The organism is Pseudomonas sp. QTF5 (assembly GCF_000512695.2).
GTDB lineage: Bacteria > Pseudomonadota > Gammaproteobacteria > Pseudomonadales > Pseudomonadaceae > Aquipseudomonas.
Genome location: NZ_AZRW02000002.1, coordinates 1 through 55736, shown reverse-complemented (window position 1 = coordinate 55736; position 55736 = coordinate 1). Strand labels below are relative to the sequence as shown.

At 57.2% G+C, this 55736-nt stretch carries 56 protein-coding genes and 1 pseudogene; 26 read left to right on the top strand and 31 right to left on the bottom strand.

What is annotated here, in order from left to right:
- Positions 1 to 35: 35 nt before the first annotated feature.
- Entirely contained in the window at positions 36 to 248 is a 213-nt protein-coding gene (locus IC37_RS01820) for a DUF3079 domain-containing protein (RefSeq protein ID WP_030130751.1), read from the top strand.
- Between the two features lie 44 nt (positions 249 to 292).
- Here IC37_RS01820 and IC37_RS01815 read toward each other — a convergent pair whose 3' ends face one another.
- The 5 genes from IC37_RS01815 to IC37_RS01795 all read right to left on the bottom strand — a co-directional run bounded on the left by IC37_RS01815 (position 293) and on the right by IC37_RS01795 (position 5661).
- Entirely contained in the window at positions 293 to 1231 is a 939-nt protein-coding gene (locus tag IC37_RS01815; protein ID WP_030130752.1) for a carbohydrate kinase, read from the bottom strand.
- Between the two features lie 95 nt (positions 1232 to 1326).
- Positions 1327 to 1965, bottom strand: a complete 639-nt coding sequence (locus IC37_RS01810) for a nucleoside triphosphate hydrolase (protein ID WP_030130753.1) — start codon at positions 1963 to 1965, stop codon at positions 1327 to 1329.
- A gap of 146 nt (positions 1966 to 2111) precedes the next feature.
- Entirely contained in the window at positions 2112 to 3038 is a 927-nt protein-coding gene (locus IC37_RS01805; RefSeq protein WP_030130754.1) for an ABC transporter substrate-binding protein, read from the bottom strand.
- A 44-nt stretch (positions 3039 to 3082) separates the two neighbouring features.
- Entirely contained in the window at positions 3083 to 4105 is a 1023-nt protein-coding gene (locus IC37_RS01800) for a ribose ABC transporter permease (protein WP_030130755.1), read from the bottom strand.
- On the bottom strand, positions 4102 to 5661 hold the full coding sequence (locus IC37_RS01795; protein ID WP_030130756.1) for a sugar ABC transporter ATP-binding protein: 1560 nt from the start codon (positions 5659 to 5661) through the stop codon (positions 4102 to 4104). The genes IC37_RS01800 and IC37_RS01795 overlap by 4 nt, the downstream gene beginning before the upstream one ends.
- Before the next feature lie 178 nt (positions 5662 to 5839).
- Between IC37_RS01795 and IC37_RS28760 the strand changes: the two genes are divergently transcribed.
- The 4 genes from IC37_RS28760 to IC37_RS01780 all read left to right on the top strand — a co-directional run bounded on the left by IC37_RS28760 (position 5840) and on the right by IC37_RS01780 (position 10432).
- Complete coding sequence (locus IC37_RS28760; protein ID WP_143519138.1) at positions 5840 to 6121, top strand: hypothetical protein; 282 nt, start codon at positions 5840 to 5842, stop codon at positions 6119 to 6121.
- 58 nt (positions 6122 to 6179) lie between these two features.
- Positions 6180 to 7190, top strand: coding sequence for a LacI family DNA-binding transcriptional regulator (locus IC37_RS01790; protein ID WP_081729355.1), 1011 nt, complete (start codon positions 6180 to 6182; stop codon positions 7188 to 7190).
- A gap of 235 nt (positions 7191 to 7425) precedes the next feature.
- Positions 7426 to 9090 (top strand): glucose-6-phosphate isomerase, encoded by a 1665-nt coding sequence (gene pgi, locus IC37_RS01785; RefSeq protein ID WP_030130758.1) that lies wholly within the window; start codon positions 7426 to 7428, stop codon positions 9088 to 9090.
- A gap of 115 nt (positions 9091 to 9205) precedes the next feature.
- Complete coding sequence (locus IC37_RS01780) at positions 9206 to 10432, top strand: carbohydrate porin (RefSeq protein WP_030130759.1); 1227 nt, start codon at positions 9206 to 9208, stop codon at positions 10430 to 10432.
- A 226-nt stretch (positions 10433 to 10658) separates the two neighbouring features.
- Here the strand turns inward: IC37_RS01780 and IC37_RS01775 are convergent, their stop codons facing one another.
- Positions 10659 to 11747 carry a GlxA family transcriptional regulator gene (locus IC37_RS01775; RefSeq protein WP_030130760.1) on the bottom strand — a complete coding sequence of 363 codons (1089 nt, stop codon included), beginning with the start codon at positions 11745 to 11747 and terminating at the stop codon, positions 10659 to 10661.
- A 98-nt stretch (positions 11748 to 11845) separates the two neighbouring features.
- On the opposite strand from IC37_RS01775, the gene IC37_RS01770 reads away from it, so the two are divergent.
- The 6 genes from IC37_RS01770 to alr all read left to right on the top strand — a co-directional run bounded on the left by IC37_RS01770 (position 11846) and on the right by alr (position 17966).
- Positions 11846 to 12718 (top strand): ABC transporter substrate-binding protein, encoded by an 873-nt coding sequence (locus IC37_RS01770; protein WP_030130761.1) that lies wholly within the window; start codon positions 11846 to 11848, stop codon positions 12716 to 12718.
- Positions 12719 to 12795: 77 nt separating this feature from the next.
- Complete coding sequence (locus IC37_RS01765) at positions 12796 to 13584, top strand: amino acid ABC transporter ATP-binding protein (protein WP_030130762.1); 789 nt, start codon at positions 12796 to 12798, stop codon at positions 13582 to 13584.
- Complete coding sequence (locus IC37_RS01760; protein ID WP_030130763.1) at positions 13584 to 14240, top strand: amino acid ABC transporter permease; 657 nt, start codon at positions 13584 to 13586, stop codon at positions 14238 to 14240. The genes IC37_RS01765 and IC37_RS01760 overlap by 1 nt, the downstream gene beginning before the upstream one ends.
- Positions 14237 to 14920: an amino acid ABC transporter permease gene (locus IC37_RS01755; protein WP_030130764.1), complete on the top strand. Its 684-nt coding sequence runs from the start codon at positions 14237 to 14239 to the stop codon at positions 14918 to 14920. Before IC37_RS01760 ends, IC37_RS01755 begins: the two co-directional genes overlap by 4 nt.
- A gap of 4 nt (positions 14921 to 14924) precedes the next feature.
- Positions 14925 to 16352 carry an amidase gene (locus tag IC37_RS01750; RefSeq protein ID WP_030130765.1) on the top strand — a complete coding sequence of 476 codons (1428 nt, stop codon included), beginning with the start codon at positions 14925 to 14927 and terminating at the stop codon, positions 16350 to 16352.
- A gap of 372 nt (positions 16353 to 16724) precedes the next feature.
- On the top strand, positions 16725 to 17966 hold the full coding sequence (gene alr / locus IC37_RS01745) for an alanine racemase (protein ID WP_030130766.1): 1242 nt from the start codon (positions 16725 to 16727) through the stop codon (positions 17964 to 17966).
- A 72-nt stretch (positions 17967 to 18038) separates the two neighbouring features.
- Here the strand turns inward: alr and IC37_RS01740 are convergent, their stop codons facing one another.
- A complete protein-coding gene (locus IC37_RS01740) occupies positions 18039 to 18632 on the bottom strand; it encodes a LysE family translocator (RefSeq protein WP_030130767.1) in 594 nt (197 codons plus the stop codon).
- A gap of 108 nt (positions 18633 to 18740) precedes the next feature.
- On the opposite strand from IC37_RS01740, the gene IC37_RS01735 reads away from it, so the two are divergent.
- Together IC37_RS01735 and IC37_RS01730 are read left to right on the top strand one after the other, a co-directional pair.
- Positions 18741 to 19202 carry an Lrp/AsnC family transcriptional regulator gene (locus tag IC37_RS01735; RefSeq protein WP_218244333.1) on the top strand — a complete coding sequence of 154 codons (462 nt, stop codon included), beginning with the start codon at positions 18741 to 18743 and terminating at the stop codon, positions 19200 to 19202.
- 213 nt (positions 19203 to 19415) lie between these two features.
- Positions 19416 to 21539, top strand: coding sequence for a TonB-dependent siderophore receptor (locus tag IC37_RS01730; RefSeq protein ID WP_030130769.1), 2124 nt, complete (start codon positions 19416 to 19418; stop codon positions 21537 to 21539).
- A 420-nt stretch (positions 21540 to 21959) separates the two neighbouring features.
- On the opposite strand, the pseudogene IC37_RS30810 reads toward IC37_RS01730, so the two are convergent.
- Positions 21960 to 22028: pseudogene (locus IC37_RS30810) on the bottom strand (DNA-binding response regulator); the annotation flags it as partial.
- A 90-nt stretch (positions 22029 to 22118) separates the two neighbouring features.
- On the opposite strand from IC37_RS30810, the gene IC37_RS01725 reads away from it, so the two are divergent.
- From IC37_RS01725 to IC37_RS01710, 3 genes are all read left to right on the top strand, one after another.
- Positions 22119 to 22778, top strand: a complete 660-nt coding sequence (locus IC37_RS01725) for a LysE family translocator (RefSeq protein ID WP_051414833.1) — start codon at positions 22119 to 22121, stop codon at positions 22776 to 22778.
- 901 nt (positions 22779 to 23679) lie between these two features.
- Positions 23680 to 24198 carry a hypothetical protein gene (locus IC37_RS01715; RefSeq protein ID WP_081729357.1) on the top strand — a complete coding sequence of 173 codons (519 nt, stop codon included), beginning with the start codon at positions 23680 to 23682 and terminating at the stop codon, positions 24196 to 24198.
- Positions 24199 to 24786: 588 nt separating this feature from the next.
- Positions 24787 to 25170, top strand: a complete 384-nt coding sequence (locus IC37_RS01710; RefSeq protein ID WP_081729358.1) for a c-type cytochrome — start codon at positions 24787 to 24789, stop codon at positions 25168 to 25170.
- A 62-nt stretch (positions 25171 to 25232) separates the two neighbouring features.
- Here the strand turns inward: IC37_RS01710 and IC37_RS01705 are convergent, their stop codons facing one another.
- The 6 genes from IC37_RS01705 to IC37_RS01685 form a co-directional block, all read right to left on the bottom strand.
- Positions 25233 to 25880: a helix-turn-helix domain-containing protein gene (locus tag IC37_RS01705; RefSeq protein WP_030130773.1), complete on the bottom strand. Its 648-nt coding sequence runs from the start codon at positions 25878 to 25880 to the stop codon at positions 25233 to 25235.
- On the bottom strand, positions 25877 to 26038 hold the full coding sequence (locus IC37_RS30035; RefSeq protein WP_177409366.1) for a hypothetical protein: 162 nt from the start codon (positions 26036 to 26038) through the stop codon (positions 25877 to 25879). Before IC37_RS30035 ends, IC37_RS01705 begins: the two co-directional genes overlap by 4 nt.
- A 134-nt stretch (positions 26039 to 26172) precedes the next feature.
- Positions 26173 to 27360, bottom strand: coding sequence for an MFS transporter (locus IC37_RS01700; RefSeq protein WP_030130774.1), 1188 nt, complete (start codon positions 27358 to 27360; stop codon positions 26173 to 26175).
- Between the two features lie 61 nt (positions 27361 to 27421).
- Positions 27422 to 28120 (bottom strand): dienelactone hydrolase family protein, encoded by a 699-nt coding sequence (locus IC37_RS01695; protein ID WP_030130775.1) that lies wholly within the window; start codon positions 28118 to 28120, stop codon positions 27422 to 27424.
- Between the two features lie 47 nt (positions 28121 to 28167).
- The gene (locus IC37_RS01690; RefSeq protein ID WP_030130776.1) at positions 28168 to 28683 is read right to left on the bottom strand and encodes a DoxX family protein; all 516 of its coding nucleotides are present in this window, start codon (positions 28681 to 28683) and stop codon (positions 28168 to 28170) included.
- 153 nt (positions 28684 to 28836) lie between these two features.
- A complete protein-coding gene (locus tag IC37_RS01685; protein ID WP_030130777.1) occupies positions 28837 to 29466 on the bottom strand; it encodes a ferric reductase-like transmembrane domain-containing protein in 630 nt (209 codons plus the stop codon).
- A gap of 229 nt (positions 29467 to 29695) precedes the next feature.
- Here IC37_RS01685 and glsB point away from each other — a divergent pair, with 229 nt between their 5' ends.
- From glsB to IC37_RS01660, 4 genes are all read left to right on the top strand, one after another.
- Positions 29696 to 30604, top strand: a complete 909-nt coding sequence (gene glsB / locus IC37_RS01680) for a glutaminase B (RefSeq protein ID WP_030130778.1) — start codon at positions 29696 to 29698, stop codon at positions 30602 to 30604.
- A gap of 88 nt (positions 30605 to 30692) precedes the next feature.
- Positions 30693 to 31811: a DUF3616 domain-containing protein gene (locus IC37_RS01675; protein WP_030130779.1), complete on the top strand. Its 1119-nt coding sequence runs from the start codon at positions 30693 to 30695 to the stop codon at positions 31809 to 31811.
- 84 nt (positions 31812 to 31895) lie between these two features.
- Positions 31896 to 33398, top strand: coding sequence for an aldehyde dehydrogenase family protein (locus IC37_RS01670; protein ID WP_030130780.1), 1503 nt, complete (start codon positions 31896 to 31898; stop codon positions 33396 to 33398).
- Between the two features lie 267 nt (positions 33399 to 33665).
- Positions 33666 to 34016, top strand: coding sequence for a BON domain-containing protein (locus IC37_RS01660; protein WP_030130781.1), 351 nt, complete (start codon positions 33666 to 33668; stop codon positions 34014 to 34016).
- A 111-nt stretch (positions 34017 to 34127) separates the two neighbouring features.
- On the opposite strand, the gene IC37_RS01655 is transcribed toward IC37_RS01660, so the two are convergent.
- Both IC37_RS01655 and cynS read right to left on the bottom strand, forming a co-directional pair.
- Complete coding sequence (locus IC37_RS01655; protein ID WP_030130782.1) at positions 34128 to 34787, bottom strand: carbonic anhydrase; 660 nt, start codon at positions 34785 to 34787, stop codon at positions 34128 to 34130.
- A gap of 180 nt (positions 34788 to 34967) precedes the next feature.
- A complete protein-coding gene (cynS, locus tag IC37_RS01650; protein WP_030130783.1) occupies positions 34968 to 35435 on the bottom strand; it encodes a cyanase in 468 nt (155 codons plus the stop codon).
- 118 nt (positions 35436 to 35553) lie between these two features.
- On the opposite strand from cynS, the gene cynR reads away from it, so the two are divergent.
- On the top strand, positions 35554 to 36459 hold the full coding sequence (gene cynR / locus IC37_RS01645; RefSeq protein ID WP_030130784.1) for a transcriptional regulator CynR: 906 nt from the start codon (positions 35554 to 35556) through the stop codon (positions 36457 to 36459).
- On the opposite strand, the gene IC37_RS01640 is transcribed toward cynR, so the two are convergent.
- The 5 genes from IC37_RS01640 to IC37_RS01615 form a co-directional block, all read right to left on the bottom strand.
- On the bottom strand, positions 36445 to 36744 hold the full coding sequence (locus IC37_RS01640) for a hypothetical protein (RefSeq protein WP_030130785.1): 300 nt from the start codon (positions 36742 to 36744) through the stop codon (positions 36445 to 36447). The genes cynR and IC37_RS01640 overlap by 15 nt on opposite strands.
- A 126-nt stretch (positions 36745 to 36870) precedes the next feature.
- Positions 36871 to 37200 (bottom strand): hypothetical protein, encoded by a 330-nt coding sequence (locus tag IC37_RS01635; protein ID WP_030130786.1) that lies wholly within the window; start codon positions 37198 to 37200, stop codon positions 36871 to 36873.
- A 669-nt stretch (positions 37201 to 37869) separates the two neighbouring features.
- A complete protein-coding gene (locus IC37_RS01625; protein WP_030130787.1) occupies positions 37870 to 38379 on the bottom strand; it encodes a GNAT family N-acetyltransferase in 510 nt (169 codons plus the stop codon).
- Positions 38380 to 38574: 195 nt separating this feature from the next.
- On the bottom strand, positions 38575 to 40524 hold the full coding sequence (locus tag IC37_RS01620) for a DNA topoisomerase III (protein ID WP_030130788.1): 1950 nt from the start codon (positions 40522 to 40524) through the stop codon (positions 38575 to 38577).
- A 115-nt stretch (positions 40525 to 40639) separates the two neighbouring features.
- Positions 40640 to 40969: a DHCW motif cupin fold protein gene (locus tag IC37_RS01615; RefSeq protein WP_030130789.1), complete on the bottom strand. Its 330-nt coding sequence runs from the start codon at positions 40967 to 40969 to the stop codon at positions 40640 to 40642.
- Positions 40970 to 41117: 148 nt separating this feature from the next.
- On the opposite strand from IC37_RS01615, the gene IC37_RS01610 reads away from it, so the two are divergent.
- Complete coding sequence (locus IC37_RS01610; RefSeq protein ID WP_030130790.1) at positions 41118 to 41480, top strand: DUF427 domain-containing protein; 363 nt, start codon at positions 41118 to 41120, stop codon at positions 41478 to 41480.
- A gap of 161 nt (positions 41481 to 41641) precedes the next feature.
- Here IC37_RS01610 and IC37_RS01605 read toward each other — a convergent pair whose 3' ends face one another.
- Both IC37_RS01605 and IC37_RS01600 read right to left on the bottom strand, forming a co-directional pair.
- Entirely contained in the window at positions 41642 to 43264 is a 1623-nt protein-coding gene (locus IC37_RS01605; RefSeq protein WP_030130791.1) for an MFS transporter, read from the bottom strand.
- 140 nt (positions 43265 to 43404) lie between these two features.
- Complete coding sequence (locus IC37_RS01600) at positions 43405 to 45066, bottom strand: GMC family oxidoreductase (protein WP_030130792.1); 1662 nt, start codon at positions 45064 to 45066, stop codon at positions 43405 to 43407.
- A gap of 133 nt (positions 45067 to 45199) precedes the next feature.
- Here IC37_RS01600 and IC37_RS01595 point away from each other — a divergent pair, with 133 nt between their 5' ends.
- From IC37_RS01595 to IC37_RS01585, 3 genes are all read left to right on the top strand, one after another.
- Positions 45200 to 46084 carry a LysR family transcriptional regulator gene (locus tag IC37_RS01595; protein ID WP_030130793.1) on the top strand — a complete coding sequence of 295 codons (885 nt, stop codon included), beginning with the start codon at positions 45200 to 45202 and terminating at the stop codon, positions 46082 to 46084.
- A 222-nt stretch (positions 46085 to 46306) separates the two neighbouring features.
- On the top strand, positions 46307 to 46522 hold the full coding sequence (locus tag IC37_RS01590) for a DUF4287 domain-containing protein (protein ID WP_030130794.1): 216 nt from the start codon (positions 46307 to 46309) through the stop codon (positions 46520 to 46522).
- A 373-nt stretch (positions 46523 to 46895) separates the two neighbouring features.
- Positions 46896 to 47255, top strand: a complete 360-nt coding sequence (locus IC37_RS01585) for a DUF6124 family protein (RefSeq protein WP_030130795.1) — start codon at positions 46896 to 46898, stop codon at positions 47253 to 47255.
- Between the two features lie 176 nt (positions 47256 to 47431).
- Here IC37_RS01585 and IC37_RS01580 read toward each other — a convergent pair whose 3' ends face one another.
- The 7 genes from IC37_RS01580 to IC37_RS01550 are packed head-to-tail and all read right to left on the bottom strand — an operon-like array spanning position 47432 to position 53777.
- Entirely contained in the window at positions 47432 to 48850 is a 1419-nt protein-coding gene (locus IC37_RS01580; protein WP_030130796.1) for an ATP-binding protein, read from the bottom strand.
- Positions 48847 to 49509, bottom strand: a complete 663-nt coding sequence (locus IC37_RS01575; RefSeq protein ID WP_030130797.1) for a response regulator — start codon at positions 49507 to 49509, stop codon at positions 48847 to 48849. The genes IC37_RS01580 and IC37_RS01575 overlap by 4 nt, the downstream gene beginning before the upstream one ends.
- 11 nt (positions 49510 to 49520) lie before the next feature.
- Positions 49521 to 50165 (bottom strand): tetratricopeptide repeat protein, encoded by a 645-nt coding sequence (locus IC37_RS01570; RefSeq protein WP_030130798.1) that lies wholly within the window; start codon positions 50163 to 50165, stop codon positions 49521 to 49523.
- Positions 50162 to 50971, bottom strand: coding sequence for an SDR family oxidoreductase (locus tag IC37_RS01565; protein ID WP_030130799.1), 810 nt, complete (start codon positions 50969 to 50971; stop codon positions 50162 to 50164). The genes IC37_RS01570 and IC37_RS01565 overlap by 4 nt, the downstream gene beginning before the upstream one ends.
- A complete protein-coding gene (locus tag IC37_RS01560; protein ID WP_030130800.1) occupies positions 50958 to 51632 on the bottom strand; it encodes a TenA family transcriptional regulator in 675 nt (224 codons plus the stop codon). The genes IC37_RS01565 and IC37_RS01560 overlap by 14 nt, the downstream gene beginning before the upstream one ends.
- Positions 51629 to 53110 carry an AMP-binding protein gene (locus tag IC37_RS01555; RefSeq protein ID WP_030130801.1) on the bottom strand — a complete coding sequence of 494 codons (1482 nt, stop codon included), beginning with the start codon at positions 53108 to 53110 and terminating at the stop codon, positions 51629 to 51631. The genes IC37_RS01560 and IC37_RS01555 overlap by 4 nt, the downstream gene beginning before the upstream one ends.
- Positions 53100 to 53777, bottom strand: a complete 678-nt coding sequence (locus tag IC37_RS01550; protein ID WP_030130802.1) for a thermostable hemolysin — start codon at positions 53775 to 53777, stop codon at positions 53100 to 53102. The genes IC37_RS01555 and IC37_RS01550 overlap by 11 nt, the downstream gene beginning before the upstream one ends.
- A 186-nt stretch (positions 53778 to 53963) precedes the next feature.
- On the opposite strand from IC37_RS01550, the gene IC37_RS01545 reads away from it, so the two are divergent.
- A complete protein-coding gene (locus tag IC37_RS01545; RefSeq protein ID WP_030130803.1) occupies positions 53964 to 54536 on the top strand; it encodes a cytochrome b in 573 nt (190 codons plus the stop codon).
- On the opposite strand, the gene IC37_RS01540 is transcribed toward IC37_RS01545, so the two are convergent.
- On the bottom strand, positions 54517 to 55623 hold the full coding sequence (locus IC37_RS01540; RefSeq protein WP_030130804.1) for a DNA alkylation repair protein: 1107 nt from the start codon (positions 55621 to 55623) through the stop codon (positions 54517 to 54519). The two genes, IC37_RS01545 and IC37_RS01540, sit on opposite strands and share 20 nt — an antisense overlap.
- Positions 55624 to 55736: the final 113 nt, after the last annotated feature.

Genomic DNA, 55736 nt, shown 5'->3' with positions numbered 1-55736 from the left:
GTTGGAAGAACGTCTCTCAATGATCGGGGATCGAAATGGCCAAGAACTTTCCCATCAACCCCAAGCACCCCGAGCGGATCTGTTGGGGATGCGACCGGTATTGTCCGGCCAAGTCCCTGGCATGCGGCAATGGCTCCGAGCGTACGATGCATCCAGCCGAGATGTTCGGAGAAGATTGGAATTTGCCTGGCGACTGGGGCATCGAGCCCCTCATCGTTACAGACAGGACAGCGGGTGATGGCGTTTAGCTCGCGAAAACTGCCATCCCCGCGATACAGATCCTGACCGGATATCAATCCAACTGATGCCGATAAGGCAAGTCCGGCCCGGTCTTGCCGCAGGTCAGGGCGGCGGCGCTGACGGCGAAGGTGAGCATCGCGTCGATCTGTTCGCGACTCAAGCGCTGTAAACCCTCCACCGAATCCAGCTGCTGTTCGGTCAGCCAGGCGATCAACGCCGCCTGGAAGGTGTCGCCGGCGCCCACGGTATCGGCCATCACCACGGCACGGGCCGGCACCGACCAGGTACCATGGCGGCGGCTGAACACGGTCGCGCCCTGGCCGCCACGGGTGAGGAATACCAACTGACAGCGGTGTTCCAGCCAGCCTTGGATCACGCTCTGCGGATCACGCCCGGGGTAGAGCAAGTTCAGGTCCTCGTCGCTGACCTTGATCAGGTCGGCATGCTCGACCAGAGTGCTGATGCGTTCGCGCCACAGTTCGATATTCGGTTCTGGGTTGAGTCGCACGTTGGGGTCGAGGCTGATCAGGCGTTTGCCGCTTTCCCGGCGGACCAAGGCCAGCAGGGTGTCGGCAATCGGCTGGACTACCAGCGAGAACGAGCCGATATGCAACCCACGCACCTCAGCGCCTAACTCAGGCAAATGCCCCGGCAACAGCTGGCGATCGGCACAGCCTTCGCCGCGGAAGCTGTAATGCGGCGAGCCATCGGCACCGACGGCGACCATCGCCAGGGTGGTCGGTGCGTCGAAGTCCTGCAGGTAGTCCGGGCGCACGCCTTCCTCCAGCAGCACTTGCTGTAAACGCCGGCCGAGGTAGTCGCTGGACAGCCCGGCGAACAGCGCCACGTCGATGCCCAGACGGCGCAAGCCGACGGCGACATTGAACGGCGAACCACCGGCAATCGCTTTGTAGTTCACTTTTGAAGCTTGAGCGTTGGCGTCGTTTTCACTGAAGAAATCGAACAACGCTTCACCACATACCAGATACATAGTCATTCGCTCTTTAAAAGTTCGCCCTGTTAGCGTTAAAAAGCTAGCTAAGGGTTAACGGCGTGATTCTTTCTCAAAGGAGAGAAAGTGGGTTCTTAATTTGTGATCGTGAAGTCAGCGATATGGCTGGCCGAAATCACAATGTCGGCATTCTGAAGGTCGTTGCGATGAACTTTTTCATAGGAAGTAGACTCATCGAAACCCAATGAACGCCATCGATCAAGCAGGCGCGCTTCCAGGGTTTTGCGGTCAGCCTGCAGCATTATGGTGGCGTCAAAACAGTCTCTTAAGGACGACCATGGGGCGAGGTCCAATAGAAGGTAGTTTCCTTCCACGATGAGATATTTCACGTCAGAGGAAATCAATTGTCCTGCAGCACGGGATATCTCCAGGATTCGATCGAATACCGGAACGGCAACCGCTGGTTCGTTGTTCGCACGAAGCCGTAGCAGCAGACTCCTGAAGCCACCCACATCGAATGTATCAGGTGAGCCCTTACGATCTAAAAGGTTCAAGGATCCAAGAACCGCGTCATCGTAATGAAAGCCATCCCCGGGAACGACAGCTGCGCTCCCCGGCATAACGCTATTAAGGGCCTCTACCAAGGCCTCGGAGACGGTGGACTTACCGGCACCAGGCGGCCCCGCTAGCGCAACGACAATTCGATTACCAGGCAGAGCCTTAACGTAGTTGAGTAACTCTGTGCTTACTATTGTGTCTGTTTTGGTAAACATGCCAAATCTCTCGTCAGCAGCCGTCGCTCAGGCTTCCCACAGGTTCGCCCCTCTAGGGATCTTCATGCCGTTCGGCTGCTGCGAGCAACTCGCAGCAGCCATTCCCCGCATTACAGAGGTGGCTAGAGACTCCTATGTCACTTGACTTAGTGGTCAGCTTGCCAGCCTTTGTACTCCATGACATTGGTTCGTGTTACCAGTGAGGGTTGAAGCAGTACCGTTGTGCTTTCCAAAGATTTGCCATTCAACAGGTCATTACCCATCGTTACGGCCTGTTGTGCCTGGCCCCAAGGGGACTGAGAGGCGGATGCCTGGATCTGTGTATCGCTTTTGAGCGCAGTCTCTATATCGGGAGCCCCATCCACCGATGCGATAATGATGCCTTTGCGCTTGAGTTGTTTTGCTGCCAGGTCTGCACCTATGGCCTGGGGATCATTGATCGCGAACACCGCGTCGACTTTTGCAAAGCGAGTCAAGTCGCCTTGCATCACGCTGTAGCCACCTTCGCGCGAGCCTTTGGCATCCTGATTATCAGACAGTATCTTGATATCGGGTGCCTGTGCGAAAACACTCTTGCAGCCATTGACTCGGTCCAAGACTGCTGAAGTCTGGGTACCATTCTGGATAATAACGTTACCCTTGCCACCCAGCTTCTCAGAGATGTACTGACATACAATCCGGCCGGCTTCGACGTTATCGGTCTGTACCGTGGCGTTGGCACCTTGCACCATGACATCTACGCCCACAACCACTATGCCTGCCTTCCTTGCTTTAGCAATCGCAGGCGCGATTGCTACAGGGTCGACGGCGTTGACAAGAATCAAGTCTACGCCCGAAGAAATAAAGTTATCGATTTGAGTGAACTGCTTATTCAAATCGTAATCTGCCGACACCGAGATAAATTTTGCGGCTGGATTGATATGCAGTGCCTTGGCCTTGGCGCCATCTACCATCGCTACAAAATAAGGATTACCCAGCGAGCCAACAGTTATCCCGACGGATTTCAACTCTCGCGCTTGAGCGTTGCTAAATGCCAGTAGTGTACAAGCAGCGGTCAATATTATTTTTTTCATGAGAACTGTCTCTTGTTATTGGAGTGTGGGGGGTTATATATGATTCAGGTTCGTGCACCTGACTGCCGAAAGCGATCGAGGGCTACCGCTCCGATGATGACAACACCTTTGATAATGTATTGCCAGATATCCGAAACTCCCAGCAATATCAGGCCATTGGAAAGTGTAGCGATAATCAGGGCGCCAATTAGCGTACCGACGATGGTGCCGACGCCTCCTGTAAAACGCGTGCCTCCCAGAATAACGGCGGCGATAGCGTCGAGTTCATAAGACTGTCCCATTTGCAGTCCGTTAGCAGCCATCAGTCGAGCGGAAGTCATGATAGCCCCCACACCCGCCAACAAACCGGATAGGGCATAAGCAAATAGCAGGACTTTCCAGACCTTGATTCCCGACAACCGTGCGGCCTCAGGATTGCCGCCCACTGCGTAAATCTGTACGCCTAACACCGTACGTCGAAGAATAATCCACGAAAGAGTAACCACTACTATCGCGATTACAACCAGCCATGGCACCCCGAACAACGTATCGTTTCCAATGTAAGCAAAGGACAGGTCGGGATTGAAAACCGTTTTGTCTTCGCCGATGAGACGTGCGATTCCACGCATCGCAGTCAATCCGCCTAGCGTGACGATAAACGCCGGTAGCTTTCCAAAAGCGACCAATACACCATTGACGAGCCCTAGCAGCAGTCCGACTCCAAGCCCCGCAGCAATGGCCAGGGGAGCAAACCCCGGAACTTGCGATACCAATAGCGCCACTACTGCGGAAACAGCCAGAATCGAACCAACCGAAAGATCGATTCCACCTGTCAAAATCACGAAAGTCAGACCTGACGCCAATACCACGTTGATAGAGGCTTGCTGACTGATGATTGAGAAATTCTGGACCGAGAAAAAGCTCTCGCTCATCAGGCCAAAGCCTACACAAAGGAGTAACAATACGGGCAGCATGCCCGCTACTCTCATCAATTGGCGCATTTTATCCTGCTTGGAAGCTCCGGCGATGCTTCGTACACCAGGCGTGGTGAAGTCACTTGCTACTTTGCTTTGCAGTGGGGAAGTCATTGGACTAAGTCTCCGTTGGCTAGAGTCAACCTGTCGCTGCCTGTGGCAAACGCGATAATGGCTTCAGGTGTGATATCAAGACCGCTGTGGCCACCGAGTTCGGTGACAAGTTTACCTTCACACATGACCAATACACGGTCGGCAATTCCAACGATCTCTGGTAGTTCACTTGAAATTACCACTACGCAAACGCCGGATGCTGCTAATGCATTGATGATTTTATATATTTCTGATTTAGCCCCAATGTCGACACCCGATGTAGGCTCGTCGAGGAACAATACTCTGGGCTTCATCTCCAGCAGACGAGCCAGCAAAACTTTTTGCTGGTTGCCTCCGGACAGCGCTCCAACATTGATATCTGAGGACGCTTTGATATTGAGTGCCTGGATTGCTTGTCCGGTACGTCCAGTTCCGGCCGTTCGGTCCACAAGCCCCGCAAATCGAGCATCACTTCCCACAACACATACATTGATATTGTCGTGGACACTCATGTCGAGAAAAAGGCCCAGTGCTTTGCGGTCTTCTGTCAGATAGACGATACCTGCATTACCTGCATCGCGAGGAGAGCGTATGACTACAACTTCGCCGTCCATTTCAATCTTTCCGCCGGAGTACGCATCGACGCCTGCGATTAATCGGGCAAGTTCGGTTCTTCCAGAACCCACCAGTCCTGCAATCCCGAGAATTTCGCCGGCATACAGATCGAAACTGCAATCCTGAATTTTGAAGTCATCTGTAAGATTGCGAACACGTAGTATCGGTTGCTCGTAAGAGCACAAAGGTCGCTCATGGGCGTAGAAGCCGGAAACATCGCGGCCAACCATCATCCGGACCAGGGTTTCAGCTGACAGCGTGACGCGATCCAGCGAACCAACGTAATGACCGTCCCGGAGCACCGAAACAAAATCGGACAATGCGTATATCTCGGCCATTCGATGGCTGATATAGATGATCGCGACGCCATCATCACGTAGCTGGCGAATCAATGTAAAAAGACTTTCGGTCTCTTTTGTGGAGAGCGGCGTTGTAGGCTCGTCCATCACCAGGATTCGCGTATCGGCATGAATTGCACGCGCGATTTCAACAAGTTGTTGGTCCGCAATCGACAAGGTACCGACCAGTGCGTGCGGATCAAATGTGACGCCAAGTCGCTTTAGTACTACGAGCGCGCCTTCGGTCATTGCCTTGCGGTTTATAACCCCACATCGTCGAATCTCTCTACCCAGGTAGATGTTCTCCACCACGCTCATATTCGCGCACAAGCTGAGCTCTTGATAGATGACGGATATGCCATGGCGCTTCGCATCGTTCACGCCATAGTTTCGAATATCACATCCGTCGATTCGTATGGTGCCACTGTCGGCGACATAGGCCCCCGATAGTATTTTCATCAGAGTGGATTTTCCGGCGCCGTTTTCGCCCATTAGCGCGTGGATTTGTCCAGGGAAAATACTGAGGTCAATGTCATGCAGGACGCGTACCCCATTGAATGACTTCGATATGGAATGCATTTCCAATAGGGCAGGAGGGGGGCTTTCAGATCCAGTGCTCAGCATAGCTGTTAACTCCTTATCTACCGATTTGAGAAGCAGTTGAAACCTCTCATCGGTGTTCTTGTTTGAGCAACATAGTCGAAAGGAAAGCGCTTGCGCAAGCGCTTTCCTTTTCGTTCGAGGAATTCTCCAAAAAGCACTTCCATGTCGATTCCCTAGGGAAGCCCCGATCAAAGAGAACATGAAAAGGATGTTAGAAAAGCGCTTGCGCAAGCGCTTTCGTCTCGGCTATGCTTTTTTCAACAAGCGCCGCTGCGTTCCATTAATTGGTTCGCAGGATGATCGCTACGATAATAAAAAGGAGTGCCCGGCTATGCTGCATAGCGGATTCCACCATCTCGCTTCACAGACTTCAGATGCGCTGCGCACCTCGCTGGGTCTTTCACGAAATTGCGGGTTCGCCCCGGGATCAATTCCGAGAGCCATCGACGCATTTTCTCGCCGTGAGCTTTACAATAGGTAGCAACTGGACATGAGTTCAGCGCTATCCATCAAATCACGTGAGAAAGGAGTGATGCACAGTGGGCGCAAAGATGAGCGATGTCGCGAGAGCCGCGAACGTTTCAATGTCTACGGTATCTCATGTACTCAACGGTACTCGTAAAGTACATCCTGACACCGTCCGTAACGTGAATCAGGCTGTAGAGTCCGTAGGCTATATTCGAAACTCACTCGCTCGGTCTCTGGCTCGTTCCTCTTCGGGCTCGGGTGCCATCGGTGTGGCGATTGCTACGCTTTCAAACTATTACTTCAGTGAAACAGTACGTGCCATCGAAGCGGCCTGCGCGAAAAGCGGTTTGATGATGATACTGGTCAATACCCAAAGAGATCCGGAACAGGAACTCAAAGCGGTCAAAGCACTGCATGAGCGACGTGTTGACGGGATTGTACTCGCCTCGGAATATGATCCGGAAAATCGAGTATTTAATTACTTAAAAGCCAACAAGATACCCACGGTTCTCATCGATCGACTTCTCTCGACGTCTTTCGATCAGGTGGGGGTAGAGAATAAGCACTCATCTCAAGAGTTGATTGCACACCTGATTAAACTGGGTCATCGGCGTATCGGGATGGTATCCGGACGATTGACTCAGTCTTCTTCTCATGAGCGAATTGACGGCTACCGTGCGGCTTTAGCTGACGCTGGAATTGAGTATGAAGATCAATTGGTTTGCTGTGGTGAATCGGCGATTGCGCCGGCAATGGAAGCCACTCGCCGTTTGCTATCACTAGAGCACCCGCCCACCGCAATAATGACTGCAAACAACTTGATGACCATTGGTGCAATGCAGGCCCTTCGTGAAGCGGGGCTTGAGGTGCCAAAGGATATCGCGCTGGTTGGCTTTGACGATTTCGACTGGGCGGATGCTTTTAGCCCAAGACTGACAGTTGTAGCGCAACCTCTCGAGGAACTCGGAGCCCAGGCTGTGAAGCTTTTATTGAAGCGTATCAAGCAACCTGAGGGTAGACGTCAGACTATTAGATTGAAACCCTCTTTAATCCAGCGAGATTCTTGCGGCGCTCCCAAATGACTGTACTCAGGGTTTCGTCCTGAGGATCTAGCGGTGCAGACGTGAATTATTTGATTCTTGTCCACGTCTCGCCGCCTGGATAACTTTTCCGATAGTTGGTTGTAACTACAAATCGCAGAGCTTATTCCTGTGATGGCGCTTCTGCGTTTGCAGAATTACAAAACGCCCACATTTGAATGGCAAGACAAGAGTCGATTGAGACGGCACAAGCCGTATTGGCGAAGAAGGGCTGAGCATGAATAACTACAACAAAACGAATGATGTGACTGCACTGCCGGCATGGCGCAATTTGCTCGACCATCGGGAGAGCATGAAAAATTTTAGTATGCGCGATGCCTTTCGAGATGACAGTAAACGCTTTCAGGACTTTTCCTTAGCGGGCTGCGGGCTTTTTTTGGATTACTCCAAAAACCTGATCACTCACGAGACGCGTTCATTGCTTGTAAACCTTGCTCGCGAGGCAGGCGTGGAACAGGCAGCGCATGCCATGTTCAGTGGAGAGAAAATCAACGGCTCCGAGGGGCGTCCAGTGCTGCATACCGCGCTGCGGCGACCAGTGGGGGACGCGTTGATGGTCGATGGTCGCAACTTGATGCGCGATGTGCATGGAGCCCTGGCGCAGATGACTGACGTTGTGAGTCGTATCCATAACCATCTGTGGCGTGGTTACAACGACAAGGTCATCACCGATGTCGTAAACATTGGTATTGGTGGCTCATTTCTGGGCCCGGAGCTTGTCTCCGAGGCACTGGCGCCTTTCGCACGGCATGGGGTGCGGTGCCATTATCTAGCTAACATCGACGGCAGTGAGTTCCGAGAGGTTACAGCCGGACTGAACGTAGAAACAACGCTGTTCATCATCTCCAGCAAAACCTTCGGTACGCTTGAAACCTTGAAGAATGCACAAGCTGCTCGTAGCTGGTACTTGGCTAAGGGCGGGACGGAAGAGAAGCTATATCGTCATTTCATTGCTGTGACAAGTAATCGCCAGGCAGCGCTGGATTTCGGCATCCGTGAAGCAAACATTTTTCCTATGTGGGACTGGGTCGGTGGCCGTTACTCACTATGGTCTGCAATTGGCCTGCCGATTGCTCTGGCCATTGGCATCGCTAACTTCAAGGAACTGCTATCCGGCGCGTACGCTATGGATCAGCATTTCCTGAACGAACCATTGGAACAGAACCTTCCTGTTCTTTTAGCGGTACTCGGCGTTTGGTATCACAACTTTTGGGGTGCGCAAAGCTATGCGTTCTTGCCCTATGACCATTACCTGCGCAACTTCGTGAAGCATCTGCAGCAGATGGACATGGAGTCAAATGGCAAAAGTGTTCGTCATGACGGCACGCCAGTGTCCTGCACCACGGGCCCCGTAATCTGGGGCGGTGTGGGGTGTAACGGACAGCACGCGTACCACCAGTTGCTGCATCAGGGAACGCCTCTGATTCCAGCTGACTTCATTGTGCCCGTGGTCAGCCACAATCCAGTGGCCGATCATCAGGAATGGCTGTACGCCAATTGCTTGTCTCAAAGCCAAGCGCTGATGTGGGGCAAAACCCGCAGTGAAGCTGAGGCAGAGCTAAAAGCCAAAGGCCTTTCATCCAGTGAGATTGAACGACTGGCGCCGCATAAAGTGATCCCCGGTAACCGGCCAAGCAATACAGTTGCTCTTGAGATCATCAATCCACATAGCCTTGGTGCGCTGATCGCCCTTTATGAGCACAAGGTCTTTGTCCAGGGCGTAATTTGGGGAGTCAATTCGTTTGATCAATGGGGCGTGGAACTGGGCAAGGAGTTAAGCAACAACGTCCATAGCCTCCTGACTCGCTATGACGCGCAACCGGCTGATGATTCCTCGACGCAGGGTCTTATAGATTTCTTCCGAGGACGTCATCGGGGGTAGAGCCTCTCCCTTTCGAAAACCGGTGCGTGGGAGTTAACCGCGTACTTTGATTAAAAGCGTGCTGTTCGCGTTATCGGCCTTGTCCAATAAATATAAAAAACAAAAGGTGTTATGAATGAACGTTAAAACTCTCAGCGCAGTTCTGGGTGCGTCCTTTGCTGTCGGCTTTTTGCCCGTTGACGCGTATTCAGCTGACTTCACTGGTTATTTCAGAACCGGAGTAGGGGATTCGACTCAAGGAGGGAAACAGTCGTGTTTTCAGCTACCGGGCGCGCAATCCAAATACCGTCTTGGCAACGAATGCGAGCAATACCTGGAGCTGGATTTGCGTCAGGATCTGCTTTCACTGGACGACGGCTCGGTGGTCAGCGTGGAAGGCATGGCACAGTTTTATAACGAGTATGGCCATGAACCAAAATTCGACGGGGAGCACGGCTATACGCGTATGAGTCAACTCTACGCTGAGTGGAGCAAGATGCCGGCATTGAATGGTGGTTCTTTCTGGGCAGGCCGTCGTTACTACAACCGAAACGACATCAATATTTCCGACTACTTCTACTGGAACCAAAGCTCGACAGGCTTTGGGTTCGACCAGGTCGCGTTGGGAGATCTGAAATACAGCTACGTGTTCTCACGCAAAGACAACGTCTTCCAAAAGGATTTTGTCACCCGTCATGATGTGACCGTCAGCGGATTCAACACAAATCCCGGTGGCGAGGTTCAGCTGGGCGTCAGTTATCTGGACAAGCCGAGCCGCGAGAATGCTCATCAGGGCTGGTCGGTGGTTGCCCAGCACAAGCAGGTCGCGTTTCTTGGCGGAGTCAACAAGTTCGCTGTTCAATACGGCCGAGGGCCGGGCACCGCATTGGGCTACACCGGTGATACCACGTTGGATGAGAGCAACAAGAGCTGGCGGCTCGTGGAGTTTTTCGACTGGCAAATGACTCATGCTTTCAGTGGTCAAGTTGAATTGGTCTATCAAAAAGACACGCGCCCTGATGGTGATGATCAGAACTGGTTATCCATTGGTGTTCGGCCAATTTATGCGTTCACGGATCAGTTCAAGTTGATCACAGAAGTTGGGCGCGACCAGGTTGAAGCCGCAGACGGTACCCGAAAACTCACTAAGTACACCATCGCGCCTACCTGGTCTCCGAAGGGCCCGGGATTCTGGGACAGGCCGGAATTTCGTCTGTATTACACCTACGCTACCTGGAACAAGGCTGCGCAACGCGCCGCCAGCTTGCAATCTCCGGGATCGGCGTTGTCTGATACCGGTTCGTTTGGTACAGACCTGCACGGCTCCAACGTAGGGGTTCAGATCGAGTATTGGTGGAAATAAACTCCTGAAATGACAGTGGCTGACAATCAGCCCGGATCTGCTTCAACAACTGCGGATAGCGAGGGCAATCCAACGCTTCTTCTCAAACAGGAAGGGAGTGGTGAGAGGGCGCTGAACGTTGTGACGTTCAGCGCCATAGTTGATCGAACATTGCTGAAGCTTTTTCAGGCGAGTCACTCAGAGTGAGAGATAACGCCACCCTCCTTTTATCCGGTGATCGAGTGCGTCACTGTGTCGCTTTTCGCATCAACTCTTTGCGCAATTTTCCGGGTGACATGCCAAACATGTTCTGAAAATGTCGAATGAAATGAGGTGCATCGGCGAACCCGCATTCGAAAGCGATTTCCCCTATATGTCGATCCGAGCTGATGAGGAGCCATCGGCCAAACCTGAGTCGAACCTGACGGTAGAATTGGGCTGGAGTGTTACTGGTTTCGGCGACAAACAGCCGCTCAAGTTGCCGTTTACTGGTACCGACAAGGTTTGCGATTGAGTCAATGTCCAAGGGTTCGGTCATGTGCTTTTCCATCAGCATCACGGCTTCGTGCAGACGCCTGTTCGAAGAGCTGGCGTAGCCAAGTGCCTTTCGCCGGTCGACAAAACTGCCGGAACTGCTTTTTGCGACCGTCATCTGATGAACAACTTTGCCGGCCCGATCCGGGCCGCAATGCACCCCAATAAGATGAATGGCCAACTCAATCACCGAGATACCGCCTGCGCAGGTGATCCGATCCTTGTCGATGAGAAAGTCACTGTTGCTGACAAAGCGCAATCTGGGGAACAGACGTTTCCAGTCGTCGCAATGGTAGGCATGTACGCAAGCAGTACGTCCCTCCATCAGGCCATGTCGAGCGAGCACGAAACTGCCTGTGCATAGTCCGATCAACGGCACGTTAGCGGCTGCTGCCTGATGCAGAAATGCCGGATAAGTCTTTGGTGCTGCCTCAAGGGAATCAAGCAGCCCCCCAATCACCACGATGTAATCAAATTGATGAGGATTGGTGAGCTCAGTGTCGATAGGCACATCCAGTCCACAGCTGGAAATGACTCTTTGCCCAAGGGTACCCAGTACTTTCCATTGGCAGCGTATCGGGCGGCTCTGATCACCCGTATCGGCGGCATGTCGCAGCGCATCGGTCAGCCCTGACAGCGACAGCAAGGGGAAGCGCGGCCACAACACAATGCCAATAGATAACTCAGTGGCGCCGCGTCGGCCTGGCGGATTTCGTGCCTGACCATTATCAAGCCCTTCCACGAGGCTTTCGCTGGAGGCCCTGGGCAGTACATTTCCGAAATGTCGCAAATATTCAATCATTCATGCAAACCATCCAACCAGTTATACCGCCGATCACCATACGATGAGCTCCTGCCCAACACCATGCTGTTCATAAAAAAACAATCGAGGAGCACGTGATGAAGAAGCCCAACGTTCAACGTATTGCCGGTATCTATGCGGGTCTGCTGGTATCCATGCTGGCCTCGGTACCGGCATTCGCGCTGGAAACGGTAGAGCCGGGAAGCCTGACTATTGCGTTCAGTGGTGATATGCCGGGGACCGGTTATCAAGACAGCCGAATGGTCGGCTACGACGGTGAAATCCTTCAACAAATTTCCGAGAAGCTGGGTTTGAAAGTTAAACCTGCGTTGATGGACTGGGCCGGCACCATCGCCTCAGTGCAGGCTAAACGCGTGGATGTCATGGCCGGCACCATGGGCTGGACCGAGCAGCGCGCGAAGATCATGACCGTGAGCGACCCGATTCACTATTTCAAGAACGGCATCACCCAGACCGACAAGACCAACTGGAGCAGCCTCAAAGATTTGCAGGGCAAGAAGGTCGGCACCATCACGGGTTTCTCGTTCATCCCTGAGATGCGCAAGATCGAGGGGCTACAAGTGGCGCTGTACGACACATCCGATGCCGCGGTGCGCGATCTCCTCGCCGGGCGCATCGATGCAGTGATCGGCGATCCTCCGGTCATGCAATACGCCATTTTCCGCAACGAGCAGTGGCACCTGCACTTCAACGCTTTCACCGACAACGATCCGAATTTCCCCCTGCTAACGGGTCTGGGCCAGGTGGTGTACGGCTTCAATAAAGGGGCCAACCCGCAGCTGGTGGCGGCCGTGAACGAGCAGATCCAGTCTCTTTGGAAAAGCTGTGAAATGCGCAAGATCGGTGCCCGCTACGGTCTGACTCAGGATGTCTGGTATGTGCCGGAAGGCAAGGACCTAAGGCTTGGTGTCGACCGCCCGGCGGACTGGAAACTGCCCGGATGCAAGTAAGTGCTTGAGCGGATGAGTCGGCCTGATGCCCCGTGCCGATTCATCGCCATGTCTATAACAAAAAGAGGTTAACCACGATGTCGACCCTGTCCGAACCTGCGTTGCTGCGAGTGCATGACCTGCACAAAAGTTATGGTGATCTGGAAGTGCTCAAGGGTATCAACCTGGAATTGAAAGCCGGTGAAACCCTGTCGTTGATCGGCCCCAGCGGGTCGGGAAAGTCCACTTGCCTGCGTTGCATCAATTACCTGGAAAAACCCACTCGAGGCGATATCTGGCTGGGCGACGAGTTGATCGGGCAGGTCAAGGACGGTAAACGCATACGTCTGATGAGTGATCGGGAAATGGCTCCGCAGCGACGCGAGATCGCGATGGTGTTCCAGCTCTTCTACCTCTGGCCGCATTTGAGCGTACGCGACAACGTCGCGCTGGGGCCGATCAAGGCACAGGGTATGCCGCGCAAGCAGGCCTATGAGCTGGCTGATGCCATGTTGGAAAAAGTCCATCTGCGGCACAAAGCCGAGGTCTATCCCGAGCAATTGTCCGGCGGGCAGCAACAGCGGGTCGCTATCGCCCGCGCGTTGGCCCAACAACCTAAAGTCATTCTGTTCGACGAACCGACTTCGGCGCTGGACCCCGAACTGGTGGGTGAAGTACTGGCCGTAATTCGTGAGCTGGCGCAAGAGGGCCGCACCATGATCATGGTGACCCACGAAGTGCGATTCGCTCGGGATGTGGCGGATCGGGTGATCTTCATGGACGGCGGACACATTGTCGAGCAAGGGCCTTCGGCGCAGGTTATCGACAACCCCAGTCACGAGCGCACCCGCAGTTTTCTTGGGCGCATGGCCATGGAGGGCGCTTGATGGCGAACTTCGAGATCTTTCTCGGGCTATTGCCCCTGCTGTTGAAAGGCGCACTCACCGCCCTGGAGATCGCGTTGTGTACCTTGCTGCTGGCGAGTGCCGGAGGGGTAGTACTGGCGGTGTTGCTGACGTTCGGTCGGTCACGGGTGTTGCATGGGATGATCGGCTGTTTCATTGAATGGATGCGCAATGTTCCCGCGCTGGCGCATCTGTTCCTGATCTATTTCGGTCTGTCCTATCTTGGCATCAACTTGCCCGCATGGCTGGCCGCCATCGTCGGCTTGAGTCTGGTGGGCAGCGCGGTGTTGGCCGATATTTTCCGTAGCGGCTTGCAGTCGCTGCATGTCGGTCAGTATGAAGCCGGGCTGGCTGTCGGCCTGAGCCGGATGCAGATTCTGCGTTGCATCCTCTTGCCCCAGGCCCTGCGCGTGACGTTGCCGGCGTTCGCCAACTACGTCACGCAACTGGTCAAGGACACGTCCATCGCTTCGGCCATCGCCGTGCCGGAAATCATGTTTCTGGCGCGCAATCTGGTGACCTCCACCTTCCAGACTTCACTGATCTATTTGGCTGTGATGTGCATCTACGCCGCGATGATTTTGCCGATCGGTGTGGGCTTCATTCGGCTCGAACGTCATTTTGGGAGCGCGCGATGATCAGTTTTTTTCAGCAATACCCAGAGTACTGGAGCGACTGGATCGCTCGCCTGTTGCTCGGTGCTAGGATCAGCGCCGAATTGTCCCTGATGGGGTTCGCTCTGGCGGCCATATTGGGTGCGTTGTTGGCCTGGGCGATGAGAAGCCCCAGTGTCCTCCTGAAACGGTCGGCCGCGTACTTTATTCAGAGCATGCGCGCCGTACCTCTTTTAGCGTTGTTGCTGGCCCTGTATTTCGCGTTGCCCAGCCTGGGATTGACGTTATCTGGCTATTGGGCCGGGGTCATTGGTCTGGGTTTGCAGGGCGCCGCTTACGTTGCGGAAATCCTGCGTGGCAGCCTGGATTCGCTGCATCGCGGCCAGCGCGAGGCCGCCATCGCCATCGGACTGACACCGCTGAAAGCGTTTACGTCAGTCATCCTGCCGCAAGCGATTCGCGGCATGTTGCCGCCATTGCTCAACGCCTATGTGTCGATCCTCAAGGACAGCTCGTTGTGCGCCCTGATCGCTACCGATGAGCTGATGCTGGCGGCGCGGGCCATCGCTTCGGAAACCTTCCTGCCCATGCATGTCTTTCTGCTGGTAGGGCTGTTCTATTTTGTTATCGCTTTCCCTCTTTCAATGCTGTCGCGTGTGCTTGAAAAGCACTTTTCACGCGGGCGCAAAACCCTGCGAGGTTGAATACATGAGCACCATAGATCGAGTTACTTCCTACAGTATTGCCCAGTTGCAGCAGGCGCTGGATGCGGGATGGCTGACTAGCGAAGCGCTGGTTCGTGCGCAACTGGCACGCATCGAGCACTTTGACGAGCAGCTCAATGCCTATGTCGAGGCCTATCCCACGCGAGCGCTCAATGCGGCCATCGCTGCGGATCGTCAACGTGCAGCTGGCATACGTTTGGGACCGCTGCATGGCATTTCTCTGGCGATCAAGGATTTGTTCGAGATCGATGGCCAGGCCATCACGGGTGGGTCATTGGCACAGGCACCGCGTGTTTCGAGGTTGACCGCCACTGCAGTGCAACGCCTGGAGCGTGCCGGAGCAATCATTCTTGGCAAGACCCACACCGTCGAATTCGCTTTCGGCGGCTGGGGCACCAACGCGGTGATGGGCACGCCGTGGAACCCATGGGACCGCAACGTGCATCATGCTCCGGGTGGCTCAAGCAGCGGCTCGGCAGTGGCCGTGGCCGGTGGGTTGGCAAGCGCTGCGTTGGGCACCGATACCGGTGGCTCGGTGCGAATTCCTGCGGGCATGTGCGGCTTGGTCGGGCTGAAAACCACGCGTGGGCTTATCAGTCGTCATGGCTTGATCGAACTGTGTCCGTCCCTGGATTCGGTGGGGCCTATCACCCACACAGTTGAAGATGCGGCGTGGATGCTGGATGCACTGCTGGGCCCGGACCCGCTGGATCCGGTTTCGGCCCAGGCGCCTGTATTCAGCGCCACTGCCGGTCTCAATCAGCCGGTAGCCGGTTTGCGCATCTGGGTATTGCCACAGGCCGAACGAGCGCATGTCGCTCCTGGAGTGCTGAAGGCTTACGATTTGGGGCTCGAGCAGCTGGCCGCGTTGGGCATGCAACTGATCGAGCAACCGTTACCCACGTCGTTGGAGCAGTGCATGCGCATCGCGGGTGGGCTGATGAGCGCCGAAGGTTATGCCAGTCTGGGTAGCTTGTTCGAGCGCGACGATCTGCGTTTCGACCCCCATGTTCAACGTCGCGTACTCAGTGGTCGCGCCATCGACGCAGCGTCGTATATCCAGTTGCACAATCAGCGCCGCGCCGCTCGGCACGCCATGCAGGAGGCCATGACCAACATAGACGCCTGCGCTTTCCCGACTAACGCCATTGGCAGTGTGCCGTTGGATGAGGTCGATGAATATGGTACGCCACTGGCCTTGTTGGGGCGGTTCGCCAACTTGCTGAACCTGTGTTCGGTGGCGCTGCCCATCGGGTTCGATGAAAAGTGCATGCCGGTTTCGATGCAGATTGTGGGTCGGGCATTCGCCGAACCACTGATTCTGCGCATCGGCCATGCCTATCAACAGGTCAGCGATTGGCACACGCTACGGCCTGAGGGCTGGGAGCTGGCAGATAACGCGGTTGCGTGATGGGTATCTGTCGAGATCATGGTAATAGCAGCGAACTCGGCAGCCACTGTTTTATCTATCTTTAAGTCATATTCTGCCAACGCCACAAGTTGGAGTGGGGGTTAGAAAATGTCACCTATAAACCCATGTAAAAGCTTAATATATCTGCCCAGTGATTTTGCGAGTTGTCAAGGGTTTCGCCATAAGGGTTAATTTCAAGGATGCGTTTTAATAACGTTTTTCACCCTGCACTGAGTTTGCTTTCGTTGCTATCAGTGGCGTCTCCTGCTGCCAATAAAGTCAGGCCATTTCCTTAGTCGGGGAGTGGCTTGCGCAGGGTCATATATTGTCAAATCGTTAGTTGTCATGAGCGTTCTTCAGGAGATGTATCGTATGCCTTTCACTCGGACTGTTATTGCTCTTTCTTTAGGTCTGATTATAGGGCAGGGGTATGTTCAGGCTGCACCGCTGCTTTCTTTGGACAGTGGTCAATCTGAGCGGGCCGTCGCAACCAGTAATGCATGGGTTGAGATCAACCAGGCAGCATTTGAAAGCAATATTCGTATGCTCCGGAACACCTTGACGAATAAATCAAGGCTTTGTGCCATTCTCAAGGCGGATGCCTATGGTCATGGTGTCGGGTTATTAATGCCGTCTGTCATGAAAATGGAAGTGCCCTGCGTAGGTGTTGCCAGCAATGAAGAGGCTCGAGTTGTACGTGAAAGCGGATTCAAGGGAGAACTCGTCCGCGTGCGTACAGCGACGTTGGCCGAGGTGGAAGGCGCATTGCCGTACACGATAGAGGAGTTAGTCAGCAACCTCGATTATGCTCGAGAAGTAGCCGCTATTGCTGAAAAGCACGGAAATCGCCTGAAAGTTCACTTGGCGTTGAACGCAGGCGGGATGAGTCGTAACGGTCTGGAAATGAGTACTGAACAAGGCCGGCAAGAAGCCTTGGCGATCACTCGTATGGCACCTCTGGAACTGGTCGGAATCATGACTCACTTCGCGGTGGAGGATAAAGATGATGTTCGGCAAGGGCTCAAGGCTTTCAATGAACAAGCAGCGTGGCTGATTAAGACAGCCGGAATGGATAGAAGTAAAATTACCCTTCATGCCGCGAACTCTTACGCGACATTAGAAGTGCCAGAGTCGCACTTGGACATGGTACGTGCCGGAGGCGCCTTATATGGGATGATGGAATCTTCGCATGCCGAGTACAAACGGGTCATGCAGGTAAAGTCATATGTGGCGTCTGTCAATCAATATCCTAAAGGGAATACAGTGGGGTATGCCCGAACAATTACACTGAATCGTGATTCAAAACTTGCGAATATTCCTGTGGGCTACTCTGATGGCTATCGTCGAGCTTTTACCAATAAAGGCTTTGTCCTTATCGATGGGCAGCGTGCTCCAGTGGTAGGGAAGGTTTCCATGAATACACTCATGGTGGACGTGACAGATATCCCCGCTGTACGCGCTGGCGATCAGGTGGTGCTCTTCGGTAAGCAAGGCGACAGTGAGATCGCTCAGGGTGAACTTGAAGAACTCAGTGGAACATTGCTGGTGGACCTGGCTACCGTTTGGGGGAGTAGCAATCCCAAAGCCCTGGTGGCGGATAAAGTCTCTGACTAACCAGTGGAGTTTGGTCGCTACTGTGATTGTAATGCTCACGCAGTAGCGACTTTCGGCAGTGACGATCGCGGGTCACTGCCCTTGATACAACAGCGTCAACGCGAAGGCGACCAAGAGGAAGGCCGAGGTGTAATCTATCCGCTTTAACCAAGAGGCGTTCAATCGTTTCACGACTGACGAGCATGCTCCCGCAAGGCCCGCCCACCATAGTGAAGACCCAAGAAATACCCCCAGCACAAGCTGTGCGCCAAGTGTCATGTCTGTCTGACTGACTCCCAGTCCAGCAAAAAGCGTCACGAAGCCCAGGATGGTCATTGGGTTGGACAGTGTCAGCAGGCATGTTGTCGAGTACATACCCCAGAGATCCCGGGTTGTTGATGGAAGGGCGGTGATGTCACCTTTTTTTCGCCAGGTTTTCCAGGCTAAGTAGAGAAAGAAAACTGCACCCGCTATCCGCAAGTATCGGGTATCACCGATCAGCGTCAATAATCCAGTCAGTCCAAATAGAGCAGTCAATGCATAGGCCGCATCAGCTGTCGCCGCTCCCATCCCGGTGGTAAATCCTGCCTTGAACCCTCCTCTTAAAGTATTTTGGACACACAGTAAGCCTATCGGCCCGACGGGAGCAGCAATCGCCAAGCCTAGTAGCATTCCCTTGATCAACATGACAGGATTCTCCTTTTTCGGGGTCTCCATTTTGAATGGCTCACCTCTGTGAATCCCATTGCGATTTGATGGTTTGCAGGCCTCTCCACCTAACAAACGATGTTTTCAATGCCGATGACCGACAGACCTCTCGACCGCTTGGACAAACGCCTTTTGGCAGAGCTTCAGGTGGACGCTCGGTTGAGCTTTGCTGAACTGGGAAGGCGCGTGGGGCTCTCGACTCCCGCTGCGGCCGAACGAGTTCGCAAGCTTGAAGATCGAGGTGTGCTGCGAGGATATCGAGCTGAACTCGATAGCCATTCCATTGGTTATCCGGTGACAGCATTCATTAGGCTATACGTCCCTACGGAACACTATGCCAAGGTATTGTCGATCATTGAGGGCATGCCTGAGGTGCGAGAGGCCCATCACGTAACAGGCGATGCTTCATTCGTACTTAAAGTTGTTGCGGCCTCATTGGCTGCGCTGGAAACGTTAATCTCCTCCTTTGATTCATATGGCGGCACCGAAACTTCGGTTGTTCTTTCGACTCGCCTGGCCACCCGTGGCCTACCTATCAATCTCTATTAGCCGAGTTGGGCTTCCAGCGCCGACAAGCCGGTTTAAGGATTAGGCTATTGCATCGCTGATGCCTCTGGCCACGTCGATCATACGAGTTAATTTCGCAACTTTTCACTACTTTGGCGAGATAAAAAAGTATCGACTGAGAATGGGAATTGATATTATTCATCAACTCTCGCCGAGCTCCTGATGTGCCCGGCATTTTCTCAAGGTTGTATGTCGATGCGTCGAACTCTCGTTTCTCTGTGTGTGATCCAAGCCATTTCCCAGACCACCTGGGCTGACCAGGCACCGACTGATCCTGCGTCAATAGAGTTACAAGCGATCGACATCAACGGCACATTCGAAGAGCCGGCCCAAGGCCCGGTCCAAGGGTATCGGGCGACCCGTTCGGCCAGTGCGACGCGCACCGACACTCCGATTCATGAAACCCCACAATCCATCAGCGTGGTCACCCGGGATGTCGTGGAAGACCTCGGCGCCACCCGCCTGCAAGACGCTCTCGATTACGCCGGAGGCGTGGGCCGTGCGAACAATTTCGGCGGCCAGGGCCTGACCACTTTCACCGTGCGTGGCTTTACCACCGGTGAGTTCTACCGCAATGGTTTCCCGATCAACCGCGGTTATCCGAACATGCCCGATGCCAATACCATCGAGCGCCTGGAGGTCCTGCGCGGGCCAGCCACCACCCTCTATGGCCGTGGCGACCCGGGCGGCACCTTCAACGTGGTGTCCAAACAACCCTTGGCCGAGCGCACCGTCACCCTGGGCAGTCAGCTCAACGATCAGGGCATGCGTCGCGGAACGCTGGATGCCTCAGGGCCGCTGGATGATGAAGGGCGACTGGCCTATCGGCTCAACGTGATAGGCGAGGGTGGCGACACCTTCCGTGATCACGTCGAAAACGAGCGTTACGGTGTGGCGCCGGTCCTCGGTTGGCAGGTCAACGACACCACCCGTATCACCTTCGAAGGCGATTTCATGCGCAATAACGCGCCGCTCGATCGGGGCGTGACTCGCTATCGCAATCAGATCGGCGTCGCGTCGCGGGATACTTTTTTCGGTGAAAAGGATGTCGGCAAGCTGCACAACGACAACAACATGGCGCAACTGCGTTTCGAGCATTTCCTGAACGACAACTGGACCTTGGGCGGCGGCACGCAATTTCTCGACGGCAGCCTGCAAGGCAATGCCGTCGAAGCCAACGGTGTCGCTGCCGACGGCCGAACGCTGGGGCGCAACTTCAACTATCGCAAGCTTGAGTGGCAAGACCTTGATGTGCAGTTGAATCTGACCGGGCATTTTTCCACCGGTGGATTCGACCACACGTTGCTCACAGGCATCGAGTATGAGGATTACGATTACAAGTCGATTATCCGTCGCTCCAGTGGGGCGGTGAGTGCCTACCCCATCGACATTTTCAATCCGGTCTACGGCCAGCCGCGTCCGGCGTTGACTCGCACCACCACCCATGATCAGGAAAACCTCAAGACCTATGCCGCTTTCGTCCAAGACCAGGTAACGCTGACCGAACGCTTGAAAGCCTTGGCAGGCGTGCGTTTCGAACGCTTCGAGCATGATTACGACAACAAACTCGTCAACGGTGTGAGCTGGACCAACAGCGACAACGCTGTCACCCCGCGCCTGGGGTTGATCTACGACGTGACGCCGACTGTGGCGATCTATGCCGACACGGCACGGTCCTTCAAGCCCAATAGCGGTGCCAGTCGAACGGGCGGCGGTTTCAAACCTGAAGAAGGCAAATCCTACGAGATGGGGGTCAAGTGGCAGGCCCTCGATCGTCAGTTGAGTGTGGACGCCGCGGTGTATCAGATTGAAAAAAGCAACGTCCTGACGACAGACCCGGTGGACTCGACCTTCAGCGTTGCGGCGGGTGAAGTTCGTAGTCGTGGCTTCGATTTGAATGTGGCCGGCAACCTCACGCCAGAGTGGCGGATGATTGGTGGCTACGCCTATGTGGATGCCGAAGTCACCCAGGACAACGTGCTGAAGTCAGGCACCCGCCTGGTGAACATCCCGCGCAACAGTTTCAGCCTGCTGAACGTCTACGAGTTTCAGGACGGTGGCCTCAAAGGACTGGGCCTGGGGCTGGGCGCCAAGTATGTCGACGAGCGCGCCGGCCAGACCGCGGCCAATGCCTTCTCCATGGATAGCTACGAGGTGTTCGACCTGCTCAGCTTTTACAAAGTCAACGAGCACCTGCGGCTTAATCTTGACCTGAAGAATGTGTTCGACAGCCACTACGATGAAGGCGCCTTTGGCAACGTTTACGCCTATCCGGGCGCGCCGAGAACCGTGCAAATGGGTTTCTCGTACACTTTGTAGGTAGATAGGTAGCGCCCTTGCTGAGGCGGGGCGCAAAGGTGATACAAAAGCCAATGTCGCAACTGACAAGGCGGAAAAAGCCCGAATCGGTGGGCAGCATAGTCATGGACAGACACGCGGAGAACGATGATACGCCTGCACGACCTGCTGACATGCTCGTGTCAGCAGGTCGGGATCTTATAAAACGCCCACTTGGTCGAGTGAGTGGTTGGGAATACCACGTCCATGCGCCAGCTCACCCCAAAGAGGGCCATGCGCAATACCGTCGGCCTCAAGACGTTGCACATCCAGTCGCGAGTCAGGACCGGTCTCTGCAAATGCGAAGCCATGACACGGCACACGATGAGACAACGCAATTGTGTTGATCTGAACATTGCCATTTCGCCAACAACGCTCCCCATGATCACCGTATTGCGCGTCGGTCAAGGGACACCCCAAGGCATTGAGCGACAGGTCCTGTTTGCTCACCACCTGCCCGGCACAACGAGATCACGGTAACCGTTCGACAAATACATCTTCTCGAATTCAGTGGCTTTGACTTTGCAACCTGGTGCGGGCACAGTCTGGCGCTACATGAGGATGGATGCCTCGGTGAGGCTTAAGGAGAATGCCGTGTTTCCGATCAATATCTGGCTTGCCTATACTGCCGCGTGCTTGCTATTGGTACTTGCACCAGGCCCGGACAATCTGCTGGCCATAGGCCGAGGACTCAGTCAGGGCAGGATAGCCGCTATCGTATCGGGCATGGCATCTGGGGCGGGAATTCTCTTTCATGTGGCAACCGCTTCACTAGGACTGACCTTGCTTATGCAGACGTCCGCAGTTGCCTTCTGGGTCGTCAAGCTCATCGGCGCCGGTTATTTACTTTGGCTTGGCATAAAAGTCCTACGCTCTCGTAGCCTGATTAGTTTCCAGCCAGCGACTCGGCAATCACTGCCGAGCATTTTCCTCACGGGATTACTCTCGGCAGCACTCAATCCGAAGCCTGGGTTTTTCGTCCTTGCGTTCATCCCGCAGTTCGTCGACCCACATCGCGGATCAGTGAGTGTACAGATGCTGGTGTACGGCATATGGTTCGCCGCACTTACGGCAGTGGGATTCGCACTGATGGGCGTATTTGCCACTGCACTGTCCCGATTTTTGCGTCAGAGGCCACGTCTGGTAAATGGCCTGAACGTAGGGGCAGGACTCACCTTCGTTGCTTCGGGAGTATCGATAGCGGCACTCAGCCAGAAATAGGATCAGTATATTGGCGTCGCGGGGCTAAGATTTCAGCCTCGCTGAACCTCGGTGATTATGAATGCTGACGACTTTAAGACTTATCTTTTCAGGGCTGAGATCATGGCTCTGTATAGCCGCAAAATTGTCATTCGCCGTCAGAGTTCTGTTCGCATGCTGCCTTTTTATCGCAACCGCTAATCACATCCGTGCAGACGTTTCGCATGGATTGCTCTGGGACTACGGATACGGGCCTGATACTTACTTGGTCAGCCGTATTTTCTGGGGGGCGCTTACGTTTTTTGACCCGCTTGCAGCTTTGCTACTTTTCATCAAGCCAAGAGCCGGAATCGTGCTTACGGTAGCGATTATTATGGTCGACGTAATCCATAACACTTTTTACGTCGCATTGAAGCAACAGTGGCTGGAGCCGTTCTACCTGTCCCAGGTAGCTTTCCTTATCGTAGTATTCCTACTCTCACCCATCGCTTGGAATGGCCCTATTCGGGACGTAGCGCTCACCAATCCAGTCCGACTGTGATTCGCTCCATTTATCGAGATAGCGCGACAGCGCCGTCGGTGAGCGGGTCACCGAGCAATGTTTTGTCGACCTGGCCCGGCCGCTGCGCAAACGTGAGCCGGATAAAAAACGGCATTGTTTAGATCGATTATTTCTTTAGGTTCTTTATATAGTTTTGGCTCGAATATCTATAACGGATAAAACCACGTCTTCGTTTTGATTCCTTATGCGATGAAGAGTATTTCGCCGTTATGACAGACGGCGACGTACCGACCGCGACACTAAAGCGGTTTCAACATCAAATTCTGCTGCTCGGCCATCATCTTGTCGTCCCTTCGCCAGTCCTTAGAATCCGCCTCCATCAGCTTCAACCAACTATCGAATCGCTTAGGGAGTTACACCATGATGAACGCCATGCAGATGCAGATGCCAATGCCGATGATGAACGCCAACATGCCGACGATGCCGATGATGGGCATGCCGATGATGATGGCGACCATGAGCTGCGAAATGATGGACGACGGCATGATGTGCAAAATGATGCCGGCCGCTGGCATGGACATGGCCATGTTCAAGAACAGCGCTGAAATGATGCAGATGATGATGAACTGCGGCATGCCGATGATGATGCATTGCGGCAATATGAGCATGATGTGCATGTCCCAGGCGAGCATGGCCATGCCGATGATGAACATGATGATGCCAATGCCGATGATGGGCATGCCGATGCCGTGGGTGAAGTGCGTGATGGAATGCACCATGATGGCCGACTGCATGATGTGCAAAATCATGCCGATGGCCGGCATGAACATGGACATGATGAAAAGCTGCTGCGACTTGATGATGAAAATGATGAACGATTGCAGCATGCCGATGATGATGAGCTGCAATGGCATGCCGCTGATGTGCTGCACCTGCTGATCCCTGACAGCACAAAAAAAGCCCCCGCGACCTTACGGTTACGGGGGCTTTTTCATTCCAGAAAACACCGAAGGCTCTCTGTGGAGCGGGCTATGTGGCGAGGGGGGCTTGCCCTAATGCCTGTCTTAACTGACTGGCATTAAGGCTTGCGTGCCGGCAGAACGAGATTGCAGGTTTTAGGATTGCTGCGCCGTCCAGCGGGGCGATGGGCGTTCCGACAAGCCCCTCTTCACATAAGCCCACTCCCACAAGGGATGTTCATCCGAGATTGTTCATTAGCCCCTCAGGGCGACCCTTGCAAGCAAGGGCGTCCCGAAGGAAAATGACGGATTTCTAATGACTGTCATTAGGATTTGTTCAGTTAAATCAACGAGTTGACATCAGATTTGCGGGGCGAACATGCCAAGTTGAAACACCGAGGGCTTGTGGGGTAATGCCGGCGAGCCAGTCGACCTCTCGCGGGCGCGAGCACATTGCTAATGAACAATCTCGGTTCAAATGTTATCGAGAGAATTGAATGTTGCAGTGGCAACTCCGGGGTTTGCCCCTCGATTCAGATCTGATTTATACAACAAGGCCACATGAAAAATGAAAATGAAAATATTATTCATCGCTTCGCTAGGAATTTTATCGTTAATTCAAACATCATTATCTTTCGCGGAGAATGTCAATGGGAAAAATCTCTATTTACAGAGATGTGCCATGTGCCACGGAATTGATCTCAAAGCAACAGGAGCATTGGCTAATAAAAGCAATCCACCTACACCTGATCTAACAACATCCGCTTTCAAAAAACGACTAAATGATTATCCGGGCGTTATTGTGTCATCGATAATACTTCGTCCAAATGGAGACTTGATTCCCAGAACTTTGCGAGAGAATGGTGTAAAGCTAGCGCCGTACTCTTGGATGATTAAGGATCTGCGCGATTTAAATCAATACATGAATGGTGTAATTTCAAAAAATCGATGATTTTGAGATGAGCGGTGGGCACGGAAATCCAACAATCTCGGTTCATTGCCCCTTCAGGGTGTTTAATCCAGGCGTTCCGGGTAAGTCACCACCAGATAAGCCACTGCCTCACTGTCGGCGGGGTTACGGTAGCGGTGGGGCTGATCGGCGTAGAACAGGATCGAGTCGCCGGTGGACAGCAGGTAACGTTCATCGTTGACGCTGATTTCCAGTACGCCCTGCGACACCACCAGGTTCTCCTGAACACCCGGACCATGTCCCTCGCAGTGGTCTTCGCCCAAAGGGCTCAGGCGCAGTTCGTAAAATTCCGATTGGCGTGCCACATCGAACGGGAACAGGGCGCGACTGATGAAGGCTCCGCTGGCGCTGACCAGACGTTTGCTCTCACGTGCCGACAACACGGCCACACCTTCGAAGGCCCGATGCTCAAGAAAGGCGGCCACCGAGACCTTCAGGCCTTTGGCAATTTTGCACAGCACTTTGATCGAGGGCACGCTGCGTCCGGACTCGATCTGCGCCAGCATTGCCCGGCTCACACCGCATTGCCGGGCCAGCGCGTCGAGGGACAAGTGTCGCTTGCCCCGCAGCCGTTGCAGGTTCTGGGCGACTCGCTCACAGATCGGCTCTTCTTCCAGTTGTTCCAGATTATTCAAATCCGTCACGGGTTCATCTGCGCTCGCCAGAAATCGCGAGGGTTGCTGCGCGTTCATGCGTGACGGGTCTCGGTCGAATGGGTGGCCTGGACCCATTGATATCCCTGCAAACCGGCGTTACGTGCATACATCTCCCACATGGCCCGTGCCCGCTGCTGAGCCTGTTTGCGTTTGCGGTAGCTGGCGAAGTCGATGAGGTTGTCAGTCGGATTCATGGGGCACTTCACTGTGGTGATGAATGACGGGATGAGCTGAGAGTACGTGGATATTTATATAACTATAAATACTGATTTTGTATTTGTTAATTCTATTTGGTTATTAGTGGTTGCGGCGTCAAAGTCCTCCGGCATTAGGGCTTGCGCAGCAGAAGCAACAATAACGCCGCGGCCGCCAGCATCGCCCCGACGATGAAGGTGCTGGCCGAGCCCGAGGTTTCCCACAGCGCGCCGGCGAGCATACTGGCGATCAACAGGCACACGCCGCTGATCAGATTGAACAGGCCGAATGCCGTGCCCCTGAGTTGGTCGGGCGCGGTATCGGCGATCAGCGTCGCGAGAATGCCTTGGCTGAAGCCCATATGCAGGCCCCACAGGGCCACGCCCGCCAGCATGGTCATGATCGAATCCGCTTGCGCCAATAACAGGTCCGCCAGGATCAGCAGGACGATGCCGACACACAGCACTTTGGTGCGGCTGATCCGGTCGGACAGCCAGCCGGCAGGGTAGGCCGACACCGCATAGAGCAGCGACATGACCACCATCACCAGCGGCACCCAGGTGGCCGTCAGGCCTGTTTGTTGTGCCTTCAGAACCAGAAAGGCCTCGCTGAAACGGGCCAGCGTGAAGAGCCCGCCGACGATCACCACCCACCAATAATCACGGGAAAAATCCCGCAGAACCTTCCAGTGAATAGGCGAGCGAAAGGTGCGTTCGCCAGCGGCAGCGGTCGGTTCTTTTACCCCGCCGACAATCAGCGCCACCGATATCACCGCCGGGATCACCGCAAACCACAACACCAGATGGATCTGACCGAGCCAGAGCATCAGCACGATGGCCAGAATCGGACCCAGAATGGCGCCCACGGTGTCCATCGATTGGCGTAAGCCAAAGCAGGCGCCACGGATTTCGGCGGGCGCGATATCGGCGACCAGCGCATCGCGCGGCGCGCCACGAATGCCTTTGCCGATGCGATCCAGAAAACGCGCGGTGAACACCACCTCTACTGACTGCGCGAGGGGAAAGAGCGGCTTCGACAAGGCGGCCAGACCGTAGCCCATCAACAGCAGGCCTTTGCGCCGGCCGATAAAGTCGCTGATGGCGCCGGAGAATATCTTGGTCAGCATCGCGGTCGCCTCGGCGATGCCCTCGATCACCCCGACGGTCAATGCGCTCGCGCCCAAGGTCGTGACCAGAAACACCGGCAGCAGGCTGTGCACCAGCTCTGACGAAAGATCCATGAACAGGCTGACCAAACCCAAGGCCCAGACCGTGGAGGGGATACGCAGTGAAACCGGTCTGGGTTTTGAGAGGTTGTCCATGCTGGTTTCCGGGATTGAATGCTCACCGATTGTTTATGTCGCCAACCCCAGCGATCAGGCCTTAAAGGTTCTGACTTAAAAATAGCAACGTATTGCCGTGCGCCTCAACCGCCGCCCGTTGGTTGTAGCTGTCACGGTGTGAGCAGTTGAAGCCATGTTCGGCTCCCGGATAAACCTCGATATCGACGTCGTCGTTGAACTCGAAACGTTCGGCGATTTGCTTCACGGCGTCGATGGGGATGTGGCTGTCCTGTTCGCCGAAGTGCATCAGCATCGGCACCTTGAGTTCACCGGCCCGATCCAGTTGGTTCTGAATGCCGCCGCCGTAGTAGGCGATCGCCACGTCGACGAAACCGTTGGCTGCGGTGTTGTACGACAGCATGCCGCCAAAGCAGAAACCGATCGAAGCGATTCTGCCGTCCAGCCCCGGCTGTGCCTTCAGGGTGTCGATGGCCAGTTTGATGTCGGCCTGAGCCTTGGTGGTGTCGGTGGCGTTCATCAGCTCGACGGCGCGTTTCCAGCCGGCTTCGTCATAGCCCAGTTCGATACGGTGGCCGTGGCGCCAGAACAGATCCGGCGCGATGACCAGGTAGCCATCGGCGGCGTATTGCTCGACAACCGAGCGGATGTGTTCGTTGACGCCGAAGATTTCCTGAATCAGCACAATCCCCGGACCTTTACGGGTGTGGGGGATGGCCAGGTAAGCGCCGAATGTGCCTTCGGCGCTGGTGATCTCGATCCATTGGGTGGTTACGCTCATGATGGCTCCTTTACATAAGTTGGGTGGGTTACCGAGGCGCTGGCGTATCAGCGGTGACTGTGCCGCCAGAAGTATCGAGCCAACAGCGCGTCCACGCTGAGTTTGCCAGCTCCCGAGAGCAATAGCGGCATGAGGGCTGCAAGGTAGATCAGCGGCAGTTTGAAGTTGCCGTGGCCTTTATTGCTGATGGCATAACCCTGGGCAAGTTCACTCAATGTAGACCAATCGGCTGGCCAGTGAACGGCAGCGGTCGCAACGATCGTGACCACGATCAGAATAGTCGCCGAGACCCGCGCCCCCAGGCCCACCAGCAGGGCGAGGGCACAGATCAATTCGGCCCACATTGCCAGTTCCCAGTTCAGCGTGGCCGGCACGTGGTTGAAGGGGAATGGGAAGCGGTTCTGGATGTCGGCGAACCAGTTCTGGCCGTTCCATTTTTCCAGGCCTGACTCGAAAAACTCCCAAGCCAGAAACAATCGCAAAGTCAGGGGGGCAATCCAGCTGCCGGCACGGTCGAGGTTCAGGTGCAGGCCTTTGATGGCTGATGAGAGAGAAGTGTTCATGGCTTTAACTCCGGAATTTTAACGACAGGCGCATTCATTGTGGGAGCGGGCTTGCTCGCGAAAGCGGTGTGTCAGGCGACATCAATGTTGACTGATACTCCCTCTTCGCGAGCAAGCCCGCTCCCACAGGGGGATCGTGGTGTTCCAGAGATTTCATTCGGTCAACAGCGCATTCCTGACCGACCGCTTGTACTTCAACGCAATCTTGCCCAGCAGCCGAATGACAATCGCCGAGAACATCAAACCGAACGGCAGGACGTACCAGGCGCTCATGGGGATGCGTTTGAAGTTGGAATAGGTGAAGACCGCCGCGAGCACCCACATGCCGCTGACGTGCAGGGCTTTCCAGGGTTTTGGGCCAATCAGCCGCGCCGTGGTTTTGAAGGAAGTCAGCGCCATTAACAAAATAAACAGATAACCAACCGAGCCCGGAATGTTGCCGACGGTGGTGCGGCCGGGCCAGAACTCGGGGTTCAATTGGCCGTAGCTGTAGATCAGGATGGCGTGCACCAGGTGGGAAAACGCGAAGGCCAGGCCGATGAAGCGTCGCTCGCGCACCAGCGATCGGGTGAAAGGCGAGGGCACCAGCACGGCGAAAGCGGACGCGGTGAACGCGGCGAGAAACAATGCAAACGAAGTGCGTGCGGTAGCGCGAATGGCGCTGCGGGTGGCTTCCACCAGATCCGGGTTGAGCAGCAAAATCAGGCCGGTCATCAACAGCACCAGCAAGGACAGCAGGCCAAACAGCGACCAGCCGTGGTAACGGGGAATTTGGGTCATCATGACAACACTCCTGAGCAAGGGCCGACCTGGTTTTGCCGGTGGTCAGCGGACGGCAGGAGTGTTGCAACCGGGTGTATGGGCGGTATGTCCGAAAGATCGCTCGGTGCAAGTTCATGTATCCTGGGGCGCGATAGATACATTCCCATACAAAACTGTGATTCAACCCCGACCAGCGACGTCTAGCGACAGTGTCCCCGCAATCCCATGGGGCGAGACTTCGGAACCCGGCATGCAAGCGCTGTTGAACGAGATCCTTGACGCAGTCCGACCGTTGATCGGTCAGGGCAAAGTGGCTGACTACATTCCCGCCCTCGGCACGGTGCCGGGCAATCAGTTGGGCATTGCCGTGTATGGCAACGACGGCGAGCTGTTTTACGCGGGGGACGCCGACACGCCGTTCTCGGTGCAGAGTATTTCCAAGGTGTTCAGCCTGGTGCAGGCCATCGACCATTCCGGCGAAGCCATTTGGGAGCGCCTGGGTCACGAGCCGTCCGGTCAGCCGTTCAACTCGCTGGTGCAGCTGGAGTTCGAGCGCGGGCGCCCGCGCAATCCCTTCATCAACGCCGGTGCGCTGGTGATCTGCGACATCAACCAGTCGCGCTTTGCCGCGCCGGCGTTGTCGATGCGCGATTTTGTCCGGCGTTTGTCCGGCAACCCGAATGTCATGGTGGACGGCAAAGTCGCCGAATCGGAATACCAACACCGCGCGCGCAATGCGGCCATGGCTTATCTGATGCAATCGTTCGGCAACTTTCATAATGACGTCGAAGCGGTGCTGCGCAGCTACTTCAGCCATTGCTCGTTGCGCATGAGTTGCGTGGATCTGGCCCGGGCGTTCTGCTTCCTGGCCAACGACGGTTTCTGCAAACACAGCGGCGCCCAGATCCTCAGCGCCCGCCAGACCCAGCAAGTCAACTCGATCATGGCCACCAGCGGGCTGTATGACGAAGCCGGTAACTTCGCCTATCGCGTCGGTTTGCCGGGCAAGAGCGGCGTGGGCGGGGGCATCGTCGCGGTGGTGCCGGGGCAATTCACGGTGTGCGTCTGGTCTCCGGAGTTGAACACCGCCGGTAACTCCCTCGCCGGCATGGCCGCGCTGGAATTGTTGAGTCAGCGGATTGGCTGGTCGGTGTTCTGATGGCATTTCTTGACTAGCGCTCGATGACCGCTACCGTGAAGCAGGCATTCTTTGACTCACCTGAACGGGTGAAGGAGCGGGTGACTTCATGGTGAATTTCGGTTCCGCGCTTCTAGTCTTCAATGACCCGGACACTCATTTGCGCAAAGGGTTGTCTGCCGTGGTCCAGATAGGCGACACCCTGTGGGTCGCCAATGATGAATCCTTGAGCCTGGAGCGCCTCACCCTGCGTGAGCCCGCCGGTGCGGGCGAGTTTCTGTTTGACCAGCACGAACAGTTCTCGTTGGCGTCCCTGTTGGCGCTGCCGGCCATCCCGACGATTGGCGAAGAAATCGTTGAAGCAGACCTGGAAGGCATGAGCTACGACCGCGACACGGGGTATCTCTGGATCGTGGGGTCTCACAGCCTGAAACGGAAAAAACCCGACAGCAGCAAGTCCCTGAAGAAAAACGCCGAGCGTCTGGCAACTGTCAGCAGCGATGGCAACCGTTTTCTCCTGGCCCGGATTCCGGTGGTCGAAGAAAACGGGACGTTCACTTTGGTGAAAAGCACCACCAGCGATGATCGAGTCGCGGCCCAATTGGCCGGCAATCACCTGGGTAACGAATTGCTCGATGAGCTCAAGGACGACGAGCATGTGGGGGCATTTCTGCACATTCCCGGTAAGGACAACGGATTCGATACCGAAGGCCTCGAGATCAACGGCAAGCGTGTTTTTATCGGGTTGCGAGGGCCTGTGCTGCGGGGCTGGACCATTGTTCTGGAGATCGAACCCGAGGACCATCCCAAGGCTGCTCACACGCTGACGCTGAAAAAAATCGGGCCCAAGGGGCGCAAATATCGAAAGCATTTTCTCCAGTTGGGCGGACTCGGCGTCAGGGATTTGTGCATCGAGGGTGACGACATGTTGATCCTGGCCGGGCCGACAATGAACCTCGACGGGCCTGTCAGCTTATTTCGATGGCACGACGGCGCCAGGCCAACAGACGAAAGTTTTGTCTTCAGCGAACAATTGACGCCGGTCCTGGAGGTTCCTTATGGGCAAGGAGAGGATAAAGGTTGCGATCATGCCGAAGGAATGACCTTTGTCAGCACCGCCGGCGTAGAAGAGCCCTTGCTGCTGGTGGTCTATGACGCGAACGCCGCGTGGCGCAGACAGGGGAGCAATCGCCTGGAGCAAGATGTATTTCGACTGGCGAAAAAGTAACCGCCACTGCACCCCCGGTGAATGACGCTCCGCGAATTTTGCTATACATTTTCCGACCGTCCCCCTGCATGGTGAAACCGTTTCATGTCTCTTGCGCTCGAACGTCTAGTTGCTGGCACGCCGATCCCTTTTGCCGGTAATCGTGTCACGGTCGTCAGCCCCGAGCTGGCGGCGCGCTTTCAGCCCGGCGACCATCTGCTGGTAGAGCAGGTCAGCGGTGAATTGCTGCTGATCCCGGTGGCGGACCAGCAAGCGGCGGCGGTCGCCATCGAACGTGCCGAAGTGGCGTTCGCTGCGATGTCCAGCGTCTCGGATCACGCCATCAGCGAGTTCTTCGATCACTTTGCTCAACGCCTGGAAACGCCTGAATGCTGGGCCTTGATTGCGGCTGCCAACCTGACCGACATCGAGCGGGCCAAGGCTCGCGGGCGATCCACCACGCGGTTGCTCGCCGATGAACGCATGCGCGGCGACATGATCGCCGGCCTCAGGGCCTGGCGCGATGCACCGGCCACCCGCGGCAAGGTCGTAAGCTGCGTCGAGCATGACGGCTGGAAAGTCGAGCAAGTGGTGTCGCCGCTGGGCATCGTCGCGTTCGTGTTCGAAGGCCGGCCGAATGTCTTTGCCGACGCCGCCGGTGTATTGCGCACCGGTAACACCGCGGTGCTGCGCATTGGCAGCGATGCGTTGGGCACCGCCCAGGCCATCGTCACCCATGCATTGAATCCTGCATTGGCTGACGCCGGATTGCCGACCGGAGCAGTTTCGCTGGTGGAAAGCGTCAATCACGCCGCCGGTTGGGCGATGTTCGCCGACCGACGCTTGTCGCTGGCCGTGGCCCGTGGGTCGGGACGTGCGGTCAGCCAGTTGGGCAGCATCGCGCAACAGGCCGGCACTGCCGTCAGCCTGCACGGCACCGGCGGCGCGTGGCTGATCGCCGACAAGGATGCCGATGCCCAGCGCTTTGCCGCCGTGGTGCGCAACTCGCTGGACCGCAAAGTTTGCAACACCCTCAACGTTTGCTTGATCCACCGCGATCGAGCCGCTGAACTGGTGCCGCTGTTTCTCGACGCACTGCAACAGGCCGGCACCGCTCGGGGCCAGGGCTGCAAGTTGCACATCGTCGAGGGTAGCGAGCAGCATTTGCCAACCGATTGGCAGACCGCGAACGTCGAGGTGTACCGCGCCGAAGGCTATCAGACCGAAGCGCTGGCCGAACCGCTGCCCGAAGATCAATTGGGGCGCGAGTGGGAATGGGAAGAAACCCCGGAAGTCAGCCTGAAGATCGTCGACGACCTGGACCAGGCCATCGCCTTGTTCAACCGCTACAGCCCGCAATTCACCGTGTCGCTGATCAGTGAAGGTGCCCCGGCGCAGGAGCGTTTCTACAACGCGGTCAACGCACCTTTTGTTGGCAACGGGATTACCCGCTGGGTCGACGGGCAGTACGCGCTGAACAAGCCGGAACTGGGGCTTTCGAACTGGGAGAGTGGGCGCCTGTTTGCACGCAGCGCGATTCTCTCGGGGGATGGTGTGTTCACCATCCGTAGTCGCATGACGCAGACGGATCTGTCGGTCAAACGCTGAAACGGCACTCCAGAACAGCCGCGCAAACCTGTGGGAGCGGCGGTGCGACGATTCGACTTGCTCGCGAAAGCGGTGTGTCAGGCGACATCAATGTTGACTGTGCCGCCGTCTTCGCGAGCAAGCCCGCCACAGGATTTTCGTCGCTCTTATTAACTTACCGGCATCAGGGACAGCCCCCCACCGACCGCAGGCAACGGCACGCACTATACTTAATGTGTGTGCATGTCTGCGGTGGGGCGGGCGGCGCATCTGAGAGAGGATTGCGCCATGAAACTTCATTCCTTTCAACATTACTCTCATGACCTGGAAGCGGTCGTTCACGACACGTGGATTACCACCAGGGTGAAGTCCGCCCTGGCATTGGCCGACTCAACCCTTGGCCTGCATGTCCATGTCAAAACCCATGCGGGCAGGGTGGCATTGAGCGGCCGCGTCAACACTCATAGGCAGTGTGAGCAGGCTGTTGCTCTGGCCCGTTCGGTTCATGGTGTCGTCGATATCGATGCCAGCGAATTGCTCACTCACGTGTTCACGCCGGGCAGTTTTCCAGAAGCGCCCAATGCCGAAGAGTCCTCCGAGCGTCGGTCACAATCGTCTAAAAAGATTGACGATAAATGACAGTGACGATCTTGTGAGTCCCGGTCGGGAACCGAGGACGGGTGTAGTCGCGCGCGTGCCCCTTTTTGTAATGCTGCACCAAGCCTGGCGCAGCTCGGGCGGGTGAAGCCTTCAGGCGGCTGCGACCGCTTGACCATACACCGCACAGGTGTCCGGGTGCTCGGCCAGCGACACGAAGTTGCGACGGCTGGCATCCAGAGCATCGACCGAACCGGTCTCGATGTCATAAACCCAACCATGCAGATTCAGCAGGCCTTTCTCCTGAGCCAGACGCACGCTCGGGTGAGTCTGGATGTTCGCCAGTTGGGCGATGACATTTTCCCGGACCATCGAACTTACCTTGGCTGCGTCGCTGGCGTGAGGGCGGGAGTCGTTGATCACCTTGGCCGACTCGGCGTGTTGCAACCAGCCACTGACGGCAGGCAGGTGATCCATGCATTTGCACTGGGCAATGGCGGTCATGGCGCCACAATCCGAATGCCCGCAGATCACGATGTCCGTCACACTCAATACCGCGACCGCATATTCGACCGTGGCCGACACACCGCCGGGATGCGGGCTGTAAGACGGCACGATATTACCGGCATTGCGCACCACGAACAGTTCGCCGGGTTCTTGCTGGGTCAACAGTTCCGGCACCACACGGCTGTCGGAACAGGTGATGAACAAAGTGCCGGGATGCTGGGTGGTGGCCAGGTGTTTGAACAGGTCGGTACGTTGGACAAAGGCTTCGTTCTGGAACTTCAATAAACCTTCGATGAGCGCTTTCATGGCTGATTTCCTTGCAATGAATGAGGGGGGCAGTTAAGTGCAGAACCTGTGGGGGCGGGCTTGCTCGCGAAGACGGCGGCACAGTCAACATTGATGTCGCCTGACACACCGCTTTCGCGAGCAAGCCCGCTCCCACAGGGGGCAGTGTTCAAAATCTTAATTGACTGGCATTAGTCGATTTCAGAACGGACGCAATGGCAGGAACTTGCCGTCCAGGGTAATCACTGCGCGGGAACCACCTTCCGGATCTTCAACTTTCTTCATGTCCAGCTTGAAGTTGATCGCGCTGATGATGCCGTCGCCGAATTGCTCGTGAACCAGGGCTTTGAGCGTGGTGCCGTAGATCTGGATCATTTCGTAGAAGCGATAAATAGTCGGGTCGGTCGGGACACCCGAGAGGCTGCCGCGCAGCGGAATGATCTGCAGGCGAGCCACGGCATCGGCGTCCAGTTCGAGTTTCTCGCCAATCACCTTGGCAGCGGCTTCCGGCAGCGGATGCTGGCCGAGCAGGGCGGCGGTGACGTAAGCCAAACCCAGGCCGGTGCCGTCGGTCAGATCCTGCCAGGACAGATTCTTGCGCGCCTTGGCATCGAGGATCGAAGTGGTCAGGGCCAGACTCGGATCCTGGTAAGCATGGGACTGTTGCATGGTGTGACTCCTATCGGTTGTCGCTGGAAAGTGCAGCCATCTTCGGTCGATTGATCAATAGCGTCCAAGACCGATATACAATGCTTTGCATAAGTCCTGCCTATAGATGGTGTGTCCCATGCTGCTCCGACATTTGCGCTACTTGCTGGCAGTCGCCGACCACGGTGGCTTCACCCGCGCCGCCGAGGCTTTGCACGTCTCTCAACCGACGCTGTCCCAGCAGATCCGGCAACTGGAGGAAACCCTGGGCGTCAACCTGTTCGACCGCACCTCGCGCACGGTCAAACCGACCGATGCGGGGCAGGCCTATATCGAAAGTGCCCGTCGGGTACTGGTGGAACTTGAAGCGGGGAAACGCGCGCTGCATGACGTGAAAGACTTGTCTCGCGGCACTTTGCGACTGGCCATGACGCCAACGTTCATGGCGTATCTGGTGGGGCCGTTGGTGCGCGACTACGTGGCGAAGTTTCCGAACATCCATCTGCAGATTTTCGAGTTATCGATGGATGACATCGAGGCCGGGTTGCTCGATGACTCGCTGGACATTGCCATTGCCTTTACCCCGGTGAGAAGCCCCGACATCGAGTGCGTGCCGGCGTTTGTCGAGACCTTGGGCGTGATGGTCGGGCGTAGTCATCCGTTGTACGAGCGCCAGAGCCCGCTATCGCCAAAGGAGGTGGCGCAACTGGAGTTCGCGTTGCTGACGCCGGACTTCATCACTCGATCCTCCATCGACGGGTATTTTCGGCAACAGAACATCACGCCCAAAGTGGCAATCGAGGTGAACTCGGTGAGTACGCTGTTGGAGGTCATTCGCCATGCGCCGATGGCCACCATCCTGCCGGAACCCATCGCCACTGCGGAACGGGCATTGCGTAAAATTCCGCTGCTGGGGGAGGCGCCCAACCGAGGGGCCGCGCTGCTTCGGCGCAAAAACAATTATCACAGTGCGGCGTCGCTGGCCTTTATGGATCTGGTATTGGGCGCGGCTGCGGTCGAGTCGGCGAAGTCAGTCATCCACTGATTGGCACAGCCCATTGGGAGCCTTGCCGGTGGAGGACACGGTCACCGAATCGTCATCGGCGAGGATGATCGTAATCGTGATGCCCGAACCCCTGGCTTCGAAGCGGCGATCGTTGATGGCTTTGGTTACCGCCTCTTTACTGTTGATCAATACCGGGCCGTCCTGATCCGCATGGACGACGACTTTACCGGGGCAGTCCACATCGAATGATGGAATGCCAGGGAGGGTTTTCGCATGGGCAACATTCGCCATCGCCAACACTATGAATATCAGGATTTTGTTCATCGCAAGCCTCCAGAGATCCAGCAGGGCATACGGTTAACCATAGCTTTGTTTGGTGCGCACGAGACAAACGAAAAGGCCCCGCTGGATATTCCGAGCGGGGCCTTTTTTCATTACTGAGGGGGGTTATCAATACAACCGATCAATCACCCGAACTTCGTTCTGGTTCTGCATCGATGCCCACGCCTGTTTCAGCGTTTGCAGCACATTACCGATGAAGTCTTTGTCGGCCGCGGCTTTTTTGCCGACATAACCCTGGCCGCGACGGTACATCTTCAGTCGGGCGAGCAGGTTCTGGTTGCTCCGGTCGAACGCTTCTTCGTGGGCATGGGGCGACAGGCAGTCGATATGAACCTGGCCCGATTTGCTGATCCACAGAATATGGCTGTCCTGGCTGTCTTTTTGCGCAGCGAACAAGCGAGCCAGTTCATCGATAGTAGGTTGATTGTTCAGATTCATTGTAAGCCCCTTGACCATTTGGTGATCTTTCAAAGTTGATTCGCTAATACAGGTAGCCCATCGGTTAGTTGATCCCTGGCACCGAAACCAGGACGTCAGCGGTTGGCCGTCAATACGACGGGGGCCCGCGTCTGTTGCATGTAGTCGTGTTGAATAACTGCTACGCAATAGCGTCACAACGAGGAGAAGCAGCGAAAACCTGGAGGCCACTGCCGACGTTTTCAGGGTCGGCCACAAGCTTCATGAGGATTGATCGCCAGCGCTTCTCGCCCTTGTACTGGACGTTCAGGCCAGGTCAGCTTCTTCAATCTGCCTTGTGGGCAGCGTGTATCCGGGGAAAACAGCTCGGCGGTCAGACGAGCTTGCTCAAACGTGTTGCCTGTACTCCCGATCGGGGAGATGTCTGCATCATGCAAGGGCAAATCGGAGGCGTCAACGGTTTTGTAGTGATTATTTTTGTTCACTACATATTGTCGGACAAAGTGATTTTGGAATTAGAAAGTCAGGCGTGGCTGGCACACCGGCCCCGTAGGAGCGAGCGGTGCGGCGATCCGACTTGCCCGCGAAGAACGATGACGCGGTCCTGCCGTTTGTCCGCGTGATGGCTTTCGCGGGCAAGTCGGATCGCCGCACCGCTCGCTCCTACGGGGTTTGTGCGGGTGCCGAAGGCTACGATGTTTTAAAGCGGTAAACGGTGCACGGATAACCGTCGATCGGCAGGTGATGCAGGGTGAATTCACCGCCCGTGAGATCAGGCATCACCCTGGCCCAGAACCCCCGCGCAGGCTGGTTGGCATCGATGTGGAAAATCTGCCATTGACCGGGGAACCGGTTCAAGAGGGCAGAGACGACAAACTTCGCGACGCCTTGGCCACGAAAGTGTCGACTGACAAAAAAGTAGCCGATGTTGTGCTCGGCGCCGACGATATGGGTTTCGTTATCCACGGTCACAAAACCGGCAAGTTCGCCGTCAACCTTGATCAGAAACGGTCTGGTTGCGCGATTGCGCCAATAATCAAGCCTGGGCTGGATGTTGAAGAAGCCATGTTCCCCGAGCTTCAGCGGCAGCCATTCGCTGAAGTCATACACGTAGAACTGCATCAGGTTTTCGATGGTTTCCAGTTCGTCGCGCTGAGCGGCGTGCAGTTCTATCGAGGGCTGGCTTCTGATTGTCGTCATGGTCGTACCTTTTCAGAAAGCAGGGCTGTTGCCTGGCGCGGACCCTGTGGGAGCGGGCTTGCTCGCGAAGAGGGTGTGTCAGTTAACATTGATGTCGCCTGACACACCGCTTTCGCGAGCAAGCCCGCTCCCACATGGATTGTGTGTTGCCGGGCTTGAAGAACACTAGACCATTCAGGTTCGCTCGAACTGCTCTCAAGCCTTGCCCGCCGGTTTCGCCGCGCGTTTGGTGCCGGTCGAGGGCTTGCGTTTGGCCGGTTTTCGCTTGTTTTTCCACGGTGTGGCGCCACGCCCGGCCGGGCTTGCCGGCCCGCTGATGGTCAGGTGCAGGCCGGCGCAACGGGCCACCTGCTTGCTCATCCATGCAGCCTGTTTGGTGACGAATTCTTCCAGGCTCATTTCACCGCTCTGCACCATGTCCAGGGCCTGTTCCCAGATCGCCGTGGTTCCGGGATCGGCAATGGCGCGCGGCACGGCGTCGATCAGGCTGAAAGCCGCCGGTGTCGCGGCCAGGGCCTTGCCGTTCTTGATCAGATAACCGCGGTCCAACAGGCCCTGGATGATCGAGGCGCGCGTCGCTTCGGTGCCGATGCCGGTGGTGTCCTTGAGCTTTTGCTTGAGCAGTGGATCTTCCACCAGTTTGGCGACGTTCTTCATCGCCTTGATCAGATCGCCTTCGGTGAACGGCTTGGGCGGCTGGGTCCAGAGGTCCTTGAGCTTCACGTCGGCCACTGCGCAGTCACGCCCTTCGGCCAATGCCGGCAGTGTTTGTGGTGCCGGTGCTTCGCGGCCCTTGGCTGGTGCGAGAGCCTCGGGCAGGGCGCGTTTCCAGCCGGGCTCGACGATCTGCTTGCCCACGGCACGCAAGGCTTCACCGGCGCAGTCGAAGTCGGCCTGGGTCCGGTCGTATTCATGATTGGGCAGGAACTGCGCCAGGTAACGCGCACGAATCAGGGTGTAGACCGCCCGTTGCTTGCCTGCCAGTCGGTCGAGATTTTTCGCCGCCGCCGTGGGAATTATGCCGTGGTGAGCGCTGACCTTGGCATCATTCCAGGCCCGTGAGCGGCGCTGGGGCTCCAGGTGATCGTGCAAGGCGTTCAATGCCGGATCAGCCTGCCTTAGCGCAGCAAGAATACTTGGGGCTTCGCTGTGCTGACTCAGCGGCAGGTAGCCGCAGTCACTGCGTGGGTAGGTGATGACTTTGTGGGTTTCGTACAGCGCCTGGGCGATATCGAGGGTTTCCTGAGCCCCGAGCCCGAGTTTCTTCGAGCAGACTTCCTGCAACGTGCCCAGATCGAACGGCAAAGGCGCCACTTCGCGCATCCGCTCGGTGCGCAGTTTGATCACCCGAGCGCTCGCCGCACCGCCAATGGCCGCAGCGGCTTTCTGAGCCAGCGCCTGATTCAGGCAGCGGTCCTGATCGTCGCAAACGTCGGAGGCTGCACGCCACTGGGCGGTGAACGCGGTGCCGTCGTGCAGCAGTTGCACATCGATCGCCCAATAAGCGACCGGGACGAAATCGGCAATGCTGCGGTCGCGATCCACCACCAGGCGCAAGGTCGGCGTCTGCACCCGACCGACCGGCAGCACACCCTGATAGCCGGACTGACGCCCCAGCAGGGTGAACAGCCGACTCATGTTCATCCCGATCAACCAGTCGGCCCGGGAGCGCCCCAATGCCGAATGATAAAGGCTGAACGTCTCGGCCCCCGGCTTTAGCGCCGCCAGTGCCTTGCGGATCGACGCATCGTCCAGCGCCGACAGCCACAATCGCCGGATCGGCCCGCGATAACGGCAATGCTCCACCAGTTCCCGGGCGATCATCTCGCCCTCACGGTCGGCGTCGGTGGCAATCACCAGTTCACTGGCCTCGCCGAGCAAGCGTTTGACCGCCTTGTACTGGCTGGCCGTGCGCGGTTTGACGGTCATCTTCCACTTTTCGGGAATGATCGGCAGATCCGCCAGCACCCAACGCTTGTAACGCGCGTCATAGGCATCCGGCGGTGCGGTTTCCAGCAGATGGCCGATGCACCAGGTCACCGTGACGCCCGTTCCCAGCCAGCAGCCGTCGCCCCGGCGTTTGGCGCCGAGCACGGCCGCAATATCTTTGGCCTGGGAAGGTTTTTCACAGAGGTACAGCTGCATAACCACCATCGTCGATCAGTGTTCGAGAGGTGCACAGAATGGCGGCTGATGAGCGATGGAGCAATCTTTATCTGTATGGATGTACAGCTTAAGCTGTTGCGGTTGATGACAGCGGTCAGTCCACCACAAACAATTTGGCGCCAATGGCGGTGGATGACCGATGCGCTTCGGCATTGTCCGCCACTTGATAGCTCATGCCCGGCGTGAGAACGAAGACTCGACCATCCTCCAGTTCGGTGTGCAGTTCTCCCTCCAGGCAAAACAGCACATGCCCTTTTGAGCACCAGTGATCGGCCACATACCCCGGCGTGTATTCGACGATGCGCGCACGAATCGCGCCGAACTGCCGGGTGCGCCACAGGGCGCTGCCAGTCTCGCCAGGGTGTTCGGTGGGTTCGATTTGCGACCAGTCGGTGGTGCCGAAGGGGATGTTGGCAATGTCCATGCTGCTCTCCTGGTGGGGCATGCTGTTTTGGGGACCTCACTGTAGCCCAAGCAAGCTCCGTTCGGCTGTGAAGCAGTCGCGATGCCGAAACATGAGGTATACCTGTCGGATCGCGATACAGCGCAGCAGCGACAGAGGATCCTACTCCATGAAAGCCCCCGGACCCGGTAATCCCATCGCCATCAGCCCTCAACCCGGCTGCGTGGTGGTGAAGTTCCATGGCATACAGGTGGCATCGTCCACTCGGGCGCTGGTCATGCATGAGGCCAATTATCCTCCGGTGTACTACATCCCCCGTGAGGACATCGCCGAACAATATTTCGCCCGCACCGACCACACCAGCTATTGCCCGTACAAGGGCGATGCCAGCTATTTCAGCCTGCAAATCCCCGGGCATGAAGGTGCCAATGCGGTATGGAGTTATGAGGACCCCAAGGTGTCAGTGGCGCAGATTGGCGGGTATGTGGCGTTTTATCCTGAAGAGGTCACTTTTGAGGTGCTCGATACCTGAGGTGCGGAAAGCAACGTGGCAAGGGCTTATTGTCTGAACGCAATCCATGTGGGAGCGGGCTTGCTCGCGAAGGCGGTGTGCCAGACAACATTGATGTCGACTGACACTCCCTCTTCGCGAGCCCGCTCCCACAGGTAAGCCTCCGCTAGAGATGCATGCCGTCAGTTCTTGTCCAGATCCACATTCTTCGTCTCTCGCAAACAGATCATTCCCACTACCAGGCTCACCCCGGTAATCACCACCGGGTACCACAGCCCGTAGAAAATATCCCCGGTGTACACCACCAAGGCAAACGACACCGTCGGCAGGAAACCACCAAACCAACCGTTGCCGATGTGGTAGGGCAGGGACATGGAGGTGTAGCGGATGCGGGTCGGGAACAGTTCAACCATCAGCGCTGCCAGCGGGCCGTAGCACATGGCGGAGATGATGATCAGCGCGACGATCAGCGCCACGATCATCGGTTTGTTGATCTGTTGGGTGTCGGCTTGTGACGGATACCCGGCCAGGGTCACCGCGCCGCGCAGGGCCGCTTCATCGTAGCCATCGATTTTCACTTCGCCGATGCTGACCTGCACAGCGCTGCCGGCCGGGGCCGCTGCGCTGTTGTAGGGCAGGCCCTGTTTGACCAGGAAGGTTTTGACCTTGTCGCACGGGCTATCAAATTTGGCCTTGCCCACCGGGTCGAACTGGAAGGTGCAGGTGGCCGGGTCGGCCAGTACGGTGATCGGGGCTTGGCGGCTGGCCTGATCGATGGCCGGGTTAGCGTAGTGAGCCAGGGTCTTGAAGATCGGGAAGTACAGCGCAGTGGCCAGCAACAGGCCGATCATCAGCACCGGTTTGCGCCCGACCTTATCCGAAAGCCAGCCAAAAAAGATGAAGAACGGCGCGCCGATGATTACGCTGACGATCAGCAGACTGTTGGCCAGGGCCGGGTCCATTTTCAGGAATTGGGTGAGGAAGAACAGCACATAGAACTGCGCCGCGTAGAAGGTCACCGCTTGCCCGGCGTTGATGCTGAACAGCGCAATCAGCACCACTTTGAGGTTGTCCCATTTGCCGAAGGAATCGCGCAGCGGCGACTTGCAAAGCTTGCCTTCTCCTTTCATTTTCACGAACGCAGGCGACTCATGCAGACTCAAGCGAATCCAGGTCGAGATGCCCAGCAGCACGATTGAAAGCAGAAACGGAATGCGCCAGCCCCAGACTTCAAACTGGTCGCCGGTGAAGTAACGGCAACCGAGCACCACCAACAGCGACAGCAGCAAACCGAGGGTGGCCGTGGACTGAATCCAGCTGGTGTGGAAACCGCGTTTGCCCATCGGCGCGTGTTCCGCGACGTAAGTGGCCGCGCCGCCGTACTCACCGCCCAGCGCCAGACCCTGGAGCATGCGCAGCACCACGAGGATGATCGGCGCGGCAATGCCGATGCTCGCGTAAGTCGGTAGCAAGCCGACGCAGAAGGTTGCCAGGCCCATGAGGACGATAGTCGCGAGGAACGTGTATTTACGCCCGATCATGTCCCCCAACCGTCCGAACACCAGCGCACCGAACGGTCGCACGATGAAGCCGGCGGCGAAGGCCATCAGCGCAAAGATGAACGCCGTGGTGTCGTTGACCCCGGCGAAGAACTGTTTGCTGATGACCGCCGCGAGGGCGCCATAGAGGAAAAAGTCGTACCACTCGAACACCGTCCCGAGGGACGAGGCGAAGATGACTTTCTGGGTTTCCTGACTGGTGCCGGCGCTGCGGACGGCTTCCAGGGGCTGAACATGTTCTGACATATCGGTATCCCTCACAGTGATTGTTTTTGTTGTTCCACTGGTGTTGCGTAGTCCTTGCGGCGGTATTTCAACGTCCTTAAATCTAGTGCGATCCCCTGTGGGAGCGGGCTTGCTCGCGAAAGCGGTGGGTCAGTCGACCTCTATGTTGAATGTAATGCCGCCTTCGCGAGCAAGCCCGCTCCAGGGGAGAGGTCTATAGGCGAAGGGCTGAGGATCAGTTGCGCGGCTTTCTCGGCGATCATCAACGTCGGCGAACAGGTGTTGCCCGAGGTGATGCGCGGCATGATCGAGGCGTCGGCGATGCGTAGGCCGGGAATGCCGTGAACGCGCAGCTCGGCGTCGACTACCGCGTCCGCATCGTTGCCCATCCGGCAGGTGCCCACCGGGTGGAAAATCGTTGTGCCGATCCGGGCGGCTGCTTCATGCAATTGCTCTTCACTCTGCAAGCTGTCGCCGGGCAGATACTCGACCGGTTTGAACGCTTGCAGCGCGGGTGCGGAGACGATGCGACGAGTCAGGCGGATGGCGTCTGCCGCCACTCGCAAGTCTTCGGGATGGCTCAGGTAGTTGGGCTGAATCAGCGGCGCTTCCCGCGGGTCAGCGGAGCGAATGTCTATCCGGCCACGGCTTTGCGGGCGCAGATCGCAGACCGATGCAGTGAAGGCAGGGAAGGCGTGCAGCGGTTCGCCGAAACGCTCCAGCGACAACGGTTGCACGTGGTATTCGAGGTTCGCCGAGGTCTGCTCCGGCCCCGAACGGGCGAAGGCGCCGAGTTGGCTCGGGGCCATGGACAGCGGGCCGCTGCGGTCATACAGATAACGCAGGCCCATGCCCATCTTGCCCCACAGCGTGCCGGCAATCTGGTTCAGGGTGCGGGCGTTTTCCAGTTTGTAGATCAGCCGCAGTTGCAGATGGTCCTGCAGGTTGCCACCCACGCCGGGCAGTTCATGGGCAACGCCGATGCCCAGTTTTTGCAGCAGCGGACGAGGGCCGATACCGGAACGCTGGAGAATGCCTGGTGAACCGACGGAACCGGCACACAGCACGATTTCCTTGCGAGCCTTGAAGGTTTTCGCCTGGCCTTGCCAACGTGCGCTGACTGCTGAGGCACGGCCGTTTTCCAGCAGCACGCGGTCCACTTCAACGTCAGTCAGCACCGTCAGATTGGCGCGCTGGCGGATCGGTTTAAGAAAGGCCTTGGCCGCGTTCCAGCGAATCCCGGCTTTCTGATTGACCTGGAAATAGCCGCAGCCTTCGTTGTCGCCCTGATTGAAGTCATCGATGCTGGGGATGCCGGTTTGTTCGGCCGCGGTGCGGAAGGCGTCGAGGATCGGCCACGACAGCCGCTGGCGCTCGATCCGCCATTCGCCGGCAGCGCCGTGAAATTCCGAGTCGCCGGCAAAATGGTTTTCGCTTTGTTTGAACAGGGGCAGCACGTCTTGCCAGCTCCAGCCGGCATTGCCCTCGGCCGCCCAACCGTCGTAATCGCCAGCCTGGCCGCGCATGTAGATCATGCCGTTGATCGAGGAACAGCCGCCGAGCACTTTGCCGCGCGGGTAGCTCAGGGCGCGGCCTTGCAGACCGGATTGCGCTTCGGTCTTGAAGCACCAGTCGGTGCGTGGGTTGCCAATGCAGAACAGGTAACCCACCGGGATGTGAATCCACGGGTAGTTATCGCGGCCGCCGGCTTCGAGCAGCAGCACGCGGTGTTGCGGGTTGGCTGACAGTCGATTGGCCAGCAAACAACCGGCCGGCCCGGCCCCGACCACGATGTAGTCGTATTCATCAAGGGAAGTCTGCATCCCTGACCTCGTATTGTTGTTCTTGTTGTCGGTCATCCTAGTTGTTAGCTTTCGTTAAAAAAATGTTAGTTTTTGCGCAGCTGCTGTGCGTTTTTAAACAGCGTCATTAACGGCATAACGTCAAGGATGGTTCATGTTCGACTGGAATGACCTGCGGTTTTTTCTCGAATTGCAGCGCAGCGGCCGCTTGCTGACCGCCGCTCGCCGTTTGAACACGACCCACGCCACCGTGGCCCGGCATATTGAAGCCATCGAAAAAAGCCTCGGCACTGCGCTGTTCGTTCAGCATGCACAAGGCTACGAATTGACCCCGGCCGGCGAAGCGCTGCTCAAACACGCCGAGGCCATGGAAAACGTCGCGCTGCTGGCTCAGGAAGAAATCACCCAATCATCCGCGCCGCTGGGCAAGATCCGCGTCGGGGTGACGGAAGGGCTGGGCATCATGTTCCTCGCCAGCCGTATGAACGGATTGTTCGAACGCTATCCGGGGTTGGAAGTGGAATTGGTCGCGGTGCCGCGCTTCGTCAGCATCCTCAACCGCGAAGCGGAGATCAGTATTCACCTGGAACGCCCGGCCGCCGACATGCTGGTCACCCGCAAACTCACTGACTATCGCTTGGCGCTCTACGCCAGCCAGGCCTATCTGGACCGCTCGCCACCGTTGCGCAGCCGTGAAGACCTCGGTCGTCATGCATGGATCGGCTACGTCGACGACTTGTTGTTCAGCCAGGAACTGATGTTCCTCAACAGCTTCTGCCGCAACCCCCAGGTGGTCTTTCACAGCACCAGCGTCATCGCCCAGCAACAGGCCGCGCGCTCGGGGTTGGGGATCGCCGTGTTGCCGTGCTACATGGCCAGCACCGATCCGGACTTGGTACCGTTGCTGCCGGACGAAAGCATCCAGCGCAGTTATTGGATCAGTACGCGGCGCGAGCTGCACAAGTCCGTGCGGCTGCGGGTGTGGTGGGATTACGTGGTGGATTTGTGTGAGCGTGAGCAGGGGTTATTGCTGGGATAACAAACATCAAAAGATCGCAGCCTTCGGCAGCTCCTACAGGGATAGGTGTAGGAGCTGCCGAAGGCTGCGATCTTTTGATCTTGGGAGAGTGTCAGATTCACTTTCCCAAATGCTCTGCGAGCTTGTTCCGGCTAGACAGCGCAGCCGTCCTGGCCTTCAATTCGTGGGATGAAGACAGGGAGCGTCCACCGACACTCCGCCGTGAACAAGGGAGCTTGCAGCATGACCGAAGATACAAAAGTGAAAGGCCCGGCGTCGTACTTCCCGTCAATCGAGAAAAAATACGGCCAGCCAATCGACCACTGGCTGGATCTGCTGGAAACGGTGAGCGGCAAGAAGCATATGGAAATGGTGGCCTGGCTGAAGGCTGAACACGGTATGGGGCACGGACATGCCAATGCGTTGGTTGCGTATTATTTGGCGAGTTCACCCACCTAGCCTACAGCCCATTTAAACAAGAAAAATCGCGATCGTTTAAATGAAGCTTGCCGTTACCACCTAAGAGCTACAACGCCTTGCGCCACCGCCTACAGGTAAGACAGAATCCGCCGGCTTGTGCGTCTAGGAGCCCGTCGGTAACTTGATTCCCGTCACTGCTCGTCAGTGATCGGGTCTGCAAGCCCGCCGGAATACCAGTCGCATAGCCCTGCCAAAGGACGCTCGTTTATGTCCGCGTAATGGCGGCTTTGTGCGGGAGATCTTCGGATCTGTCGGGTTCCTGGTTTCCCGGTCTTGCAGACCCGCACATAGCTGCCACCCATCATCTGCAAGTGATGCTGGTAGCTCCTAGTGAACAATCAGGAGTTTCTTCATGATCAAACCTACGCCCAATCCGCCGGACACCGATCCGATATCCCCGTACGAACCCGATTCAAAGCAGCTCAATGAGGCCGCCAAGCGGGCTCTCGACTTCCACTTCCCGTCGAATGCCGACATCAAAGCCACTGCGCGTAAGCCCAGCACCCTGTTTTCCGTGAACCCAGAGGCTACTGCCGAAACCCTGGCGGTTTTTTTGGTCGAGACGCTGGCCTCGGTCGATGTGATGGTCCATCAGTTGGTAGATCATCTAGAGGGTGAGGCGCGTCACGCCCTGCTGGGTATTTCGAACAGCATCATGGTGGCGGAGATCACCGCGATCCGGGTGCTGGATCACATTGATACGCCCGAGTAGGTATGGGCTGCTGTGGTGAGTGAGTGAGTGACTGACGCAGGGTTGTGCAGTGGCCCCTTTTTTGGGGCCGCTTCGCGGCCCAGCGGGAGCAAGCGCCCTCGCCACAGATTGTTCAGCGGCCACGAACAGGATGTGCCGCATGCACCCTTCCCCTGTAGGAGCGGGGTTGTAGTCATTCAGCCATTGGGCGGCAGCTCGCGGGTGGTCCGTTGCACAGAGTTGTGGTTCTGGCCATCGGGAATCGACAGGGTCGCCCGCAGCCCGCCTTCGGGTGAATTGACCAGCGTAATCCGCCCACCCAGCCGCGTCGCTATGGTGCTGACGATGGTCAGCCCCAACCCCGCGCCCCCGGTATTTGCTCGGCTGTAAAAACGTTCGAACAACCGCGTACGATCCGCTTCGTCGATGCCCGGCCCCTGGTCCTGGACGCTCAAGTTGTAGAACCCGTCCTCTTGGCTCAATTGCACGGTGATGACGCCATGTTCCGGTGAAAAATTCGCAGCGTTGGTGACCAGATTGTTCAGGGCGATGTCGATGGCGGCGGCGTCGGCGAGGACTTCAAAAGGCTGGTCATCGACGTCGAAGGCCAGTTCCAGGTTCCTGCTCAATAACCAGGGTGTGAGCTGGGCCAGACTGGCGCGCACGGTTTCGCTCAGGTCGATGCTGGTCAGCACCGGCGCCACGGCCTTGGGTTCGAGACGGGCCATGGTCAGCAGCTGATTGACCAGGCGGCTGGTGCGGTCGACCCCGGCAATCAGGAACGCCAGGGATTCGCGACGTTCCTGTTCCGTGCCGGCTTCCTGCAGGTTTTGCGCATGCACCCGCAGCACGGCCAGCGGCGTGCGTAATTCATGAGCGGCGTCGGCGATGAAGCGCCGCTCGCGGCCAAGCACTTCTTGAATTTGCGCGAGCATGCGGTTGAGCGCTGCTTGCATCGGTTCCAGTTCGCTGGGTAACGGGGTCAGTTGCAACGGCTCCAGAGAACCGCTGTGCCGTGCCCGCAACGTTTCCGCCATATTGGCCAGGGGTTTGAGCCCCCAACCAATGGCCAGCCAGACCATGGTCGCCAATATCAGGCTGCCCAGCACATTGGGCCACAGGGTATGACGCACGATCCGGTCTACAAGGTCCGCACGTACGTCGTCCCGTTCACCGACCCAGATGCGCAGGTCACTCTGTTTGTCTTCGAGCATGAACACCCGCCAATGGCGGTTGTGCAGATCCACCACATCGCTGAAACCGGATTTCGTCGGCGGGGTCGTGAAGGAGGGCGCACTGGCGGTGTGCACCAGCACTTCGCCCTTGCGATTCCATACCTGAAAGGCAATTTTGCTTTCATAGGGATGACCATCGACTCTCGGCACCGCTTCACTCAAGGCCTTGTTGAACGCTTGATACAGTTCGGCGTGTTCATTGCTGGCCAGCGGCATGCGCATCACACCCTGCAGCAGCCGGGCGTTCTGGGCCAGTTGGGCGTCGTAGACTTCGGCAATTTCGTGATTGCTGTCGTGCAGGTTGAGTACGCTGATGATCGCCAGGCCAGTCAGCATCAGGCCGATGATCAGCGTCAGGGTGCGACGCCGGATCGAAGTCATCGACGCTCCTCCACCAGGTACCCGACACCGCGAATGGTGCGGATCAGGTCGGTGGAGAACTTCTTGCGCAGGTGATGGATATGCACTTCCAGGGTGTTGCTTTCGGCTTCTTCGTTCCAGCCGTAAAGCAGTTGCATCAGGTGATCGCGGGTCATGACCCGGCCCGGCGGCGAAAGCAATTCGTGGAGCAGTTGATACTCCTTGGGCGTCAGCGCCACCGGCTCGCCTTGATAGCTGACTTGCTGGGTGCCGGGGTTCAGGCTGATGCCGGCGTGTTCGATCAGCACTTGGGCGCGACCGGCGCTACGCCGCAACAAGGCCCGCAGGCGAGCCTTGAGTTCGGCCAGGTCGAAGGGCTTGATCAGGTAATCGTCGGCCCCGGCATCCAGTCCGGCGATGCGGTCTTCGGTGGCATCCCGGGCGGTGAGGATCAGTACAGGCAGGTTGGACCCGCTTTCACGCAGGCGGTGCAGCACTTGCAGACCGTCCATGCGCGGCAGGCCGAGGTCGAGCACGGCCAGGTCAAACGTCTCGCTGAGCAGCGAATGCAAGGCACTGCTGCCGTCTTGCAGCCAGTCGACGGTGTAACCCTCACGGCCCAGGGCCTGATGAATGCCCTCGCCGAGGGCCATGTCATCCTCGATCAGTAATAAGCGCACGCGGACTCCTGTCAGTTGAGTTTCTTGTTCACGTCCACCAGTAATGCTTCGATGTCTTTGCGGCGCCCGGCGTCGGCGCTTTCCCGGCCAGGACGCGGTGCCGCTTGCAGGGCTTTTTGCAGTGCGTCCTTGGCTTCACCATAGCGCTTTTGACGGTAAAGGTGATCACCCCAGAAGTACAGACTGTCGATGCCGGCCGGGTTCAGCTGCAAGGCTTGCTTTAACAGTTGTTCGGCCTTGTCGGCATCGCCGAAACCGAGGGGCCAGCCGGGCACGCGATCATACAGCGCCGCGAGGCTGGTATAGGCCGAGCCTTGCAGGGCCTTGGGATCAATGGTGAGGGCTTTTTCCAGGTCGACTTTGGCGGCCTTGACCTTGCTCAGGGCGCCGAGGCCACCCTGGGCTCCGGCCCAACTGCTGGTGACAATGCCGGACCAGATCCACGCTTCGGCCAGGGATTGGCGTTCTTGGGTGAACGCCGAGGCCAGGGTCGCGAGTTTTTCGAAGGCCGCGGTACGCTGGTCGGCGGGCAATTCGTATTGAATGTGCGCCCAGCTTTGCTGAATGCCATTAAGGCGCTGCTGATCGGCGGCGTCCAGCGCCCAGACGCTTTGGCTCAACAATCCGAGCAGCAGGCAAGTGACGATTTTTTTCATGGTTTGAGGCTCTCGTTATCGGGCTTCTGACTGAGGCGACGGATCAGCGGCAACCGCTTGCGCAAACCACGGTCCACCAGATGCGGCAACAGGCTGTTCAGGCGGACGAAAAAGCGTTCCGGCCAGCCCAGGTACAAATCGCGGCGGTCACCGGCAATGGCGCGGATGACCGCCGAGGCGACGGTTTGCGGATCGTCGACATTGGCTTTGAGCGCATCGTTCAGCGCCTGGGCCGCCGGGCTGTTCATGCTGGTGTGGGTCGCCCGGGGGGCAACGTAAAGCACGCTGACCCGGGTGTCGGCCAGCTCCCGGCGCAGGGCTTCGGAGAAACCGCGCAGGGCAAACTTGGTGGCGCAATAGCTGGCGTAACCGGGATAGCCGATGGAGCCGTAGGTCGAGCCGACGTTTACCACCATGGCGCTCTCGGCTTGCTTGAGCAGCGGCAGCAAAAGCTTGGTCAGGCAGATCGGTGCGCTGATGTTCACCGCCAGCATCGCATTGATCTCGCTGTCATCGAGCTGTTCGAGCATGGCGAAGTGATTGATCCCGGCGGCATTGACCAGCAGGTTGATGCCGCCGATGGCTTCGGCCGCGGCCAGCACTTTGCGTCGGTCGCCGGGGACGGTCAGGTCAGCGCCGACCCAACACAGGTGCAGCGGGTAGCGTTCGAGCAAGGGCTCCAGCGACTCCCGGTGCCGGGATACGGCCAACACCCGCGCGCCACTGGCACACAGGGCGCTGGCAATGGCCAGGCCGATACCGCCGCTGGCTCCAGTCAAAACCACACGGGCTTCATGCAGCTGCATGCAAGTTCTCCCCATCGCGGGGCAGGCCGCGGAACATGTCGGTATAGAGTTTGTAAACGACCTTCGAGGCATGAATCACCGCGGCTTGATCCTCCGGGTCTTCGAGTGTGTTCATCAGCCGGCGGTAGGTCTGCATGTGTTCGATATCCAGCGAGCCGTGGGAGCTCAGGTAGCTGAAGGCGGTTTCCGGCAGCGCCAGGCGTTCGCGGATGCTGCCGGCCGCGTGGGTGGCCAGGGCAATGCTGGTGCCTTCCAGCACGTTGACCATGCCGAACAGGCCCACCGGGTTGTCTCGGGCAATCAGGTCGTAGAGGAAGCTGACCATCAACTCGATTGGCAGCGAGGGACGACCGTTACGCACCGCCTCTCTGTCGCCGCCACAGGCCTCGATGTCGTCGAGTACCCACTGTTCGTGGCCGTATTCGTCCTCGATGTACTCGCACACCGCTTTGCGCAGCCATTCCAGCCGCAGCGGCAGACGTGCGCCGCACGCCATCATCAACGGCACGGTATGGCGCACGTGGTAGTAGGCTTGGGCGAGAAAGGCGCGGTAGCTGTCCAGGCTGACCTTGCCCTCAAGGGCATCGCGGATGATCGGCAGGTTGAACAACTCGTGGCGTTCTTGCAGGGTGGCTTCTTGCAGGGTGTCGAAAAAACTCATGATGCGGATTCCTCGGAAAAAACGGGTTCAGTGAGCTGCGCCCGGTAACGCTCGACGATGGCGTCGCGGCGCGGTCGGCCATTGGCGGTCAGCAAGCCATTGGCGGCGGTGAACGGTTGATCGAGACGGGTCCAGTGATGAACCTGGGCGTAATCGGGCAAGGCCTCGTTGGACTGGGCCACGGCGGCGGCGAGCTCTTCATCGGTGCAGTCCGGCCGATGGGGCCAGAGCAGGGCGTGGTTGCTCGGCATCGCTTCGCCGTAGACGAACGCCTGAGCGATGTGACGACGCTGAGTGAGTTCGGCCTCGACCCATTCCGGATTGACGTTGCGGCCGAAACTGGTGACGAACTGATGCTTCTTGCGCCCGTTGAGGTAGAGAAAACCTTCCGGGTCGAACTCGCCAAGATCGCCGGTCGGCCACCAATCATCGCTGAAGGGCGCTTGCCCCAGATAGCCAAGTAGGGTCGAGCCCTTGACCAGCACTTCACCATCGTCGGCCAGGCGAATCTCGACGTGGGGCAGGGGCCGGCCGACGCTACCCGGGCGGCGCGCGCCCGGGCGATTGAGGCACACCACCGACGAGCATTCCGACAACCCGTAACCCTCGTAAACCGGAATGCCGATGCGCTGTGCGCGATGCAGTAACTCTTCGGAAACCCGTGCGCCACCGACCGCGGCAAAACGCAACGATTGGGGGTTGAATGCTTTTTGCTCGGCGGCGCTGACCAGCATCAGCAGCAACTGCGGCACCAGGATCAGACTTTCCGGTTTTCGGGTGGCCAGACAACCCAACAGCCGCGGTACATCGACACCGCTGGCGCCTTGAATGCCCAGGGTTTTCTGGCTCGGTACGCTCAAGGTCGCGCCGGCATACAGCGCGGCATAACAGCCGAGGTTTTCCAGCAGAATCGCCAGGGGCAGCAGTGCCAGGTGATGCCGCGGATCGGTGGGCTTGCTCGCCTGATCCAGTTCACGGGCCACCTGCAAAAGGCTTTCGGCGCTCAGGCACACGCCTTTGGGCGTACCGGTGGTGCCTGAGGTGAAGGTCAGTTTGGCGGTGCCTTCGGGTATCCGGTTCGGACCGCTGAAGGTGCGACGCCAGAATGCGCCGGTCTTCTCGTAGCCGGCCGCCTGCAGTTCGGCTTCCAGTTCCGGTTCGGCAATCACCAGCTCGGCCTGGCTCTGTTGCAGGCAATGATTGCGTTGTGCCGGGCTGAAGAAGGGCGGCAACGTCAGGCAGGTCAGGCCTTCGAACAGTACGGCCAGGTCCCAGAGCATCGCCTCGGTGCCATTGTCCAGCGCCAGCGCGACCACGTTGACGTGCTCATCGCGTAGACGCTGTTGGCGGTACATGACCTCGGCGTACAGCGTGGCGTAGTCCAGTTTCAACTGATCGCCCCACAAGGTGATGGCGTTGGTCTTGCGTTCGGCATGACTGCGCAGGGTCTGTTTGAAGCGCTCCATTTCAAGCGACATGGCTGGACTCCTCAAGGGACGTCGGCAACCCCAGGCGATTGAACAGACCGATGTTGCGCAAATGGATGAAACCGGCGCGGATGTTGCCGACATGCACCCATGGCTGACTCTCGTAATAACTGCCCCAGAGGTGACGGTCGTCGCCCAGCCGCACAGGATCGGCGGCGCAGAGCGTCACTGGCTTCAAGCCCAAGCGATGAAAACTATTCACCAGCCCGATGTTGCCGGTGAACGCCACCCATTCCAGCCCGCCCATTGCCAACAGGTAGGTGATGGCAATGATGCTCAGGCGCGCACTGCCGGTATCGCTGGCGGCGAGGTTCCCGACCTCGACAATACCGGCCCGGTCCACGGGTTGGCCGGCAGCGTCGCTGATCAGCGGATCGATCGCCTCGTCCAGGTAACGCTCCAGAAACAAGGGTTCGGCACTGGCCAGTCGTACGCCAGCCACCGCACACAGCGTGCCTGACGCATCGCTCATGCCGAACAGCTGCGGCATGAATTGGCGGATGTCGGCGCCATGAGCCTTTCGAAAACGTTGCTGGATAAAGGCTTCGAAGACCGGACGCTGGGGATCGTCCGGCAAGGCTCTGGCCAGACTCATCTGCGGGGTTTCGGCTTGACCGAAGTGCAGGGGCAGAGGGATGTTCCAGTCGAAATCGGGCATGGGCAAGAACGCCTCCCTGAGTAAGTTCGGGAGGAGTATCAGAGGCAATTCTTAACGGAGTCTGAAGGTGACCTTCAGATTGTCTTAAGACTGGACGGGCAGGGTGGCGCCGGTCGGTTCGACGAAACCGGATCCAGGCTGTACGAAATGAGTCGGCAGCCGCCACTGATCTTCACGAGGCCCTGTATGACCCGAGATTCAGCAGTACACCGGTATGGAAAACTCTCGATCACCTTGCACTGGCTGATGCTGGCGCTGTTCGTCGGCGTTTATGGTTGCATCGAGATCAAAGGATTGTTGCCCCGTGGACATGCCCTGAAGGGCCTGTTTCTGGGGCTGCACGGCATATTCGGGTTGAGCATTTTTGTGCTGGTTTGGGTTCGCTTGCTCGGGCGCCTCACGCCCCGGCCATCGATTACCCCGACCCCGCCCACCTGGCAGGCCGGCGTCTCGCACCTCATGCACCTGGCGCTGTATGGGCTGATGATCGCTACGCCGCTATTGGCCTGGTTGATGCTGGCCGCCGGGGGCAAGCCGATGCCGTATTTCGGCTTTTTCTTGCCGGCGCCGGTTGCGGTTGATCCCGATCTGGCCAAGCAACTCAAGCATTGGCATGAATTGCTTGGCAGCACCGGCTACTGGTTGATTGGTTTGCATGCAGCGGCGGGGTTGTTCCATCACTATTGGGTCCGGGACAACACGCTCACGCGCATGCTGCCGGGGGGCTCTGGTGTGGGTGTTAATGAGCGTCAGCGATAATTCGGAATTGGGTGCTGGCCAAGCGTTCGCCATTTACCAGAATGTGCACCGCGTGCTGGCCGGCATAGTGCCTGCGGGTGGTCAGTTCCTTGATGTGCTGACTGCGGCTGATGGCTTCGCTGGCATTGTCGGACAGCGTGAGGGCTTTAAGTTTGAACACCTTTGCCGAGGTGCTGCCGTTGGCTTTGACATAATCGATAGCGTAATCGATCACCAATCGCTGACTATCCGGGACCGTGGACTTCACTCTGAAAGACAGGGTGATTTTCTCACCCAGACGTATCACCGCCGGCTCAACCTTCACGTCAATGATTTCAACCTCGGGCTTGCCGCCCGCGCCAATGATTGCCAGCGCTCGCTTGTTACCCTGTTTGATCAAACTGCGCAGGGCGTGTCTGGCGATCCAGGCTGTGTGCTTGTTTTCCAGCGACCATCCCTCGATCAGATCCAGCACCCACTCGGGATGATCCTTGGTGATGTCGTTGAGGTGGTTGGCCACGGATTTGCGCACGTAGAGACTGTCATCGGCCTTGAGGTTGTCGAGGATCGCAGCCGCCAGTGTCGGGTCGGCCTGGACCTGTTCCAGGCGGAACGACCATGGCAGGCGCGGTCGGCTGCCTTCGCTGGCCAGGCGCCGGACGTGTTCGTTGTCATCCAGCGACCAGTCGTGCATCAGCGCCAACGAGCGCTCGATATCGCGGCGCAGAAAGTGCCGGATCGCAAATTCCGAGGAGCCGAAGGCTGTGAAATATTTGAGCGCATTCATCGACAGATCGAATGTGTGAGCGCCGTAGGTTGCGACGTAGTGCGGCAAAAACATGCTGACGAAGGCGCTGTTCAGGCGCGGTGCGAGGGCGCGCAGGACGTCGAGGGATTCTTCATAACCGAGCGGCAATACCGCGTGCAGGCATTCGCTGACGCAGGCTATGCGTTGCATGACTGACAACTCCGCGAGGCCGGTTTTGGCCAGTTTCAGGAAGGCCTTGGCATCAAAGCCGGGATAGACCGCCGTCATTTCGGTGGCGATGTGCGCGAGGCGTTCGGCGTTGAAAATTTCCTTCAGGGCGGGGGAGGTTTGGTCAGCCATTGTGAGCTCCTTGGAAATTCCGATTTACCTGAAATACCGCGTTATCGTTCTTCGCGAGCAAGCTGATCTGGTCCAGTAATTTTGGACATTATTTTCGGTTCTCACGCCGCCAT

Excerpts from the sequence above, each read along its gene's own strand:
- IC37_RS01820 (WP_030130751.1), top strand. The coding sequence starts at position 36 with ATGGCCAAGAACTTTCCCATCAACCCCAAGCACCCCGAGCGGATCTGT.
- IC37_RS01815 (WP_030130752.1), bottom strand. The coding sequence starts at position 1,231 with ATGTATCTGGTATGTGGTGAAGCGTTGTTCGATTTCTTCAGTGAAAAC.
- IC37_RS01810 (WP_030130753.1), bottom strand. The coding sequence starts at position 1,965 with ATGTTTACCAAAACAGACACAATAGTAAGCACAGAGTTACTCAACTAC.
- IC37_RS01805 (WP_030130754.1), bottom strand. The coding sequence starts at position 3,038 with ATGAAAAAAATAATATTGACCGCTGCTTGTACACTACTGGCATTTAGC.
- IC37_RS01800 (WP_030130755.1), bottom strand. The coding sequence starts at position 4,105 with ATGACTTCCCCACTGCAAAGCAAAGTAGCAAGTGACTTCACCACGCCT.
- IC37_RS01795 (WP_030130756.1), bottom strand. The coding sequence starts at position 5,661 with ATGCTGAGCACTGGATCTGAAAGCCCCCCTCCTGCCCTATTGGAAATG.
- IC37_RS28760 (WP_143519138.1), top strand. The coding sequence starts at position 5,840 with ATGAAAAGGATGTTAGAAAAGCGCTTGCGCAAGCGCTTTCGTCTCGGC.
- pgi (WP_030130758.1), top strand. The coding sequence starts at position 7,426 with ATGAATAACTACAACAAAACGAATGATGTGACTGCACTGCCGGCATGG.
- IC37_RS01780 (WP_030130759.1), top strand. The coding sequence starts at position 9,206 with ATGAACGTTAAAACTCTCAGCGCAGTTCTGGGTGCGTCCTTTGCTGTC.
- IC37_RS01775 (WP_030130760.1), bottom strand. The coding sequence starts at position 11,747 with ATGATTGAATATTTGCGACATTTCGGAAATGTACTGCCCAGGGCCTCC.
- IC37_RS01770 (WP_030130761.1), top strand. The coding sequence starts at position 11,846 with ATGAAGAAGCCCAACGTTCAACGTATTGCCGGTATCTATGCGGGTCTG.
- IC37_RS01765 (WP_030130762.1), top strand. The coding sequence starts at position 12,796 with ATGTCGACCCTGTCCGAACCTGCGTTGCTGCGAGTGCATGACCTGCAC.
- IC37_RS01760 (WP_030130763.1), top strand. The coding sequence starts at position 13,584 with ATGGCGAACTTCGAGATCTTTCTCGGGCTATTGCCCCTGCTGTTGAAA.
- IC37_RS01755 (WP_030130764.1), top strand. The coding sequence starts at position 14,237 with ATGATCAGTTTTTTTCAGCAATACCCAGAGTACTGGAGCGACTGGATC.
- IC37_RS01750 (WP_030130765.1), top strand. The coding sequence starts at position 14,925 with ATGAGCACCATAGATCGAGTTACTTCCTACAGTATTGCCCAGTTGCAG.
- alr (WP_030130766.1), top strand. The coding sequence starts at position 16,725 with ATGCCTTTCACTCGGACTGTTATTGCTCTTTCTTTAGGTCTGATTATA.
- IC37_RS01740 (WP_030130767.1), bottom strand. The coding sequence starts at position 18,632 with ATGTTGATCAAGGGAATGCTACTAGGCTTGGCGATTGCTGCTCCCGTC.
- IC37_RS01735 (WP_218244333.1), top strand. The coding sequence starts at position 18,741 with ATGCCGATGACCGACAGACCTCTCGACCGCTTGGACAAACGCCTTTTG.
- IC37_RS01730 (WP_030130769.1), top strand. The coding sequence starts at position 19,416 with ATGCGTCGAACTCTCGTTTCTCTGTGTGTGATCCAAGCCATTTCCCAG.
- IC37_RS01725 (WP_051414833.1), top strand. The coding sequence starts at position 22,119 with ATGGATGCCTCGGTGAGGCTTAAGGAGAATGCCGTGTTTCCGATCAAT.
- IC37_RS01715 (WP_081729357.1), top strand. The coding sequence starts at position 23,680 with ATGATGAACGCCATGCAGATGCAGATGCCAATGCCGATGATGAACGCC.
- IC37_RS01710 (WP_081729358.1), top strand. The coding sequence starts at position 24,787 with ATGAAAATGAAAATATTATTCATCGCTTCGCTAGGAATTTTATCGTTA.
- IC37_RS01705 (WP_030130773.1), bottom strand. The coding sequence starts at position 25,880 with ATGAACGCGCAGCAACCCTCGCGATTTCTGGCGAGCGCAGATGAACCC.
- IC37_RS30035 (WP_177409366.1), bottom strand. The coding sequence starts at position 26,038 with ATGAATCCGACTGACAACCTCATCGACTTCGCCAGCTACCGCAAACGC.
- IC37_RS01700 (WP_030130774.1), bottom strand. The coding sequence starts at position 27,360 with ATGGACAACCTCTCAAAACCCAGACCGGTTTCACTGCGTATCCCCTCC.
- IC37_RS01695 (WP_030130775.1), bottom strand. The coding sequence starts at position 28,120 with ATGAGCGTAACCACCCAATGGATCGAGATCACCAGCGCCGAAGGCACA.
- IC37_RS01690 (WP_030130776.1), bottom strand. The coding sequence starts at position 28,683 with ATGAACACTTCTCTCTCATCAGCCATCAAAGGCCTGCACCTGAACCTC.
- IC37_RS01685 (WP_030130777.1), bottom strand. The coding sequence starts at position 29,466 with ATGATGACCCAAATTCCCCGTTACCACGGCTGGTCGCTGTTTGGCCTG.
- glsB (WP_030130778.1), top strand. The coding sequence starts at position 29,696 with ATGCAAGCGCTGTTGAACGAGATCCTTGACGCAGTCCGACCGTTGATC.
- IC37_RS01675 (WP_030130779.1), top strand. The coding sequence starts at position 30,693 with ATGGTGAATTTCGGTTCCGCGCTTCTAGTCTTCAATGACCCGGACACT.
- IC37_RS01670 (WP_030130780.1), top strand. The coding sequence starts at position 31,896 with ATGTCTCTTGCGCTCGAACGTCTAGTTGCTGGCACGCCGATCCCTTTT.
- IC37_RS01660 (WP_030130781.1), top strand. The coding sequence starts at position 33,666 with ATGAAACTTCATTCCTTTCAACATTACTCTCATGACCTGGAAGCGGTC.
- IC37_RS01655 (WP_030130782.1), bottom strand. The coding sequence starts at position 34,787 with ATGAAAGCGCTCATCGAAGGTTTATTGAAGTTCCAGAACGAAGCCTTT.
- cynS (WP_030130783.1), bottom strand. The coding sequence starts at position 35,435 with ATGCAACAGTCCCATGCTTACCAGGATCCGAGTCTGGCCCTGACCACT.
- cynR (WP_030130784.1), top strand. The coding sequence starts at position 35,554 with ATGCTGCTCCGACATTTGCGCTACTTGCTGGCAGTCGCCGACCACGGT.
- IC37_RS01640 (WP_030130785.1), bottom strand. The coding sequence starts at position 36,744 with ATGAACAAAATCCTGATATTCATAGTGTTGGCGATGGCGAATGTTGCC.
- IC37_RS01635 (WP_030130786.1), bottom strand. The coding sequence starts at position 37,200 with ATGAATCTGAACAATCAACCTACTATCGATGAACTGGCTCGCTTGTTC.
- IC37_RS01625 (WP_030130787.1), bottom strand. The coding sequence starts at position 38,379 with ATGACGACAATCAGAAGCCAGCCCTCGATAGAACTGCACGCCGCTCAG.
- IC37_RS01620 (WP_030130788.1), bottom strand. The coding sequence starts at position 40,524 with ATGCAGCTGTACCTCTGTGAAAAACCTTCCCAGGCCAAAGATATTGCG.
- IC37_RS01615 (WP_030130789.1), bottom strand. The coding sequence starts at position 40,969 with ATGGACATTGCCAACATCCCCTTCGGCACCACCGACTGGTCGCAAATC.
- IC37_RS01610 (WP_030130790.1), top strand. The coding sequence starts at position 41,118 with ATGAAAGCCCCCGGACCCGGTAATCCCATCGCCATCAGCCCTCAACCC.
- IC37_RS01605 (WP_030130791.1), bottom strand. The coding sequence starts at position 43,264 with ATGTCAGAACATGTTCAGCCCCTGGAAGCCGTCCGCAGCGCCGGCACC.
- IC37_RS01600 (WP_030130792.1), bottom strand. The coding sequence starts at position 45,066 with ATGCAGACTTCCCTTGATGAATACGACTACATCGTGGTCGGGGCCGGG.
- IC37_RS01595 (WP_030130793.1), top strand. The coding sequence starts at position 45,200 with ATGTTCGACTGGAATGACCTGCGGTTTTTTCTCGAATTGCAGCGCAGC.
- IC37_RS01590 (WP_030130794.1), top strand. The coding sequence starts at position 46,307 with ATGACCGAAGATACAAAAGTGAAAGGCCCGGCGTCGTACTTCCCGTCA.
- IC37_RS01585 (WP_030130795.1), top strand. The coding sequence starts at position 46,896 with ATGATCAAACCTACGCCCAATCCGCCGGACACCGATCCGATATCCCCG.
- IC37_RS01580 (WP_030130796.1), bottom strand. The coding sequence starts at position 48,850 with ATGACTTCGATCCGGCGTCGCACCCTGACGCTGATCATCGGCCTGATG.
- IC37_RS01570 (WP_030130798.1), bottom strand. The coding sequence starts at position 50,165 with ATGAAAAAAATCGTCACTTGCCTGCTGCTCGGATTGTTGAGCCAAAGC.
- IC37_RS01565 (WP_030130799.1), bottom strand. The coding sequence starts at position 50,971 with ATGCAGCTGCATGAAGCCCGTGTGGTTTTGACTGGAGCCAGCGGCGGT.
- IC37_RS01560 (WP_030130800.1), bottom strand. The coding sequence starts at position 51,632 with ATGAGTTTTTTCGACACCCTGCAAGAAGCCACCCTGCAAGAACGCCAC.
- IC37_RS01555 (WP_030130801.1), bottom strand. The coding sequence starts at position 53,110 with ATGTCGCTTGAAATGGAGCGCTTCAAACAGACCCTGCGCAGTCATGCC.
- IC37_RS01550 (WP_030130802.1), bottom strand. The coding sequence starts at position 53,777 with ATGCCCGATTTCGACTGGAACATCCCTCTGCCCCTGCACTTCGGTCAA.
- IC37_RS01545 (WP_030130803.1), top strand. The coding sequence starts at position 53,964 with ATGACCCGAGATTCAGCAGTACACCGGTATGGAAAACTCTCGATCACC.
- IC37_RS01540 (WP_030130804.1), bottom strand. The coding sequence starts at position 55,623 with ATGGCTGACCAAACCTCCCCCGCCCTGAAGGAAATTTTCAACGCCGAA.